Annotated in this window: 48 protein-coding genes and 2 pseudogenes (1 of these 50 running past the window's edge); 33 read left to right on the forward strand and 17 right to left on the reverse strand. The window is 62.0% G+C overall.

Annotation, left to right across the window (positions count from 1 at the left end; translation table 11 throughout):
- From WM40_RS13365 to WM40_RS13390, 5 genes are all read left to right on the forward strand, one after another.
- On the forward strand, positions 1–256 hold a 256-nt coding region (locus tag WM40_RS13365), incomplete at its 5' end, for an N-acetylmuramoyl-L-alanine amidase (RefSeq protein WP_046153089.1).
- A 617-nt stretch (positions 257–873) separates the two neighbouring features.
- The gene (locus tag WM40_RS13370) at positions 874–3,834 is read left to right on the forward strand and encodes a ribonucleoside-diphosphate reductase subunit alpha (protein ID WP_024901847.1); all 2,961 of its coding nucleotides are present in this window, start codon (positions 874–876) and stop codon (positions 3,832–3,834) included.
- Positions 3,835–4,412: 578 nt separating this feature from the next.
- Positions 4,413–4,541, forward strand: coding sequence for a hypothetical protein (locus WM40_RS32100; protein WP_260843705.1), 129 nt, complete (start codon positions 4,413–4,415; stop codon positions 4,539–4,541).
- Between the two features lie 185 nt (positions 4,542–4,726).
- A complete protein-coding gene (locus WM40_RS13380) occupies positions 4,727–5,944 on the forward strand; it encodes a ribonucleotide-diphosphate reductase subunit beta (protein ID WP_024901845.1) in 1,218 nt (405 codons plus the stop codon).
- An 859-nt stretch (positions 5,945–6,803) separates the two neighbouring features.
- Positions 6,804–7,313, forward strand: a complete 510-nt coding sequence (locus WM40_RS13390; RefSeq protein ID WP_046153091.1) for a histone H1-like DNA-binding protein — start codon at positions 6,804–6,806, stop codon at positions 7,311–7,313.
- A gap of 269 nt (positions 7,314–7,582) precedes the next feature.
- Here the strand turns inward: WM40_RS13390 and WM40_RS13395 are convergent, their stop codons facing one another.
- From WM40_RS13395 to WM40_RS13425, 6 genes are all read right to left on the reverse strand, one after another.
- On the reverse strand, positions 7,583–8,068 hold the full coding sequence (locus WM40_RS13395) for an outer membrane lipoprotein (RefSeq protein ID WP_036007292.1): 486 nt from the start codon (positions 8,066–8,068) through the stop codon (positions 7,583–7,585).
- A gap of 179 nt (positions 8,069–8,247) precedes the next feature.
- Entirely contained in the window at positions 8,248–9,198 is a 951-nt protein-coding gene (locus tag WM40_RS13400; RefSeq protein ID WP_024901841.1) for a carbohydrate kinase family protein, read from the reverse strand.
- A gap of 103 nt (positions 9,199–9,301) precedes the next feature.
- Positions 9,302–10,258 (reverse strand): 50S ribosomal protein L11 methyltransferase, encoded by a 957-nt coding sequence (gene prmA, locus WM40_RS13405; protein ID WP_024901840.1) that lies wholly within the window; start codon positions 10,256–10,258, stop codon positions 9,302–9,304.
- A gap of 233 nt (positions 10,259–10,491) precedes the next feature.
- Positions 10,492–11,862, reverse strand: coding sequence for an acetyl-CoA carboxylase biotin carboxylase subunit (accC, locus tag WM40_RS13410; protein ID WP_024901839.1), 1,371 nt, complete (start codon positions 11,860–11,862; stop codon positions 10,492–10,494).
- A gap of 291 nt (positions 11,863–12,153) precedes the next feature.
- Positions 12,154–12,621, reverse strand: a complete 468-nt coding sequence (gene accB, locus WM40_RS13415; protein WP_046153092.1) for an acetyl-CoA carboxylase biotin carboxyl carrier protein — start codon at positions 12,619–12,621, stop codon at positions 12,154–12,156.
- Positions 12,622–13,367: 746 nt separating this feature from the next.
- Complete coding sequence (locus tag WM40_RS13425; protein WP_046153093.1) at positions 13,368–14,075, reverse strand: hypothetical protein; 708 nt, start codon at positions 14,073–14,075, stop codon at positions 13,368–13,370.
- An 89-nt stretch (positions 14,076–14,164) separates the two neighbouring features.
- Between WM40_RS13425 and mpl the strand changes: the two genes are divergently transcribed.
- The 6 genes and pseudogenes from mpl (at position 14,165) to pyrF (ending at position 21,251) form a co-directional block, all read left to right on the forward strand.
- The gene (mpl, locus tag WM40_RS13430) at positions 14,165–15,646 is read left to right on the forward strand and encodes a UDP-N-acetylmuramate:L-alanyl-gamma-D-glutamyl-meso-diaminopimelate ligase (protein WP_046153094.1); all 1,482 of its coding nucleotides are present in this window, start codon (positions 14,165–14,167) and stop codon (positions 15,644–15,646) included.
- A pseudogene (locus WM40_RS13435) lies at positions 15,643–16,200 on the forward strand (YqiA/YcfP family alpha/beta fold hydrolase); the annotation flags it as partial. The gene mpl and the pseudogene WM40_RS13435, both read left to right, overlap by 4 nt.
- 237 nt (positions 16,201–16,437) lie before the next feature.
- Positions 16,438–18,585 carry a ribonuclease catalytic domain-containing protein gene (locus WM40_RS13440; RefSeq protein ID WP_082102695.1) on the forward strand — a complete coding sequence of 716 codons (2,148 nt, stop codon included), beginning with the start codon at positions 16,438–16,440 and terminating at the stop codon, positions 18,583–18,585.
- On the forward strand, positions 18,582–19,586 hold the full coding sequence (gene aroE, locus WM40_RS13445; RefSeq protein ID WP_236693508.1) for a shikimate dehydrogenase: 1,005 nt from the start codon (positions 18,582–18,584) through the stop codon (positions 19,584–19,586). Before WM40_RS13440 ends, aroE begins: the two co-directional genes overlap by 4 nt.
- The gene (mtgA, locus tag WM40_RS13450) at positions 19,583–20,314 is read left to right on the forward strand and encodes a monofunctional biosynthetic peptidoglycan transglycosylase (protein ID WP_407691577.1); all 732 of its coding nucleotides are present in this window, start codon (positions 19,583–19,585) and stop codon (positions 20,312–20,314) included. Before aroE ends, mtgA begins: the two co-directional genes overlap by 4 nt.
- 43 nt (positions 20,315–20,357) lie before the next feature.
- Positions 20,358–21,251, forward strand: a complete 894-nt coding sequence (pyrF, locus tag WM40_RS13455) for an orotidine-5'-phosphate decarboxylase (RefSeq protein WP_082102697.1) — start codon at positions 20,358–20,360, stop codon at positions 21,249–21,251.
- 46 nt (positions 21,252–21,297) lie between these two features.
- Here pyrF and WM40_RS13460 read toward each other — a convergent pair whose 3' ends face one another.
- From WM40_RS13460 to thiL, 3 genes are read right to left on the reverse strand one after another with little or no spacing between them, the layout of a single operon-like run.
- Complete coding sequence (locus tag WM40_RS13460; protein ID WP_082102699.1) at positions 21,298–21,873, reverse strand: CinA family protein; 576 nt, start codon at positions 21,871–21,873, stop codon at positions 21,298–21,300.
- Between the two features lie 60 nt (positions 21,874–21,933).
- Complete coding sequence (locus tag WM40_RS13465; protein ID WP_024901828.1) at positions 21,934–22,464, reverse strand: phosphatidylglycerophosphatase A family protein; 531 nt, start codon at positions 22,462–22,464, stop codon at positions 21,934–21,936.
- Positions 22,454–23,686, reverse strand: a complete 1,233-nt coding sequence (gene thiL, locus WM40_RS13470) for a thiamine-phosphate kinase (RefSeq protein WP_024901827.1) — start codon at positions 23,684–23,686, stop codon at positions 22,454–22,456. The genes WM40_RS13465 and thiL overlap by 11 nt, the downstream gene beginning before the upstream one ends.
- Positions 23,687–23,954: 268 nt before the next feature.
- On the opposite strand from thiL, the gene WM40_RS31425 reads away from it, so the two are divergent.
- From WM40_RS31425 to WM40_RS13490, 4 genes are all read left to right on the forward strand, one after another.
- Positions 23,955–24,185 (forward strand): hypothetical protein, encoded by a 231-nt coding sequence (locus WM40_RS31425; RefSeq protein WP_046153097.1) that lies wholly within the window; start codon positions 23,955–23,957, stop codon positions 24,183–24,185.
- Positions 24,186–24,322: 137 nt separating this feature from the next.
- A complete protein-coding gene (locus WM40_RS13480) occupies positions 24,323–26,626 on the forward strand; it encodes an NADP-dependent malic enzyme (protein WP_046153098.1) in 2,304 nt (767 codons plus the stop codon).
- 269 nt (positions 26,627–26,895) lie between these two features.
- Entirely contained in the window at positions 26,896–27,357 is a 462-nt protein-coding gene (locus tag WM40_RS13485) for a ribonuclease (RefSeq protein ID WP_024901824.1), read from the forward strand.
- A 7-nt stretch (positions 27,358–27,364) separates the two neighbouring features.
- The gene (locus WM40_RS13490; RefSeq protein WP_024901823.1) at positions 27,365–27,913 is read left to right on the forward strand and encodes a barstar family protein; all 549 of its coding nucleotides are present in this window, start codon (positions 27,365–27,367) and stop codon (positions 27,911–27,913) included.
- A 20-nt stretch (positions 27,914–27,933) separates the two neighbouring features.
- On the opposite strand, the gene WM40_RS13495 is transcribed toward WM40_RS13490, so the two are convergent.
- Positions 27,934–28,713 (reverse strand): 16S rRNA (uracil(1498)-N(3))-methyltransferase, encoded by a 780-nt coding sequence (locus WM40_RS13495; RefSeq protein ID WP_024901822.1) that lies wholly within the window; start codon positions 28,711–28,713, stop codon positions 27,934–27,936.
- A 176-nt stretch (positions 28,714–28,889) separates the two neighbouring features.
- On the opposite strand from WM40_RS13495, the gene tkt reads away from it, so the two are divergent.
- Positions 28,890–30,968: a transketolase gene (gene tkt / locus WM40_RS13500; protein WP_024901821.1), complete on the forward strand. Its 2,079-nt coding sequence runs from the start codon at positions 28,890–28,892 to the stop codon at positions 30,966–30,968.
- A 27-nt stretch (positions 30,969–30,995) separates the two neighbouring features.
- Positions 30,996–32,009: a type I glyceraldehyde-3-phosphate dehydrogenase gene (gene gap, locus WM40_RS13505; protein WP_024901820.1), complete on the forward strand. Its 1,014-nt coding sequence runs from the start codon at positions 30,996–30,998 to the stop codon at positions 32,007–32,009.
- A gap of 271 nt (positions 32,010–32,280) precedes the next feature.
- Here gap and fur read toward each other — a convergent pair whose 3' ends face one another.
- Positions 32,281–32,706, reverse strand: coding sequence for a ferric iron uptake transcriptional regulator (gene fur / locus WM40_RS13510; RefSeq protein ID WP_046153099.1), 426 nt, complete (start codon positions 32,704–32,706; stop codon positions 32,281–32,283).
- A gap of 199 nt (positions 32,707–32,905) precedes the next feature.
- Between fur and WM40_RS13515 the strand changes: the two genes are divergently transcribed.
- The 15 genes and pseudogenes from WM40_RS13515 (at position 32,906) to purB (ending at position 50,257) form a co-directional block, all read left to right on the forward strand.
- Complete coding sequence (locus tag WM40_RS13515; RefSeq protein ID WP_052738318.1) at positions 32,906–33,694, forward strand: outer membrane protein assembly factor BamE; 789 nt, start codon at positions 32,906–32,908, stop codon at positions 33,692–33,694.
- A 31-nt stretch (positions 33,695–33,725) separates the two neighbouring features.
- Positions 33,726–34,523: a 4-hydroxy-tetrahydrodipicolinate reductase gene (gene dapB / locus WM40_RS13520; RefSeq protein ID WP_024901817.1), complete on the forward strand. Its 798-nt coding sequence runs from the start codon at positions 33,726–33,728 to the stop codon at positions 34,521–34,523.
- Positions 34,524–34,573: 50 nt separating this feature from the next.
- On the forward strand, positions 34,574–35,374 hold the full coding sequence (locus tag WM40_RS31430) for a MotA/TolQ/ExbB proton channel family protein (RefSeq protein ID WP_046153100.1): 801 nt from the start codon (positions 34,574–34,576) through the stop codon (positions 35,372–35,374).
- Positions 35,374–35,940 carry an ExbD/TolR family protein gene (locus WM40_RS13530; RefSeq protein ID WP_024901815.1) on the forward strand — a complete coding sequence of 189 codons (567 nt, stop codon included), beginning with the start codon at positions 35,374–35,376 and terminating at the stop codon, positions 35,938–35,940. The genes WM40_RS31430 and WM40_RS13530 overlap by 1 nt, the downstream gene beginning before the upstream one ends.
- Before the next feature lie 233 nt (positions 35,941–36,173).
- Positions 36,174–38,792 carry a leucine--tRNA ligase gene (gene leuS, locus WM40_RS13535; RefSeq protein ID WP_046153101.1) on the forward strand — a complete coding sequence of 873 codons (2,619 nt, stop codon included), beginning with the start codon at positions 36,174–36,176 and terminating at the stop codon, positions 38,790–38,792.
- Positions 38,793–38,925: 133 nt separating this feature from the next.
- Positions 38,926–39,462 carry an LPS-assembly lipoprotein LptE gene (locus WM40_RS13540; protein ID WP_024901813.1) on the forward strand — a complete coding sequence of 179 codons (537 nt, stop codon included), beginning with the start codon at positions 38,926–38,928 and terminating at the stop codon, positions 39,460–39,462.
- Between the two features lie 10 nt (positions 39,463–39,472).
- Entirely contained in the window at positions 39,473–40,576 is a 1,104-nt protein-coding gene (gene holA / locus WM40_RS13545) for a DNA polymerase III subunit delta (protein ID WP_046153102.1), read from the forward strand.
- A 72-nt stretch (positions 40,577–40,648) separates the two neighbouring features.
- Complete coding sequence (locus tag WM40_RS13550; RefSeq protein ID WP_081764745.1) at positions 40,649–42,082, forward strand: glutamate-5-semialdehyde dehydrogenase; 1,434 nt, start codon at positions 40,649–40,651, stop codon at positions 42,080–42,082.
- Positions 42,083–42,143: 61 nt separating this feature from the next.
- Entirely contained in the window at positions 42,144–42,566 is a 423-nt protein-coding gene (locus WM40_RS13555) for a CopD family protein (protein ID WP_024901811.1), read from the forward strand.
- Positions 42,567–42,723: 157 nt separating this feature from the next.
- Complete coding sequence (locus WM40_RS13560) at positions 42,724–44,688, forward strand: dihydroxy-acid dehydratase domain-containing protein (RefSeq protein WP_046153103.1); 1,965 nt, start codon at positions 42,724–42,726, stop codon at positions 44,686–44,688.
- Positions 44,689–44,796: 108 nt separating this feature from the next.
- Positions 44,797–45,474 (forward strand): bifunctional 4-hydroxy-2-oxoglutarate aldolase/2-dehydro-3-deoxy-phosphogluconate aldolase, encoded by a 678-nt coding sequence (gene eda, locus WM40_RS13565; protein ID WP_024901809.1) that lies wholly within the window; start codon positions 44,797–44,799, stop codon positions 45,472–45,474.
- 76 nt (positions 45,475–45,550) lie between these two features.
- Positions 45,551–46,048 carry a gluconokinase gene (locus WM40_RS13570; protein ID WP_024901808.1) on the forward strand — a complete coding sequence of 166 codons (498 nt, stop codon included), beginning with the start codon at positions 45,551–45,553 and terminating at the stop codon, positions 46,046–46,048.
- 59 nt (positions 46,049–46,107) lie between these two features.
- Positions 46,108–47,423: pseudogene (locus WM40_RS13575) on the forward strand (THUMP domain-containing class I SAM-dependent RNA methyltransferase).
- A gap of 101 nt (positions 47,424–47,524) precedes the next feature.
- Entirely contained in the window at positions 47,525–48,847 is a 1,323-nt protein-coding gene (mnmA, locus tag WM40_RS13580; protein ID WP_082102723.1) for a tRNA 2-thiouridine(34) synthase MnmA, read from the forward strand.
- 21 nt (positions 48,848–48,868) lie between these two features.
- The gene (gene purB / locus WM40_RS13585; RefSeq protein ID WP_046153104.1) at positions 48,869–50,257 is read left to right on the forward strand and encodes an adenylosuccinate lyase; all 1,389 of its coding nucleotides are present in this window, start codon (positions 48,869–48,871) and stop codon (positions 50,255–50,257) included.
- Positions 50,258–50,272: 15 nt separating this feature from the next.
- Here the strand turns inward: purB and WM40_RS13590 are convergent, their stop codons facing one another.
- From WM40_RS13590 to WM40_RS13605, 4 genes are read right to left on the reverse strand one after another with little or no spacing between them, the layout of a single operon-like run.
- Positions 50,273–51,124 (reverse strand): PqiC family protein, encoded by an 852-nt coding sequence (locus tag WM40_RS13590; RefSeq protein WP_052738319.1) that lies wholly within the window; start codon positions 51,122–51,124, stop codon positions 50,273–50,275.
- Positions 51,121–52,812 (reverse strand): PqiB family protein, encoded by a 1,692-nt coding sequence (locus tag WM40_RS13595; protein WP_082102702.1) that lies wholly within the window; start codon positions 52,810–52,812, stop codon positions 51,121–51,123. Before WM40_RS13595 ends, WM40_RS13590 begins: the two co-directional genes overlap by 4 nt.
- Positions 52,809–53,609 carry a paraquat-inducible protein A gene (locus tag WM40_RS13600; protein WP_236693509.1) on the reverse strand — a complete coding sequence of 267 codons (801 nt, stop codon included), beginning with the start codon at positions 53,607–53,609 and terminating at the stop codon, positions 52,809–52,811. Before WM40_RS13600 ends, WM40_RS13595 begins: the two co-directional genes overlap by 4 nt.
- Entirely contained in the window at positions 53,606–54,331 is a 726-nt protein-coding gene (locus WM40_RS13605) for a paraquat-inducible protein A (RefSeq protein WP_236693510.1), read from the reverse strand. The genes WM40_RS13600 and WM40_RS13605 overlap by 4 nt, the downstream gene beginning before the upstream one ends.
- Before the next feature lie 313 nt (positions 54,332–54,644).
- Here WM40_RS13605 and WM40_RS13610 point away from each other — a divergent pair, with 313 nt between their 5' ends.
- Complete coding sequence (locus WM40_RS13610; RefSeq protein ID WP_024901800.1) at positions 54,645–55,241, forward strand: YceI family protein; 597 nt, start codon at positions 54,645–54,647, stop codon at positions 55,239–55,241.
- A 129-nt stretch (positions 55,242–55,370) separates the two neighbouring features.
- Here WM40_RS13610 and secF read toward each other — a convergent pair whose 3' ends face one another.
- Both secF and secD read right to left on the reverse strand, forming a co-directional pair.
- Entirely contained in the window at positions 55,371–56,336 is a 966-nt protein-coding gene (gene secF, locus WM40_RS13615; RefSeq protein ID WP_046153105.1) for a protein translocase subunit SecF, read from the reverse strand.
- 15 nt (positions 56,337–56,351) lie between these two features.
- Positions 56,352–57,671, reverse strand: partial view of a protein translocase subunit SecD gene (secD, locus tag WM40_RS13620; RefSeq protein ID WP_082102704.1) — the 3' portion only. It continues 810 nt past the right edge of the window; 1,320 of the gene's 2,130 nt are visible here — the last part of the coding sequence; its start codon lies off the right edge, out of view — the gene reads right to left on this strand; it ends in the stop codon at positions 56,352–56,354.

Below are 57,671 nucleotides of genomic sequence, written 5' to 3' on the forward strand. Positions count from 1 at the left end.
GTTTGCCGGACGCGCGCGTTGCAATGACTTCGCGATCGGCGTGGAGTTGGAAGGCAGCGATACGACCCCATTCGAGCCGGCGCAATACGCGGCACTGGCGACGCTGACCGATGCCATCCGCGCCCGCCATCCGATCGAGGCGATCGTCGGGCATGAGCATATCGCCCCCGGTCGCAAGACCGACCCCGGCCCTTATTTCGATTGGGCGGCGTATGCGCATGCGGCACGTCTGCCGACGTCGCTACTACCTATCTGACGCCGGGCATCGGGACCTTCCCGATCTGCCCGGTTAGCGCATTTCCAAGTTAATGGGCAAGGCCCTTGTTGCGCCTGGGCAACCCCCTCACCAGCGCTACTGTCAAGCTAATGCAGTAAAAAAATGGGGCGATAAATCATTTTGCGATGGCATCGTGTACCCACTATACTTAGTGCGGAGCGACGGGCCTGCACACTACATCTGGTGTTATTCTGGGGATAAGTGGTGTGTAACCCGGGGATAACCGGTGCCTAACCGTGCTGCTTCGGTACCTGAGTCTTGCGTGGAGGGCCGTGTGGGCAGGCGGTACAGGATACGGAGGGGATGCGGTCTGTTTGCGGGACAGTTTTCCACAAGGGGCGTGCTTGTACTGCAAGCCACGTAAGGACGATGGACGCCGGTATGAGCGTGGCCCTTCGACACATTTTTTTATAGATGCAGTAACCGGGTGCCGCGGCATCGCAGGACGCAGTTCGGAAGGGGCGATAGAGAACGGGGCGTCTCTACACCCGCTATGCCCGGCACACCGTCCGCCTTTCGCATTGCTGATACAGCGGGGCGGCAAGTCTTCCATCTTACATTCGATTATTCGTTGCCCAGACCAGGAGTGTTTGTTTATGCAATCGACCGAGAACGTCGCGACGTCCGTACGCGAGACGCCGTTGCCCGGCGACCAGGGCGGTGTGGCCAGCCATGCGGCAGGTGCCGCACGTGCCGGGGCGCCAACCTACCCGGACCACAAGGTGATCCGCCGTAACGGTTCGGTTGTGCCGTTCGAGCCGTCGAAGGTGGCCATCGCGATGACGAAGGCTTTCCTGGCGGTCAATGGCGGGCAAGGCGCTGCATCGGCGCGCGTGCGCGAGCAAGTCGAGCAGTTGACCGGGCACGTCGTGCGCGCACTGCTGCGCAGTCGGCCAAATGGCGGCACGTTCCATATCGAAGACATCCAGGACCAGGTCGAACTGGCCTTGATGCGTGCCGGCGAGCACAACACCGCGCGTGCCTACGTGCTGTATCGCGAGAAACGTTCGCAAGAGCGTCTGAGCGCGGTGCCGGTGCATCCGGAGGTCACGATCAATGTCGTCGACGGTGAGTATCGTGGTCCGCTGAACCTGGTAGCGTTGCACGAACTGATTGCATCGGCATGCGATAACTTGGGCAGTGCGGTATCGGCGAAGCCGATTCTGGCCGAGACGATCAAGAACCTGTACGACGGCGTGCCGATGAGCCAGGTCTATGAGTCGGCCGTGCTGGCGTCGCGGACGATGATCGAGCAGGACCCGGCCTACAGCCAGGTCACCGCGCGCATCCTATTGCATACCATTCGCCGCGAGATTCTCGGTGGTGAAGTCACGCAAGGCCAGATGCAGTCGCGTTACGCCGAGTACTTCCCGCAGTTCGTGCAACGCGGCGTGGATGCCGAGCTGCTCGACGAGAAGTTGCTGTCGTACGACTTGCCGCGCCTTGCCGCCGCGCTGAATGCCAGCCGTGACCTGCAGTTCGGTTATCTCGGTCTGCAGACGCTGTATGACCGTTATTTCCTGCACGTCGATGGTCGGCGCATTGAAATGCCACAAGCGTTTTACATGCGCGTGGCGATGGGATTGGCGCTGAACGAAACCGACCGTGAAGCGCGGGCGATCGAGTTCTACGACATTCTGTCGACGTTCGACTTCATGAGCTCGACGCCGACGTTGTTCAACTCCGGCACGCGTCGTTCGCAGTTGTCTTCATGCTATCTGACGACGGTTGATGATGATCTCGAAGGCATATACGAAGCGTTGAAGGAAAACGCGCTGCTGTCGAAGTTCGCTGGTGGCCTGGGTAACGACTGGACGCCGGTGCGCGCGCTGGGCTCGCACATCAAGGGCACCAATGGCAAGTCGCAAGGCGTGGTGCCGTTCCTGAAGGTCGTCAACGATACGGCCGTGGCGGTCAATCAGGGTGGCAAGCGCAAGGGCGCGGTATGTGCCTACCTGGAAACATGGCACTTGGACATCGAGGAATTCCTGGAGCTGCGCAAGAACACGGGCGACGATCGCCGTCGTACGCACGATATGAACACGGCGAACTGGGTGCCCGACCTGTTCATGAAGCGGGTCATGGAAAACGGTGAATGGACACTGTTCTCGCCGTCGCTTTGCCCGGACCTGCACGATAAGTTCGGTGCGGAATTCGAGAAAGCCTACGTGGCCTACGAGCAGCAGGCGGCCAATGGTCAGATGAAGCTGTTCAAGAAGGTGTCGGCCAACCAGATGTGGCGCAAGATGCTCGGCATGTTGTTTGAAACCGGCCATCCGTGGATCACGTTCAAGGATCCGTGCAACGTGCGCTCGCCGCAACAGCACGTTGGTGTCGTGCACTCGTCGAACCTGTGCACCGAGATCACGCTCAACACCGGTCCGGACGAGATTGCCGTGTGTAACCTCGGTTCGGTGAACCTGGTTGCGCATCTGCATGAAGTCGACGGCAAGATGCAGATCGATCATGCAAAGTTGAAGCGCACGGTCAGTGTGGCCATGCGGATGCTCGACAACGTCATCGACATCAATTATTACGCGGTGGAAAAGGCACGCAACTCCAACATGAAGCACCGCCCGGTGGGTATGGGGGTAATGGGGTTCCAGGATTGTTTGCACGCACTGCGTACGCCGTACGCATCGGATGCGGCGGTGGCATTTGCCGACGAGTCGATGGAAGCGGTGTGCTACTACGCTTACTACGCCTCCACCGAGTTGGCCGAAGAGCGCGGCCGCTACTCGTCTTACAAGGGATCGTTGTGGGATCGCGGCATCTTGCCGCAAGACTCGCTGAAACTGTTGGCCGAAGCGCGTGGCGGCTATCTGGAAGTCGACATGTCGAGCCGCATGGACTGGGCGCCGCTGCGTGAGCGCGTGGCCAAGTACGGCATGCGCAATTCGAACTGCATCGCGATCGCGCCGACGGCAACGATCTCGAACATCATTGGCGTGTCACCGTGTATCGAGCCGACCTTCCAGAACCTGTATGTGAAGTCGAACCTGTCGGGCGAATTCACAGTCGTCAACGAATACCTGGTGCGTGATTTGAAGTCGCGCGGCATGTGGGACGAGGTGATGGTTGCCGACCTGAAGTATTTCGATGGCATGCTGTCGCGCATCGATCGCATTCCGGCTGACCTGCGTGCGTTGTACGCAACGGCATTCGAAGTGGATCCGACGTGGCTGGTGGAAGCGGCGTCGCGCCGTCAAAAGTGGATCGACCAGGCGCAATCGTTGAATATCTTCATGGCCGGCGCATCGGGCAAGAAGCTTGACGAGACGTACAAGAAGGCATGGTTGCGTGGTTTGAAGACGACGTATTACCTGCGTACGATGGCGGCCACGCACGTCGAGAAGTCAACGGTGGCACATGGTGCGTTGAACGCGGTGCCAAGCGGCGACGGTGGCTTGTCCGCCAGCGCGGTGTCGGCCGCGCCAGCGGTTGCCGCCGCGGTTACGGCGACGATGCAAGCCGCTGCAGTGGATGAAGCCGATGGTCCGGTTTGCATGATGCGTCCGGGCGATGACGGCTTCGAAGAGTGCGAGGCGTGCCAGTAAAGGTAGTGGCCGGGTCGATCGATCCGGCCGCGATGTGCAACGGTCGTTGTCGACATTAGTGTCACTGAAGTAACAGTCGTAACGGGGTCGAACGTGTGGCGGGTAAATCGTGTCGAAGGTGAGACGATGCCCGCACCGTTCGACCTTTTTCTTCACCGTTGCCGTGACCTGTATGTATGACGAAGCGGCACGGCGCTGGTGGCGCACGTTGCATCATGTGGCGCGCGCGCACAGTGACCCTGTGTCGCTATATATGGCCCTTTTTGGCGATGGCGAGTACTATATTTAGTGGTTTTGGGTGGGCGAACACAGGGATGGGTGCTACACTTGGTTCCGCGACTTCGTGCAGGGCCTCGTGCGCCATCTACCCGTGACGTCGCAATGCGAATGCCGTGCGGGAACGTCCACAAGACAAGTGCAATGGCGGACGATCCAGCGGTGCGGCATGCATAACGCATCGATGGTCATGTGGGCAGCGATCGTGATCGCATTGCCATGCGTGTGACGCGGCGAATGTGGATGTCGTCCATCGGCACGCGTGTTGCCGCGTTGGTGCCATTACGATGCGGAGGCGTCGTGTGGATGATGTCGAGGCGAGGCCGTCCCATATCGCACGCGAAGTGCGCGACATATCAACGACGCTGCGGCGGCACTTGCTCGACGGTATCGCGCACCGCCGCATGGGGCGGCAAGCGACCGACGCATGATGGACGCCGAAAGATGTGAGCCATGAGGCAAATGACATCGCGTTCAGCACCCTGGATGGGTTTTGCGATCCAGATGTTGCTAATGTGCGATGCATGCAAAGACAAAACAGCTTTTTTGTGCAAGCGGTGCTTTTATCGTTTGACAAAAAATGGTACAACCCGACTTGAATAAATGGTGAAAGCGAATGCTGAACTGGGATGAAGAAACTTCCGTGATGCAACCTGCCGGTGCGACGCAACGAGCAGGGGTGTCGTCGGTGCAGAATGCAGGCGGCGCAGTGACGGGTGCGACGTTGCCGCAAGCGATGCCGGAAGCCCAGGCCGCGTTCGCGCAAGATGTCGCGAAGGCACCGGCAGCGCCGCAACAGGCAGCGCCGAATCCGACAGCCCGCGTGAATGTCAGCGACAAGCGGATCATCAACGGTCAGACCGACGTCAACCAGCTGGTGCCGTTCAAGTACAAATGGGCATGGGAAAAATACCTGGCCGGCTGCGCGAATCATTGGATGCCGCAGGAAGTGAACATGTCGCGCGACATCGCGCTGTGGAAGGATCCTAACGGTCTGACCGAAGACGAGCGTCGGGTCGTGAAGCGCAATCTGGGATTCTTCGTGACGGCGGACTCGCTGGCGGCCAACAACATCGTGTTGGGCACGTATCGGCATATCACTGCCCCCGAGTGCCGGCAGTTCCTGTTGCGCCAGGCGTTTGAGGAGGCCATCCATACGCACGCGTACCAGTACATCGTCGAATCGTTGGGTCTCGACGAAGGCGAGATCTTCAACGCGTATCACGAAGTGACATCGATCCGCGACAAGGACGAGTTCCTGTTGCCGTTCATCGATACGTTGACAGATCCCGCGTTCAAGACCGGTACCTTGGAAACCGACCAACAACTGCTGCGCTCGTTGATCGTGTTCGCCTGCATCATGGAAGGTTTGTTCTTCTATGTCGGATTTACACAGATTCTGGCGCTTGGTCGTCAGAACAAGATGACCGGCGCGGCAGAGCAATACCAATACATCCTGCGTGACGAGTCGATGCACTGTAACTTCGGTATCGACTTGATCAATCAGATCAAGCTCGAGAACCCGCATCTGTGGACTGCGGAATTCAAGGCGGAGATCACAGGGATCTTCCGTCAGGCAGTGGATCTGGAGTATAAGTACGCGGAAGATACGATGCCGCGTGGCGTGTTGGGCTTAAACGCAAGCATGTTCAAGGGGTATCTTCGCTTTATATGCAATCGCCGTTGTCAACAGATCGGCCTGGACGCCATGTTCCCGAACGAGGAAAATCCGTTCCCGTGGATGAGCGAGATGATCGACTTGAAGAAGGAGCGCAACTTCTTCGAGACGCGAGTCATCGAGTACCAGACAGGTGGCGCACTCTCTTGGGAGTGATCGTAGGCAGTCCGTCGGTGGCGAGATGCGCGAGAGTGACGTGAAAGTGCATCGCATTGACACGGAATGCGGCGATTACGTCACATGGTGGAATGATGTTTGCTCTACTTTTGTCGTGAAGGCGGTAGCATGGCGCATGTGGTCGAGCCATGTGACCGCCAGCAGTGATACCTGATTCGAACAACGACGCATCGCAGCGACGTTGTCGCCAGTGACGCACTGGCAGGAAGCAGTCGGAGAAGACAGCATGGCAACAGACGTTGGTAAGCGCGTGATATGACGCCCCAACGGACAAGGCGGTAAATCGGAGTGTACTGACGGCGGTCCCGCGCGCAAACATCGCGTGAACAGATAGGACATCCTAGAAAGCGTGTGACCTCGACAGTACCGGATGGATAGTGCCAATTAACGAAGTGGGGAAAGTCGTCCTGATGCAGAGCGCTTCGTGCGGCCAATCGGCCCACCTGGATGACCGAGAGCTCTTTGCGATCCCTTCAGTGGGAGGGACCAACGCCCCTCCAAAAAAAGGACCCGTTTTCAAGCGATCCGATTACAAGTCAGGTTCCGAACTCTGCGCCGACGCCTTCGGCAGCGCGGAACCGCCTCATCAACCGTCACGATGCGATCGACCTGCCGATGGTGGCCGATCGCGTTACACGCGCATGCGATCGATTCCGGTCGCGTGCGCGTTGCCGCATTCGTCTGTTGGGCACCGATTATCGGTTCCCAGCGAACGAATAGCTCGTTTCAACGGCATGCCACGTCCCTGGCATCAAAGCCTGGGCGTCAAGCCGTCAACGGGTTCCCGACGTAGGGTGTTGTTGCTTCACATTTCATCCGACAACTGAAGGAGAAAAACATGGCTACCGCCAAAAAGAAACCTGCTACAAAGAAGGTCGCTGCAAAGAAAGCACCGGCTAAGAAAGCTGCTGCCAAGAAGGTCGCGGTCAAGAAGGTTGCCGCAAAGAAAGTAGCGGTCAAGAAGGTTGCCGTTAAGAAGGTCGCCGCAAAGAAAGCACCGGCGAAGAAGGCCGCTGCAAAGAAGGTCGCCGCCAAGAAAGTAGCGGTGAAGAAGGTTGCCGCGAAGAAGGCGCCGGCAAAGAAAGCGGCAGCGAAGAAGGTCGCCGTGAAGAAGGTCACCGCGAAGAAGGCTGCTGCAAAGAAGGTCGCTGCCAAAAAAGTAGCAGCGAAGAAGACGGCCGCGAAGAAGGCGCCGGCGAAGAAAGCTGCCGCCAAGAAAGCCTCGGCAAAGAAGTCGGCGGCAAAGCCTGCCCCTGCGCTCGGTGCGACGACGCCTACGTCACCGGCGGTGAAGACCACGCTGAGCACCACGGGTGCCTGGCCGTTTCCCACCAGCCCGAAGCCGTAATGCGCTGCCGCGTTCGCGCGGCCTCACCGAAGGCAGGCACGACCGGTCATCCGGTGCGATGGTCAGGCTTGGCGGCAACCGCACTGCCAGCTTACCGAGCCCCGACCGGACCCTCGGCGTACGATCTTGCGATAAGCAACATCGTACGCGTCATCCGCTTGCCACAAAAAGAAACCCGCCCTCGCTTACGCGAATGCGGGTTTTTTTACCGATACGTCGGTCGATGGCTTCATGCCATCCCGAACCGTCTTGACGCGCGGGGAAACGGCTTAGTGCGTCACACGCGTTATGCCACCGCTTGTCAGCAGCCTGACGCGCTGGCCCGCGGCGAACGTCTCGGCGCTTGGCGCTTGCGTGATAGCACGCAGGTCGCCGTTGTCCAGGCGTACAGTGATCTCGACGCCTTGCTTGGTGCCAATGCCTTTCTCGATCGCGTTGCCTGCCACGAGGCCTCCGAGACCGCCGAGGATGCCGGTCACCAGCGATCCGCGTCCACCACCGATCGCACTCCCTGCAACCGCGCCGAGGGCGCCGCCGCCGATCGCGCCGACACCGGTCGTCTCGCCTTCGCGAATCTGTACGGCCCGCACGGATTCCACGGTGGCCATGCGGACCGTTTGTTCGCGCTGTGCTTGGGACACCGTGTACGAGTCCGCGGAGGCACCGCCGGTGGCACATCCCTGCATGACCAACAACGTTGCTGTCATCGGTACGATGACAGCAACTTGCCATAGCGTCGTCTTGCTCATCTGCATTTTCTCCTGTTACCGCTGCCCACTATTACGTGATAGTCGCTGCAACGCCAGCCTGGTTTCCGCGCCACTTCGGCGAGGGGAATGGCGTTGCGTATCTTAGTTATATACGCCTAGACATTGATCTCAGCGCCAATGCGAACGCTACCGACGGTGGGCACGTCACGAGGCAGTGAGCGAGGTCAAGCCAATGCGTATCCAAACGCACGTTGGAATGCGGCGTGCAGTTCGTCCACGGTCAATGCATAGTTCTGCGGACCCTGCGTCGCGATCTTCAATGAGCCCATCAGGCTCGCCAGCCGACCGGTCGTAGGCCAATCCAGACCGTTTTCGATGCCGAACAGCAGACCGCCGCGGAACGCATCGCCGCAGCCGGTCGGGTCGACGATACGTTCCGCCGGCACTACGGGGATGTCATCCTGTTGGCCGTCGCGGTAAATCGTCGCGCCCTTCTCGCCACGGGTCACGATGGTGGCCTGCGTGCGTGAGACGATTTCGTCCCACGACCAGCCTGTCTTGTTCTCAACCAATTTGGCTTCGTAGTCGTTGACCGCCAGATAGGTCGCGAGTTCGATCATACGACGTAGCGTGTCCTGTTGGAACAGTGGCAGGCCCTGACCGGGGTCAAACAGGAAGGGAATACCCGCTTTTGAGAATTGTTCGCAGTGCGCAATCATCCCATCGAGGCCATCGGGGGCGACGATGCCCACCTTGATCGCCCCATCATCGTTGCATGCCCGCTCGACGTCGTTTTGATGCGATTGCATCATCGCGCCAGGATGGAAGGCCGTGATCTGATTATTGTCGAGGTCGGTCGTGATCATCGCTTGAGCGGTGCTCGCGCCATCAATCACGCGGACATGATGGGCTTTGAGATCCAGTTCGCCCAAGCGGTCGAGGTAGCGTTGACCATCGACGCCGCCGATGGTGGCCATGATGCGAGCGTCCCCCCCCAGCATGCGCAGGCTATACGCGATATTGCCCGCGCATCCGCCGAATTCCTGACGCATCGTTGGCACGAGAAAACTGACGTTCAGAATGTGCACCTGATCCGGAAGGATATGTTCGCCAAAACGCCCTTCGAACGTCATGATGTTGTCGTAGGCGAGCGATCCGCAAATGAGCGAGGCCAAAGTGTTTTACCCAGAAAAAGTAAATGTGCCATGAACCATCATGGCGGCTATGAGGTATTTTACTCAGCCCCCGCCATCATTGCGAACTGGCGTGCGCGATGTACTAAGCGCGGCGCGTGCCGCTGAGGCAGACCCACCCTTCGTGTTCACGCCAGACATGCATGTCGATCCACGGCGCATACGCCGCGGCCACTTCTTCGGCCTGGCGTGCCAATACGCCGGAGAGCGCGATGCGACCACCGGGCCGCACACGCCCGCATAGCATCGATGCCAGTACTTTCAACGGATTCGACAGGATGTTCGCGACGACGATATCGAACGTCGCTCCCGGTTCGGCCACTGCCTGCGCGCCCGTGGCGCTGCCAGGCGCCGAGGCCGCTGCGGGCAGGGCGTCTGGCAGGCCAAAGCGCAGCGCCTGGCCGGCTACACGATTGCGGGCCGCGTTGTCGTGCGCGGTCGCTACCGCCTGAGCGTCGATATCGATTCCTACCACATCGCGCGCACCGCACTTGACGGCGAGAATGGCCAGGATACCGGAGCCGCAACCGTAGTCGAGCACGGTATCGCCATTCTGGACCTGGCTTTCCAGCCATTCCATGCACAGCCGCGTAGTCGGATGGCTGCCGGTGCCGAAGGCCAGGCCGGGATCCAGTTCGAGGATCAACGCGTCGGGGTCCGGGGCATCGTGCCACGATGGCACGACCCAGATGTGTCTGCCTATCGCGATGGGTGCGAACTGGGATTGCGTCAGGCGGACCCAGTCCTGGTCCGCGATCTCACGCGTCTCGAACGACGGTACGGGCAACAGCAGGTGGTTCGCCGCCGCGCGCAACAGGACGTCCGGGTCCTGATCCGCAGATAGCAGCGCGACGACGCGTGAGTGATGCCAGCTGTGCGACTGCACGACCATGCCGGGCTCGCCGAAAACGGGCTGCTCGTCCGGCGTATCGGCATCGGCGTCTTCGATCGACACGGACAGGGCGCCCAGGTCCATCAGCGTGTCGGAGAGCGCTTCGGCGGTGTCACGCGCCGCATCAATGACTAATTCGCGGTAACTCACGCGGATACTCCTGTTCAGCCGTCCAAACCCGGATGATACGCGATGTCACCGGGTGTTCGACACCGCGCCCGTCGTGGTATCGAAGGGACGTATCGAAAAAAAGCGCGGGGCACCGGGGCGGCGCATGCACTGCGTCAGTCCCACGGTACACCCGCGCGGTGGTCCTTCTGGCAACGTTCCCGGCAGTGGTTCGGCTTGTCCACGAGGCGCAACCCTGCACGCGCCGGTTACGTTTAGGCCTGGTTGCCTTGCTCGGCGGCTTTATTTGCGGCCAGGCGTTCTTCCAGATAATGGATGCTCGTGCCGCCGGCGATGAATGCACCGTCGGCCATCAGTTCCCGATGCAGCGGAATGTTCGTCTTGATGCCTTCGACCACCATTTCCGACAGCGCGATCTGCATCCGCTTGATCGCCTGATCGCGGGTGGCACCATAGGCAATGACCTTGCCGATCATCGAATCGTAGTTCGACGGCACGAAATAGCCATCATAGGCATGCGAATCGACACGGATGCCAGGGCCGCCCGGTGGATGCCATGACGTAATGCGACCCGGTGACGGCGTAAACTTGAGGGGGTCCTCGGCATTGATACGGCATTCGATCGCATGCCCGCGCAGTTCGACGTCGCGCTGACGGATCTCCAGTTTTTCGCCTGCGGCGATGCGGATCTGTTCCTGCACGATGTCGACGCCCGTGATCAGTTCGGTGACGGGATGTTCGACCTGCACGCGCGTGTTCATTTCGATGAAATAGAACTCGTCGTTTTCGAACAGGAACTCGAACGTGCCGGCGCCACGATACCCCATCTTCTTGCAGGCCTCGGCGCAGCGTTCCCCCACTTTTTCGACGATGCGGCGTGCAATACCCGGGGCCGGCGCTTCCTCGATCACCTTCTGGTGGCGGCGTTGCATCGAGCAGTCGCGCTCACCCAGCCAGATGGCGTTCTTGAACGTGTCGGCAAGAACCTGGATTTCCACGTGACGCGGATTCTGCAGGAACTTCTCCATATAGACTTCGGGATTGCCGAAGGCTCGGCCGGCTTCCTCGCGCGTCATGTTGACCGCGTTGATCAACGCCGCTTCGCTGTGGACCACGCGCATGCCACGACCGCCGCCGCCGCCCGCGGCCTTGATGATCACGGGATAGCCCACGGCGCGGCCGATCTTGATGATCTCCTTCGGATCTTCCGGCAATGCGCCTTCCGAACCGGGCACGCACGGCACGCCGGCACGGATCATTGCCTGCTTCGCAGACACCTTATCGCCCATCATACGGATGGTTTCCGGGCGGGGTCCGATGAACGCGAATCCGGACTGCTCGACGCGCTCGGCAAAGTCGGCATTTTCCGACAAGAAGCCATAGCCGGGATGAATTGCCTCGGCATCGGTGACTTCCGCGGCGCTGATCAGCGCCGGCATGTTGAGATAGCTGAGATTCGACGGAGCCGGACCGATACACACGGCTTCATCCGCCAGCCGGACGTACTTTGCTTCCTTGTCGGCTTCGGAGTAGACCACCACGGTCTTAACGCCGAGTTCACGGCACGCGCGCTGAATACGCAGCGCGATTTCCCCGCGATTGGCAATGAGAATTTTTTCGAACATAGCTGAAAAGCCTAGCGGAATGTCGGACGATCGTTACCGATCGCCGGGATCAATCGAAAAGGCACGAAAACTGTCGGAACAGGGCGGGACGGCGTGTTCGCTGCGAATGTCGCGGTCCCGGCGCCTTCTTCTCGGCATACGCCATCACGCACGCGCAGGAGAACCATGCGGTCTTCACTCTGTCTCATCCGCCGAAACGCGTCTTCGTGCCGACGACGACATCGGCGCGGGCTACGCGCACCGTCCTGGGGACCGGGGGCGCGTGGCACGCCGGGCTGTCCGCCCGCGGTATCAGCCGATAACGAACAGCGGCTGGCCGTATTCGACTGCCTGGCCGTTGTCGACCAGTACTTCCTTGATCACGCCGCTCTTGTCGGCTTCGATTTCGTTCAACAGCTTCATCGCTTCGATGATGCAGATCGTCTGGCCTTCCTTGACCGTGTCGCCCACCTGGACGAAGGATTCCGCACCCGGTGAGGGTGCGCGGTAGAACGTGCCGACCATCGGTGACGTGACGATATGGCCTTGTGGCGCCGCCGGCTCGGCGGGTGCTGCGCCAGGCGCCGCACCGGCAGCGGGCGCACCCGCCGCCGGTGCGCCCGCTGCCGGTGCGTAATGGACCGCCGGCGCCGCCGCCGCGTACACCGGCGCCGCATTCTTGACAATGCGCACGCGGCCTTCGCCTTCCGTGATTTCGAGTTCGGAAATGCTGGACTCGGCCACCAGGTCGATCAAAGTCTTCAGCTTACGTAGGTCCATCGAAAAAGCTCCGTTTAAATTGATCTATGATCGGAACTACGACAGGCAGGCTTACCCCTGGCGCCCCTCGAACGGCGCCACGCACACGGCGGCCGCGCTTATGGAGACGACAATGGTCCGAGCCATTCGGTCACCCCTCGCATGTCGGATCTGTCACGATCGCGGGATCAACCCCACGGACGTCGGGGTCAATTCCTGATTAGCGTCAATGTAACCTAACTTCGTCCAATCTGCACGCTTTTTGCGAAAAATTCTGCTAATTTCAGCGTATTTCCAGGATCGCATGCTGTGACGCAAACATGTATTCTGTCGAGAAACAATTGACTGTCGCCTGGTTGCAACAAAGTGATGGTTCGCAGCAAAATTCGCGAAGTTGCGCGACTTTACCGCTATTTGAAAAAAACTGTCCAGTGAAAAATAGGACTCAGCTTATTTCAGCGGGGGCAAAGGCGCGTGGCGCCCTGATCCGATGGGCGTTACGCGCGACGTCGTTGTCTGTCGGCGCGGACGCCATAGGGCACGCCGGTCCTTTCGCATAAGACAGGCACAAAACGACAGCAACGGTAATGCGGACGATACAAAGCCCATGCTGCATTCCGCGACATCGCAAGCAGATCCTGGAAGAGGGCGCACGAAAGCAAGGACGCCTGGCCGGTCGATCGGACATCGTGTCTGTCGACACGATGTCGTGCCCGTCAGGTCACGTCTTTGGCAATGGGTCCTGGTGGCGCGGTCGTGGTAATGCCCTATGCGCCTTCCTGGGCATCGGCCTGTGCTTCGAGCATATCCGTCAGCATTCGCATGCTGCCGCGAATCGGTCGGCCGCGGGGGTCGTTGCGCGTAGCGCCGCGGAGGTCGTTCTGCGGGTAAAGGGACAACTGGATGCCTACGGTGCCGTCGGCGAGCGCGCCCATGCCGCCTAAGCCATGCCGGCCGTCGGTATCGCCTGCCCGCGCGTCGCGCAACGCGGCATCGCGCACGACAAAGCTCAGCGTCTCTACCATGCCTTTGCCGCCCGCGTGACGGGTCTCGCCAGCGTCGTAGTCGATGCCGGCATTGAGCATGAAGATGGCAATGTCCTTGCTTGCATCGGAAAACAATTGCAGGTGGATGTCCGAGTGCGCTCCGGCCGTGCCATTCCAGACGGCGCCGGTCACGTACGGGTCGAACGCGGACAGGCGCGCCATCCATTCGAGAGCGATCCGTCGCATTGCGTGCAAGATTGCGGGCTGGCTGTCGGACAGGAAAAGCGACTGGTATTCGCGGACTTCATCCTCGATCATGTCGTTGTCCGGCAGCCATTCACCGGAAATCCGGGAGTCTCCGAGCAGTTGTCGCGCGGCCTTGCGCTTGGCGCTAGCGAAGTCGAAGCCGTCCTCGGCGATCAACTTCGCTGCCACCGCCGCGATTTCTTCGCGTACGCGCCTGGGATCGAGTGCGGGTTTACGTGCCATCGGGCCATGATACCTGAGATTCGAGGGGGGCTAGGCGGCCCCTCGGGTACAATGCACCGGTTTTGATATCAGTCGTTCGGCACGTTCCCATGCATATTCATATTCTCGGTATCTGCGGTACGTTCATGGGTGGTTTGGCCGTGCTGGCCCGAGAAGCCGGGCACCAGGTCACGGGGTGCGATGCGGCGGTCTACCCACCGATGAGCACGCAGCTCGCCGCTCAGGGAATCAACCTGACCGATGGTTACGACGCCGATCCGGCCGTGATTGGCGCGGACCTGTATGTGATCGGGAATGTCATCACGCGCGGTAATCCGTTGATGGAGCGCATCCTCGATCGTGGCCTGCCTTACACGTCCGGGCCCCAATGGCTGTCCGAGCATGTCCTGGCGGACAAGTGGGTGCTGGCCGTCGCGGGGACGCACGGCAAGACCACCACGACATCGATGCTGGCGCATATCCTGGATCAGGCAGGCTTCGCGCCTGGTTTCCTGATTGGCGGGGTTCCGCAGGATTTCGGGATTTCGGCCCGCTTGACCGATTCGTCGTTTTTCGTCATCGAAGCCGACGAATACGACACCGCGTTTTTCGACAAGCGGTCGAAGTTCGTGCATTACCGGCCGCGGACGCTGATTCTCAATAACCTCGAATACGATCACGCTGATATTTTCCCCGATCTCGCGGCCATCGAGACACAGTGCCATCATCTGGTGCGGACGGTGCCGGGCATCGGACGTATCGTGTCGAATGGGACCGAAGCGGCGCTGGATCGCGTGCTGCAACGCGGTTGCTGGAGCGAGGTCGAGCGCTTTGGCGTGGAGAACGGCTGGGAAGCCCGGGCGTTGTTGCAACCCGTCGCGGCCGCAATGCCGCCCACCGCGACACCGGGCGATCAGGTCGCCGACCGAGCGAGCGACGACATCGACGCCGCGCATTTCGGCGTGGCGTGGCAGGGTCGCCAGGTGGCCGAGGTCGAGTGGGGATTGCAGGGCAGGCATAATGTCATGAACGCGTTGGCGGCGGTGGCGGCGGCGCATCATGTCGGCGTGCTGCCTAGCGTCGCCGCGAAAGCATTGGGCACTTTCCGGGGTATCCGGCGTCGAATGGAAAGGCGCGGCGATGTGATGGGTATCACCGTCTATGATGACTTCGCCCACCATCCCACCGCGATACGTACGACGATTGCCGGTCTGCGCGCGGCGATGACGCGGGGGGATGCTGCCGGGCGTGACGGTCGCATCCTGGCGGTGCTGGAGCCGCGTTCGAATACGATGAAGCTAGGGGTGATGAAGGCTGCATTGCCGCAGAGCCTCATGGGCGCGGACTTGACGTTCGCTTATCACGCGCCTACCGGTAAAACGGCGCTGGACTGGAATCTGGCAGACGCTTTGGCGCCGCTGGGCGGCCGTGCGCAGGCATTTGACGATCTGCGCGGGCTGGTTGCCGCCGTCGTGCGTGAGGCGCGTCCCGGCGATCAGGTGCTGGTCATGAGCAATGGCGGGTTCGGCGGCGTGCATCAGCTGTTGCTCGATGCGCTGTCGCAGCGCCCCAAGAACCGGGAAGCGCATTGATTCTCTATCTGCACGGATTCCGTTCCTCTCCGCGCTCCTTCAAGGCGCGGCGGCTTGCCGGACGCTTGGCTGTTCTTGGACAGATCAATGCATGGCGTTGCCCGCAATTGCCGGTAAGTCCCTATGAAGCAATCCGTCTGGCCGAGTCGATTATCGGTCAGACGCCCGCATCGGATTTGACGCTGGTCGGAAGTTCGCTGGGTGGTTATTACGCGACATGGCTTGCGGAGCGGATCGGATGCCGTGCCGTGGTGATCAATCCGGCGACGATGCCGGACGCGAGCCTGGAGCGCTTTCTGGGTGAGCAACCCTTGTGGCACGGCGGTGGCACGATCGTCGTCGAGCCACGGCATCTCGATGAATTGAAGGCATTGCGGGTCGAGCGGCTAAGTGACCCGGGTCGGTATTTTCTGCTGGCTGCCACGGGTGACGAGGTTCTGGACTATCGGGATATGCTGGTGCATTACGCGGGCGCAAAAACGACGCTTATCGAAGGCAGCAACCACGCTATCAGCGAATTCGACGATTATCTGGACGCGGTGCTGGCATTCTGTGGCATCGATGTCGCACCGCTGCCGGGCGCGGTGGCAACCTGTCCGAATGCCGATATCGTTGCGCAGGATGATGTCCCGGCATTGGCGATTGGTGGTGTACCGCCCGTGGTGACGGGAACGCGCCGCATGGCAAATTGAACATGTGTCGGTGGCGGCCCGATGGCAACCACCGACACCATCGCGTCATCGCGCACACGATGGGAACGACCGCAGTCGAATGCGGAGAAAGGGTAGAGCGTGAACGTTTTTTTTGAAGAATCCGGCAGTTTCAAGGCGGGCACCGTGCTCTCGCAGAACGGTGACGCGCTGCAGGTGGAGTTGCCGGGTGGTCGTCGGGCGAAAGTAAAGGGCCGGGACGTGATGGTGGAGTTTACGTCGCCCGCGCCCGCCGACCTGATCAAACAGGCCGACACTGAAGCGGGCGACATCGATCTGGATTTCCTTTGGGAGGTAGCCGGCGTCGACGAATTCAATTTCGCCGCGCTGGCGACCGAGTACTTTGGCGAGAAGCCGACGGCGGTGCAGCGCGCGGCACTGGCATTGCGTATTCACGGCTCGCCGGTCTATTTCCGGCGCAAGGGCCGGGGAAATTACCAGCGGGCGCCGGAAGAGCAATTGAAGGCGGCGCTGTCGGCATTGGCACGCAAGGCCGAGCAGGCACGCGTCCAGGATGGCTATGTACAGGAACTGATCGAAGGTCGACTGCCGGACGCCTTCAAGGGGCGGGTCGTGAACTTGCTGGTGCGGCCCGACAAGAATACGATCGAATACAAGGCGATGGAAGCCGCCGCCGCCGCGCGTGGCATGACGGCGGCGCAGTTGATGATCGCGTGCGGCGGCATCGAGTCGCCCCGTATGTGGCATGAGACCAAGTTTATCGCGGAATATTTTCCCGACGGTATCGGTTTCCCGGCGGTCAGTGTCGCTGCGCCGCTAGACGAACTGCCGGACGCCGGTGTGCGCGCTTTCTCGATCGACGACATCACGACGACTGAAATCGATGATGCCATCTCGGTGACACATCTGGCGGACGATCGGTTGAGGGTGGGCGTGCATATCGCGGCGCCATCGCTCGGCATCATGAAGGATGATGCGATCGACGCCATCGCACGGGCGCGTCTGTCCACCGTCTATATGCCGGGTGACAAGATCACGATGTTGCCCCCGGAGGTGGTGGAGGTCTTCACGCTGAACGAAGGCGACTTCCGGCCAGCGGTGTCGCTGTACCTGATCGTCGACAAGCAGACCTACGATGTGGTTGCCACCGAGACGCGCGTCGAGAAGGTCTTCATCTCGCACAATCTGCGTACAAATATTCTCGACCCGATCGTGACCGAGGAATCGCTGGCCGCCAATGAAGGCGACTACCCGCATCGCGACGACATCGTGGCATTGTGGCCGTTGGCGCAGGCGCTCCATGAGACGCGGCAGCAGACGCGGATCGCCAACGGCTTGCGCCGCGAGGTGCAACGCTCGTCCGATTTCAACTTCTACATCGAAGGCGAGCACGTCACCATCTCGCCGCGTCGCCGTGGCGCGCCGCTGGATCTGATCGTCGCCGAGCTGGCCATTGCGGCAAACAGCAACTGGGGCGCGTATCTGGCCGAACATGGCGTGCCGGGCATCTATCGGGCACAACGCGCCTTCGGTCCGAATCGCACGCGGATGCAGACATCGGCGGCACCGCATGAAGGTCTAGGCGTTGCGCAATATGCGTGGAGCACCTCTCCGCTGCGTCGGTATGTCGATCTGGTGAATCAATGGCAATTGGTGGCCATCACGCGTCATGGCGTGGCTGCAAAGATGGTCGCGCCGTTCAAGCCGAAGGATGCGGACCTTTATGCGGTGGTTCAGGGCTTCGACGAGACGTATTCGGCCTACGCCGAGCATCAGCACAAGATGGAAAAGTTCTGGTGCCTGCGCTGGTTGCGGCAGGAGGAGCGCAAGCAGATGGTGGCACAGGTCATCAAGGGCGATCTGGTACGTTTCGAGGAGATCCCGCTCACGATGATCGTTCCCGCGATCGGCGTGCACGCGCGCGGCACGCGCCTGCTGCTCGATATCGTCGAGATGGATGAACTCAACGTCGACTTGTCATGTCGACTGGTACAGGTGCTGGACGTGCCGCCCGTCGATGGCGCGGACACGGTCGATGGCGCCGACGCCGAGGAGACGGGCGAGGACGCGGCGGAGGTGGAATTGGCGGCCGAAGCGGGCAAGGCGGGCGACGGCGCCACGACGGAAGACGCTGCCGCGCCGCCGGACGGCGACACCGATACGGGGGCGCGGGACGACGACAACGCATTCGACCAGGAGGCGGCAGTCACGGAAAACCGCGATCAGGCCGCATTGCAGGGCACCGGGGACTTGGAGAAGCGAGCATGATCGCGAATACGTCGCATGACCAAGCGGGCGGGCAACCAATCATGGATGTCGATCGCTACCTGGTGGTGGGACATCCGATCGCACACAGTAAATCGCCGGAGATCCATGCGGCTTTTGCGAAAGCCACAGGTCATGCACTGCACTATGACCGTCTGCTGGCACCGCTCGATGGTTTTGCCGACGCGGTGCGGTCGTTTGCCGCCGCGGGCGGGCGAGGGATTAATGTCACCGTGCCGTTCAAGCTGGAAGCGCACGCCCTGGCCGATACGTTGACGCCGCGCGCCGCCGCTGCGGGCGCAGTCAATACGTTGCGCTTTTTGCGCGAAGGTGACACGGTGCGGATCGAAGGCGACAACACCGACGGCGCCGGTCTGGTGCAGGACATCGAGATCAATCTGGGTTGTCCGTTCGCGGGTAAGCGCGTCTTGCTGTTGGGCGCAGGTGGCGCGGCGCGTGGCGTGATCCTTCCGATTCTGGAGCGTGGACCCAGGCAGTTGCACATCGCCAATCGTACCGTGCAGCGCGCACACGCGTTGCGCGACCATTTTGCCGCTGATGCCGTGGCGCGGCATGTGGTGCTGGAAGCCCTCGAAGCGTCACAGTTGCTGCCGTTCGACGCGGCCGTCGTCCCGTCTGCTTCCGATCGTTCTCCGGCATCGATGACGGGCGCGACGGAAGCCGGAACCGCGGCGGCACTCGACGTAGCATCGGCATCGGCTGCGCGCTATGACATCGTCATCAACGGGACATCGAGCAGTCTCGGCGGCGCGTTGCCGGATCTGCCGGCCGGGGCGATTGGCGCTGGTACATTGGTTTATGACATGATGTACGGCGCTGCGCTTACGCCGTTCCTGCTTGCATCGCGGGCGGCCGGTGCCGATATCGCCGATGGTCTGGGGATGCTGGTCGAGCAGGCTGCCGAGTCGTTTCTGTCGTGGCGGGGGGTACGCCCTGATGGCCGCCCGGTGCTGACCGCGCTGCGCGCACGGTTGAAGGGATAAGTGCGATAGTGGCGACCCGCTCCCCACGCCGGCGATGGCTGACCTCCCGCGTCATGCGGGTGTTGACGCTTTTGCTGGTGGCGTGGTGCGCGACGCAGGTCTTTTACCTGGCGAGCATCGTCTGGTGGCGTTTCGTCGACCCGGGTTCCACCGCCTACATGCGGGCCGGTAGCTGGCGGATGGCGCATGACGGCGATCACCGTTCCCTGGAACATGAATGGGTGCCGTACGATGCCATCTCGATCAACTTGAAGCGCGCGGTGGTGGCATCCGAGGATGCCACCTTCGTCGACAATCCGGGCTTCGATACCGAGGCGATGATGCAAGCCTGGGATCGCAATCAGCGTGCGGGACGCGTGGCGCGCGGGGGGTCGACGATCACACAGCAATTGGCGCGCAATCTCTTTCTGTCGTCGGAAAAGAGCTATATTCGCAAGGGCCAGGAGCTGATCATTACCGGCATGCTCGACATGGTGCTCGACAAGCGTCGTATCCTTGAAATCTACCTGAACTCGGTGGAATGGGGCAATGGCGTGTACGGTGCGGAGGCGGCCGCGCGACATTACTTCCATGTTTCCGCGGCGCGGCTATCGGCGGCCCAGGCAGCGCGCCTCGCGGTGATGCTGCCCGATCCGCGCTACTACGACGCCCATCCTGGCTCGCCGTATCTGCGGCAACGCACCGGCGTCATTCAGGCGCGGATGAACGCGGTAACGGTCCCGCGGTAGGGTAGAATCGCGCTTGCGTTCCGATTCGCGTCCCGTTCATCTCATGTCTGCTCATTCTTCCGTGCCCCCCTCTTCCGCCACGTTTTCTTTCAACGGCATGCTGCGTGCCGCCTGGCAACGCACCGGTTCATTGCTGTGCGTCGGACTGGACCCGGAGCCCACGCGTTTTCCCGCCGCACTGGGTGGGAACAGGGGCAACGCCGATCCTGAGCACCTCTTCACGTTCTGTCGCGATATCGTCGATGCCACCGCGCCGTATGCGAGCGCCTTCAAGCCGCAAATAGCCTATTTCGCGGCGCATCGCGCCGAGTGGCAGCTCGAACGGCTGATTGCGCATATTCACGCGCATCATCCGGGGGTGCCGGTGATCCTGGATGCGAAGCGCGGCGATATCGGCTCCACCGCGCAGCAGTACGCGCGTGAAGCGTTCGAGCGTTTTCAGGCGGATGCGGTGACGGTGAATCCGTATATGGGCTTTGATACGATCGAGCCTTATCTCGCTTATCCGGGCAAGGGCGTCATCGTGCTGTGCCGGACATCGAATCCCGGTGGTTCGGATCTGCAGTTCCTCGATGTATCGCCCACCGACGGCGCGGCAACGGCGCGACCCTTGTATCAGGTCGTGGCGGAAAAGGCCGCCGGTGAATGGAACGCCAGCGGGGAGCTGTCGCTGGTCGTGGGCGCGACCTTTCCAGCGGAAATTGCGAGGGTCCGGGGCATCGTCGGTGACATGCCGTTGTTGATTCCAGGCATTGGCGCGCAAGGCGGCGATGTGGAAGCAACGGTGTCGGCCGGCAAGACCGCCGACAACACCGGCATGATGATCAATTCGTCGCGTGCGATCCTCTATGCGGGTAACGGCGCGGACTTCGCCCAGCGCGCGGCCGACGCGGCTCGCGCGACCCGTGACGCGATCAATGTCGCGCGCGGCGTTTGATTCGCACGGCGACCTGCTTCCGTGATGCGCCGTGGTTTGCCGTGCTTCATGTGCCCGTCGTAGTGTGCGAGACGAGCAGCGCCAGACCATGCAGTGCATGCCGCGCGCTTTGCCGCCGAACGGACGCACGATCACCATCGAAGTGACAGGTGACCGTGTGGACCACTGGCGCCGTATTTTCCGCCGATCGATAGGCCCACCCGAAGCAAACCGTTCCCACTGGTTTCTCGGCGCTGCCACCGCTGGGTCCCGCGACGCCGGTGACCGATGCCGTTATCCGAGCCTGGCTCGCCAATAACCCGCCACGCGCCATCGCCGCCGCCACCGGTTCGCTGACCGCGCCATGCGTATCGATCAGCGCGGTGGCGACATCCACCGCGCCGGTTTTCGCGGCATTCGAATAGGTCACGAAGCCCCGCTCGAACCACGCGCTGCTTCCCGCCACTTCCGTGAGCGCAGCGGCGATCAAGCCGCCGGTGCATGATTCGACCGTCGCCACCGTCCAGCCGCGCTGAATCAGCTGCTGTCCTAATTGGGCCGCTTGCTGAGCCAGTGCGTCATACGATGGTGGTGGTGCAGCCTCTGCGATCGTCAAGTCAACAGTAAGCGTGTCTGAGGACATCGGCGTTTCCTCCTGGTAAGCGAGAAACAAGGGCGCACGGGACGGATCGTATCGGCCACGCTAGCCGAACAGACGATGTCCGATCGCCAGGACCAGCAACGCGAAAAACGCGGCCACGATATCGTCGAACATGATGCCGAAGCCGCCTTTCAAACGCTGGTCGAACCAACGGATCGGCGGTGGCTTGACCATATCGAAAAAGCGGAACACGGCGAAGGCAAGCAATTGCGCAGCGAAACCCGTTGGTGCGGCGAGCCACAGGACCAGCCATATCGCGATGACCTCGTCCCATACGACGGGTCCCGGGTCCGGCACATTCATGCGGCGCGCGGTAAAGCCGCAGAAGCCGATGCCGGCCAGGAAGCCGATCAGGATCAACAGCGCCCAGGCCGTGTTGGACAACCACGGCTGGAGCACGGCAAACGCGGCCCAGCCGAACAACGTGCCGCAGGTGCCGGGCATGATCGGCGAAAGCCCGCTGCCGAAACCCAGCGAGGCGATATGTACCGGATGAGACAGCATGAAACGCAGCGTCGCGGGCTGGCGCTCGACGCGTGCCTGTGTATCGGAGAGAGTAGGGTCAGGCTGCATCGAAGTGATCGAAACCGGTCAGCGAAAGAGAAAGAGGGGTACCGTCGGAGGCGACCCAGTGTACCTGACCTGCCTGATTCAGGGTGCCCGTCGCGAGTCGTAGCGGCGCGGTGGTGTCGCGTATATCCTCGATCACGGCACGGGATGCCAAGGCGTCCTCGGATGCGCCTGAGCGCATTGATTCATGATGCGTCGCGGGCATATCGCTTGGCGTGCCGGTTGGCGACGCCGCGGCGGTTTCCGGTGCCCGCATCGTACCGACCCGGGTGAGGGCGACACCATCGATCGAACCGTGAGCGTTCAGGGCTTCCAACGCCGCGCGCGATGCGATCGGTGCCGTGAAGCACAGTTCGTAATCGTCGCCGCCACTCAACGTGCAGACCTTCTGGATTTCGGGTGCGCACGCGGCCAACCATCCCGAGCGGGGCACGGCATCAACGTCGACGACGGCCACCAGGCCGGAGCGCCGCGCGATGTGTGCCAGGTCCCCGGCGAGGCCATCCGAGAGATCGATCGCCGCATGCGCCAGTTCGCGCAATTGCTCCCCTAGCGCAATGCGTGGTTGCGGCGCCTCCATCGCGGTGCGTACCGCTGCCAGCGTCCCGGCAGCGTCGGACGTGCCAAGCGTGGTCAGTGGCCAGTCCTGACGCATCAGCCCCAATGCCAGCCGTGCGTCGCCCAATGTCCCTGATAACCAGATGTCGTCGCCTGCGCGTGCCGCGTCACGCCGCAGTGCGGCACCATGCGGCAAGGCGCCGAAGATCGTGATGCTGATCGTCAACGGACCGGCTGTCGTGTCACCCCCGATCAATTCGCAGCCGTGCGGTTCCGCTAACGCAAACAGCCCTTCCGCAAAGCGATCGAGCCAATTCACATCGGCCGCGATCTCCGGTGGCAGAGCCAGCGACAAGGTGAATGCCATCGGAGTGGCACCCATCGCCGCCAAATCCGACAGATTGACCGCCAGCGCCTTGTGACCGAGCTTGCGCGGATCGACGTCAGGCAGGAAATGGCGGCCGCAGACCAGCATATCCGTCGACACCGCCAACGACTGTCCCGCAGGCAGGTCCAGCAGCGCACAATCGTCGCCGATGCCGAGGCGGGTGGAACGCAAGCGAGACGGCGCGGACCCGTCGCGGGCGGCATGCACTTCGGCGCGCACGCGCGCCGCACGCGCGCGGCGCAAGAAAATCTGATCGATCAGTTCGAATTCTGTTGGCATGCGGACTGGGGGACTCGCCCTGCGTGGGCGGTCTGTCGAAAGTGGAAAACGCGGATCGGCGACATGGACTGCCTCGCCCGGTATTGTGCCCGCATTCATGTCGCGGCGGACAGGGTGGTTGCGCCGGCGGTCTCCAGATGTCTTTGTAAGATCGCGTCCCAGGCGGTTTGCCGCACCGATGCGCGGCCCATGGCAATACATCGGGGAGGGTGGTGGGACGTAACGCGCAACGCGGACGATGCCACGGCGATCGCCCCTTACGCCTTATGTGAATCACGACGCTGCTGCGACGCAGCAATACCGCTTGCACGATGGTGCAATAGCGTATTTCACGCAGCGATGCTCATATTTGTTGGAACAATTGGCGCTACAATGCGCCGACGCGTTGATCTTTTGGCGTCTGCGCGCGGCCCGCTTTGGGTGGGGTGCCCGCGACGTCGGCGCGCTGTTTCTCCTGATGGCGCAAGGTTTCGATTACAGGATGCCGGATGCACGATGACGGGCAAGGAGCGGCAGTGTCAGTGACCGCCGTTGCAACGATCGTGGCAATATCGTCGGTGGCGATGCTGTCGCCAGGCTGCTGTTGGATCGTCTTTGCTTTTTGGTCGTTACGCGACCGCTTTCTGCCAGGTTCTCATGTCCACACCCGTCAATGCCAAACTGCGCGAAGCCGCGCTCGATTACCACGAATTTCCGACGCCGGGCAAGATCGCCATCGCCGCGACGAAACAACTGATAAACCAGCGTGACCTTGCGCTGGCGTACTCGCCCGGCGTTGCCGCCGCGTGTGAGGAAATCGTCAAGGACCCGTTGAATGCGGCGCGGTTCACGGCCCGCAGCAATCTCGTGGGGGTGGTATCGAACGGTACGGCGGTGCTGGGGCTGGGCAATATCGGTCCGCTGGCGTCCAAGCCGGTGATGGAAGGCAAGGCTGTTCTATTCAAGAAATTTGCCGGTATCGATGTATTCGACATCGAGCTGAACGAAATGGACCCGCATAAGCTTGTGGACGTGATCGCGGCGCTGGAGCCGACGTTCGGCGGTATCAACCTCGAAGACATCAAAGCACCGGACTGCTTCGTCGTCGAAAGCGAATGCCGCAAGCGGATGAAGATCCCGGTCTTTCACGATGACCAGCACGGCACGGCGATTGTCGTGGGCGCGGCAGTGACGAACGGCTTGAAAGTGGTCGGCAAGCCGATTTCGGAAGTCAAGCTCGTCTCGTCCGGCGCCGGCGCGGCGGCGCTCGCCTGTCTGGAGTTGCTGCTCGATCTCGGGTTGAAGCTCGAGAACATCATCGTGACCGACCTGGCCGGGGTGGTGTACAAAGGTCGCACCGAACTGATGGACCCCAAGAAGGAGCAGTTCGCGAGCGATACCTCGCATCGGACCTTGGCCGAAGCGATTGAAGGCGCCGATATTTTTCTGGGCCTGTCGGCCGGTGGCGTGTTGCAGCCGGAGATGGTCGCGAAGATGGCGAAGGATCCGCTGATCCTGGCGCTGGCGAATCCCAATCCAGAAATCATGCCGGAGGCGGCGCTGGAAGTGCGGCCGGACGCCATCATCGCCACCGGCCGCACCGACTACCCGAATCAGGTTAACAACGTCCTGTGTTTCCCGTTCATCTTCCGCGGTGCACTGGATGTCGGCGCGACCACGGTTACAAAGAACATGGAAATCGCCGTCGTCAATGCGATCGCCGAATTGGCCCGCCAGGAACAAAGTGACGTGGTGGCCACGGCCTACGGCATCGAAGACCTGTCGTTTGGTCCGCAGTATCTTATTCCCAAGCCATTCGACCCGCGCCTGATCGTGAAGATCGCACCGGCGGTTGCAAAGGCGGCCATGCTCGACGGCGTGGCCACGCGGCCGATCGAGGACATGGACGCCTACGAACAGCATCTGCAGCAGTTCGTCTATCAAAGCGGCACGATCATGAAGCCGGTGTTCCAGGTGGCGCGCGCCGCCACGCCGGAGCAGAAGACCATCGTGTTCAGCGAAGGGGAAGAAGAGCGGGTCCTGCGCGCGGTGCAGATCCTGGTGGACGAGAAGATCTGCTTCCCGATCCTCGTGGGTCGTCCCGCGGTTATCCAGCAACGCATTACGCGTTATGGACTGCGTCTGGTTCAGGATCAGGACTTCCGTATCGTCAATCCGGAGTTCGACGAACGCTATCGCGACTATTGGCAGACGTATCACAAGATGCAGGCCCGTAAAGGCACGACCGCCCAATCGGCCAAGCTGGAAATGCGTCGTCGTCCCACGCTGATCGGCTCGATGCTGGTGAAGAAAGGCGAGGCGCGAGGCCTGATTTGCGGCACGATCAGTACCACGCATCGCCATCTGCACTTTATCGACCAGGTAATCGGCAAACGGGAAGGCGCGACCGTCTACGCGGCGATGAATGCGCTGCTGCTGCCAGGGCGCCAGATTTTCCTAGTGGATACCCACGTCAACTATGATCCGACACCGGCGGAACTGGCCGAAATCACGATCATGGCGGCCGAGGAAGTGCGCCGTTTCGGCATCGAGCCGAAGATCGCACTGTTGTCGCATTCGAATTTTGGATCAAGCAAGGGTCCAAGCGCGCAGAAGATGCGCGATACGCTGGAGATCCTGCAGCAAACAGCACCGGATCTGGACGTGGACGGCGAAATGCACGGCGATGTCGCATTGGACGCGCAATTGCGTGCGGACCAATTGCCGGATTCCACGTTGCAAGGTAACGCGAATCTACTGGTCATGCCGAATATAGACTCGGCAAATATTGCCTATAACCTGTTGAAAGTCGCCGCCGGCAACAATGTAGCGATCGGTCCGATCTTGCTGGGTGCAAAGCAGCCGGTGCATATTCTGACGGCATCTGCGACGGTGCGACGAATCGTCAACATGGCAGCGTTGCTGGTGGCGGATATCGTTGCCGAGGAACTGCGGCATTGATCGCGCGCATGTGTCGGTTATTTTCGTGATCGACACGTTTCGCTTTACTCCCTTCCGTCCCCCGTCGTGCGGGGACAACCGTCACCTCATGGTGCGCGTCGCAATCGTCGTAAATTCCGATATCTGATTGATTTGCTTGTGCCTTCGGGGTAGGCTAACGCCTTGGCGCGTATTATTTCGCGGTTTTTCTAATGCGGCGATGAACTCGGCCGCCTGGCTGGTGTCTTAGCATGGGGAAGTGGGCGGCCCGTACCGCGGCAGCGGCGTTGATGGCGTTTGCCTGGTTAGGTGTTGGAACGGGGAGCGCCGTCGACGGTTTGCCGGCTGCCGGGTTTGGCGTGCATGGGCAGGGGTTGCGGATCGTTGCGGCCGCCGATGCGCGGCAGTCGCGCTACTCCGAAAATGGCGACGCGGGGGACCCGAACGGTGCGGCGACGTTCGCGGGGCCAACGCTCGAGAAGCACGCCTTACCCCTTGAGGCGCAGCGGGTATTGATCCAGATTCGTGATGGCGGGCCGTTCCGGTATGACAAGGACGGCATCGTTTTCGGCAACCGCGAAAAGTTGCTGCCGCGCGAACCCCGCGGCTATTATCGGGAGTATACGGTGCCAACGCCGCGCGCGAGGGATCGCGGAGCGCGGCGCATTGTGTGTGGCGGGCCACCGAGACAGCCAGATGCCTGTTTCTACTCGGACGACCATTACAGTAGTTTCAAACGAATCCAGGGATGACAACGGTATGAGCGGCAACCATTCTGCGCAAGAGACCGTGGTCGCAGTTGATCTTTTCGGGCGTAGCGACTTGAACCTGTTTCGGCGGGTCATGTCACTGCGCGATAGTGCGGTGGAGCGCCAGCCGGCGGCTCCGAGCGCACCCGACGACACGACGGTCGACATGTTTCGCACGGTGCGGTCAAACATCGTGCAGTCGATCCGCGCGTTCCGCATCGTCGATCTCGCCGAACAGGCGAAGCGCCTGGACCAGCATTTCTTCTATGCCGATTGCTCCGCGGCGAACACGAAAGCCGAAGTACTGGAAGCCATTTCACGCGCGTTTTATTTCCCGAAGCACTTTGGGAAGAATTTCGATGCGTTATACGACTCGCTGACGGATCTGGTTGCCAAGTCAGGACGTCAGACGGGTTTTGTGATCGTCCTGGATAGCTTGCCGGCTGTGCAAAAGTTCGACAAGGAAGCCCGTGAGAACCTGTTGGACGTTTTTCGCGAAGCGTCCGAGTTCTGGGCGGAACGGAGCGTGTCCTTCCGGGTGTTCTACTCGTTTATCTGATCTCTTGTTGCAACGCGGTGTCACCATCCGCCCCAGCGTCCGGCCAACGCGGCGAGGACGGCCATGCCGGCGGTTTCAGTGCGTAACACCCGCGGCCCGAGTGATAGCGCGGTGACACCGGCCGCGCGCGCGGCAGCCTCTTCTTCCATGGACCACCCCCCCTCGGGACCGATCCATAACTGGATCGGCGCGGCGGGGGGCGTGATTGGCAGTTCGGCGAACGTGGTTGCAGCGCGCGGTGATAGCAACCAGCGCAATGGCGTGAGCGCACCCTCTTGCGAGCCGCTTGTCTCCGCCGTGTTCCGCGTCGTTGCCTCCAACCAGCGATCGAACGGCTGCGGGACCCGCACCGTCGGGATCACATTGCGCCCACATTGCTCACACGCCGCCCGCACCAGTGCTTCCCAGTGGGCGTGCCGCCGTTCGAGCCGCTCGCCTTGTAGCTTGACGACGCTGCGGTGCGCGAGTATCGGCGTGATCGTGTCGACCCCCAGTTCCACGGCCTTTTCGATCAGCCAGTCCATCTTTTCGTTGCTCGCCACGCCTTGCACCAGATCGATCCGGTAGGGTGGCTCCGCGGCAGCGGCATTCACCGTTGCAGTCAGCACGGTGGCGTGCGCGCTGCGTTTTTCCAGGGCATCGAGCCGCGCGTCATAGGCGTTGCCGTCGCCGTTGAATACGGTCAGCAAATCGCCTTCGCGTAGTCGCAGGACTTGCAGATGCCGGACGGTTTCGGCGGGAAGCGTTAGCGATGTGCCGGTGCTGAGCGGCAGATCGACAAAGAATCGGGGGCTGGACATGCGGCCATTCTACACCGGGGGTTCTGATAGAATGGAGAGCCCGACTGGTGTGTGCTTTCGTCACGGCATGTGCCGCGAATCGTGAATGCAGGCAACCGGTGGGGACGTATCGTGGACGTATTCTCCATGCATCCCGCGCCGACGTCGGCCGGGGCGCGACGCGCACGGCGCGGCTTTTGCCGCCGACGGGCGATCCGCCCTGGCTCGCAGCGGCGCCAGCTCTCGACACCATGACTCTTCAGACCAGTAGCCCGACGACGCCCCTCGCCAACGCCATTCGCTTTCTTGCGATCGACGCCGTCGAAAAGGCCAAATCGGGTCACCCGGGCATGCCGATGGGCATGGCGGAAATCGCCGTGGCGCTCTGGCAGAAGCACCTGAAGCACAATCCCTCGAATCCGCTCTGGTTCGACCGTGATCGTTTCGTCCTCTCGAACGGTCATGGGTCGATGCTGCTGTATGCATTGCTTCATCTGACCGGCTATGACTTGCCGATCGGTGAACTGAAGCAATTCCGTCAACTGCATAGCAAGACGCCTGGACACCCGGAGTGGGGCATCACCGCGGGTGTCGAGACGACCACGGGTCCATTGGGCCAAGGCATCGCGAACGCTGTCGGGATGGCATTGGCCGAGGTGCTGCTGGCACGGGAATTCAATCGCCCAGGCCACGATATCGTCGATCACCATACCTACGCCTTCGTCGGTGACGGTTGCCTGATGGAAGGGATCTCGCACGAGGTCTGCTCGCTGGCGGGCACGCTGGGCTTGTCGAAGCTGGTCGTGCTGTACGACGACAACGGGATTTCGATCGACGGTCACGTCGAATACTGGTTCGGCGACGATACCCCGAGGCGCTTCGAAGCGTATGGCTGGCATGTCGTACGCGGTGTGGACGGTCACGACATCGATGCGGTCGACGCGGCGATCACCGCGGCCAAGGCCTCGGGCAAGCCGTCGCTTATCTGCTGCAAGACCGTCATCGGCAAGGGTTCGCCGAACAAGGCCGGTACACACGATGTTCACGGCGCTGCCCTGGGTGCGGACGAGATCGCGGCCACGCGCCAGGCGCTGGGCTGGCCATACCCGGCATTTGACGTGCCGGAGGAAATTTATGCGGCATGGGATGCGCGTGAAACCGGTAAGCAAGCGGAGTCCGAGTGGGATACGCGTTTTGCCGCCTACCGGGCCGCCTTCCCGACCGAGGCAGCGGAGTTCGAGCGTCGGATGCGTGGTGCGCTGCCGGCCGATTGGGCCGAGAAAGCCGCCGCGATCGTCGAAGGTGCCAATGGCCGGGCCGAGACGGTGGCCACGCGTAAAGCCTCGCAACAGGCGATCGAGGGCTTGGCTGCGGTGCTGCCGGAACTGCTTGGCGGTTCCGCTGATCTGACGGGTTCGAACCTGACGAACTGGAAAGCTGCCAAGCCGGTCCGCGGCAGCGCCGAGGGTACGCAGGGTGGCAACTACATCAACTACGGTGTACGCGAATTCGGTATGAGCGCCGCGATCAACGGCATCGCGGTGCATGGCGGCTTCGTCCCGTTCGGCGGCACGTTCCTGACGTTCTCGGACTATAGCCGCAATGCATTGCGTGTCGCGGCCCTCATGAAGGCACGGTCCCTGTTCGTGTTCACGCACGATTCGATCGGCTTGGGTGAGGACGGTCCGACACACCAGTCGATCGAACACGTTGCCAGCCTGCGTCTGATTCCGAATCTGGATGTATGGCGTCCATGCGATACGGTCGAGTCCGCGGTGGCGTGGACGCAGTCCGTTGAGCGCAAGGACGGACCTGCCGCGCTGATTTTCAGCCGGCAGAACCTGCCGTTCCAAGCGCGCAGCGATGCGCAGATTGCCAATATTGCTCGTGGCGGCTATGTGCTGCGGGATTGGAATGAAGAAATCCCGGCACGTAAAGTGATCCTGCTGGCCACCGGTTCCGAAATCGGTCTGGCGATGGAGGCTGTGGAGGCCTTGCAGCAGGTAGGCATCGGCGCCCGGGTCGTGTCCATGCCGTCGACCGATGTGTTTGACCGGCAGGATGCCGCATACCGTGAACGCGTGCTGCCGAAGGGCGTGGCACGGGTCGCGATCGAAATGGGAGTCAGCGACTTCTGGCGCAAATACGTGGGCCTCGAGGGCGGCGTGGTCGGTATCGACACGTTCGGCGAATCGGCCCCGGCGCCAGTGCTGTTCCAGCACTTCGGCTTCACCGTCGACAATGTGGTGAATGCCGTGAAGACGGTGCTCGACTGATTTTTTTCAATCGATAGGAGACGTACCATGACGGTTCGTGTTGCAATTAACGGGTATGGCCGGATCGGCCGTAACACCCTGCGCGCATTCTACGAAGGTGGCAAGAAACACGACATCGAGATCGTGGCCATCAATGACCTCGGCGATGCCAATACCAATGCGCATCTGACGCAGTACGACACGGCCCATGGCCGTTTCCCTGGAACCGTGTCGGTCGAGGGCGAGTATCTTGTCGTCAACGGCGACAAGATCAAGGTATTGGCAAACCGTAATCCCGCGGAATTGCCGTGGGGCGAGCTGGGCGTCGATGTGGTCTTGGAATGCACCGGCTTCTTCACGACGAAGGAAAAGGCCAGTGCCCACCTGAAAGGGGGGGCGAAGAAGGTCATCATTTCCGCGCCGGGCGGCAAGGACGTGGACGCCACGATCGTCTATGGCGTGAACCATGGCGTGCTGAAGGCCAGCGACACCGTCATCTCGAATGCATCGTGCACGACTAACTGCCTGGCCCCTCTGGTCAAGCCGCTACATGACAAGCTGGGCGTGGTCAGCGGTTTGATGACGACGATCCATAGCTACACGAACGATCAGGTCCTGACTGACGTCTACCATGAGGATCTGCGCCGTGCGCGTTCCGCGACGCACAGCATGATTCCGACGAAGACCGGTGCGGCAGCCGCGGTGGGTCTGGTGCTGCCGGAACTGAACGGCAAGCTGGACGGTTACGCGATTCGCGTACCCACGATCAATGTGTCGATCGTCGACTTGTCGTTCGTTGCGGCGCGCGACACGACTGTCGACGAAGTGAACGCGATCCTGAAGGAAGCGTCGGAATCGGGTCCGTTGAAGGGTATCCTTGCCTACAACACGGCACCATTGGTGTCGGTCGATTTCAACCACAACCCGGCGTCGTCGACGTTCGATGCCACGCTGACGAAGGTGACGGGCAACCTGGTCAAGGTTTCGAGCTGGTACGACAACGAATGGGGCTTCTCGAACCGGATGCTCGACACGACGGTAGCCTTCGCCACGGCAAAGTAAGTATCGGGCACGCCTGTTTGATCAGTGTGGTTGGGCGGGCGTGCCTCGGCCGGAATGGCCAGCGAGCGCAGCAGTCGATTCCGGCGCAAGTGCTGCCGGTTCATGGCACTGCCGCGGTTGCCGAGAGCGATAGGACCGTACAGAAAAGTCCATTGCCGTTAAAAAAGGGAAGGAATACCGGTCACGCCGGCGTTCCTTCCCTTTTTTAATTTTTCACCGTATTACGCCGCGAAGCCATGCGGTTGCCCGCGGTTGCAGGGCATTTCCGTGCTTAAGCCTTCCGATTCGGGCAGTGTTCGCGGGTGCAGGTTCCGTAAAGCGCCAATGCATGATCCTGCAACTTGAAACCTTTCTGCTCGGCAATGTTATGCTGCCGTTTCTCGATCTCTGCATCGAAGAATTCTTCGACGTGTCCGCAGTCGACGCAGACCAGGTGGTCGTGATGGTCCTTTTTCAGTTCGAACACGGCCTTGCCTGATTCGAACGTGGAGCGCGACAGCATGCCGGCCTGTTCAAACTGGGTCAGGACGCGGTAGACGGTCGCCAGTCCGATATCCAGCTCGTCATGGATCAGCTCGCGGTAGACATCTTCCGCCGTCAAGTGTCGGTCGCCGTTGCTCTGGAAGATGTCGAGGATCTTCATGCGCGGCAGCGTCGCTTTCAGTCCCTTGCTTTTGAGGTCGGATGGATTGGTCATCGCTGATTCTGCCTAGAGTACAATACGAGGCCCCAATAATAATGGGTTTTCGTGTCGCCGGATGCTACCGGATGAAAAGACCGCAATGCGGGCTGCTGTCGGGGGATGATCGCAGGCGGAAGCGACCGATCGGCCGGGTGGTCGGGCGGACGGCCGCAGGCGACCGGATGGAACAAAACGGCTTCAATGATGAGGTTCAATGACTTCGTACAAGCATAAGATGCGCCTGGCGGCGCTGGCCGCTGCGCTGGGCGCTTCCGTTCTGGCAGGCTGTTCGGCGTACAACAGCGTGACGGCTCGGATCGTGCAGCATGTGACGCCGTATCGCGTGACGATCGTGCAGGGCAATTTCGTCTCCAGCGACGCGGCAGCCAAGCTGCGCGTGGGCATGACGCGGGACGAAGTGCGCGCCGCGCTCGGCACGCCGCTGCTGACGGATATGTTCCACCCAGAACGTTGGGATTACATTTTCTACTTCAAGCGGGGCTCGACGGCCGTTGTCGAACAACGTGACGTCGTGGTCAATTTCGATGGTGATAAGGTCGTCGGTTGGAGCGGTACCAGCGACCTGCCGTCGAATCAGGACCTGATCGAGATGATCGACAGCTCTCGAAGTGAACGTAACTGGCTGCGCGAGCGGCAGAGTCAGCGCGCCAGCGAGGCCAAGGCGCAGGCGGCCGCGGGGGCTTCCACCCCGGCGGCGGTCGTGCCGGCAAGCGCCGGTGCGGTGCCGGCCAACCAGCGTGCCGCCGATGCCGCGAACAACGCGTTGGCGGCATCGACGCCCGCCGTGACGGTACGGGCGCCGAACGTCCCGCAGTCCAACGTCGTCCGTGCGGGTCCGGCGTCGCCGGTGCAGGCGACGCCGGAACCGCAATTTCATCTGACCACGCCGAACCATCTGCGGCCGGCGGGTGGGTCGTCGTTGCTGGCGCGTCCGCCCGGCGCCGATGACGCCACGCCAGCGTCCGGCACGTCCGCCAATTGACGCGATCACGGACTGACAGCGACCTTTCCAGATGAATATTGCCATTGCAGGTGCGAGCGGCCGCATGGGCCGCATGTTGATCGAAGCCGTCCTAGATGCAACGGATCTGACGTTGTCCGGTGCGCTGGCCTCGGGCGGCAGCGCCGCGCTGGGCCGCGATGCCGGCGCATTCCTGGGCCGCGATACCGGGGTGCCGATTTCGGCGGATGTCGATGCCGTTCTGGCGGTATCGGATGTGGTGATCGATTTTGCGCGCCCCGACGGCACGCTTGCGTTGCTGCAAGCGGCCACGCGGCTGCGGAAGGCCGTGGTGATAGGCACTACCGGATTCGATGCCGCGGGCAAGGCGGCGATCCAGCAGGCGGCGCGAACGATTCCGATCGTGTTTTCCGCGAATATGAGCGTGGGTGTCAATATCACGTTCAAACTGCTCGATGTCGCGGCACGGTTGTTGGCGACCGGCTATGACATCGAAGTCATCGAGGCGCATCACAAGCACAAGGTGGATGCGCCTTCCGGTACGGCGTTGGCGATGGGCGAGGTAATCGCGCAGGCGCTCGGTCGCGACCTCGACGCATGTGGTGTATTCGGTCGCAGCGGCGTGACCGGCGAACGCGACCCGTCGACGATTGGTTTCTCGGCCATTCGCGGCGGGGACATCATCGGTGAGCATACGGTGATGTTCGCCGGTATTGGCGAGCGGATCGAGATCACGCACAAATCGGCGAATCGGGTGGCTTATACGCAAGGGTCGGTGCGCGCCGCGCGTTTCCTGCAAGGCAAGCCGGCTGGTCTGTTCGATATGCAGGACGTGCTGGGCCTCAAGTAAGTCAAGCGTCGGCCGACCGTGCAAGCGGGCCGGCCGCTTCGGAGAGCGCAATGACCGCCATGTCCGGTCTGATGCAGTATTGGGAAGAGGGCGACGTGGTGACCCACGTCGTGGCGCTATTGCTGTTGGCCATGTCGCTGCTGAGCTGGATCATCGCGCTGTATCAAGCCTGGAATCTCCGTGGCGCGCGCCGCGGCGTGGACCCTGCGATCGCGCGGTTCTGGCGTGAAACGAGTCCCGAGGCAGCGTTGCAAACGTTGCAGAAAACCAGCGCCGATGCGTGGCTTTCCCCGCTGGCGCTGGCCGCGCTGTTTCCCGATCACGCGCCCGTCCCCGCGCCCGCGCCATCGGCGACCGTTGCAAATCATGCGACGTCGGCCGATGCGTCAACCGGGCCTGCGTCAGAGGCCGGCTCTCCCGCGATGCCGGTGCCCGCGGCCTCTGGCTCGCCGTCTCGCCCGCCTTCGTCGCTGGCCTCCCGTGCCTCGCATGCCGATCGCGTCACGCGCGCATTGCGAGAGGTCCTTCTGGTGCTGCAACGTCGCATCGACGCCGGTCAGACCTGGCTCGCGACGATTGCCGGCGCCGCGCCATTCGTGGGCCTGCTGGGTACGGTATGGGGCATCTATCATGCGTTGATCGGTATCGCTGGCACGGACCAGCCGTCGATCACCACTGTCGCCGGTCCGGTGGGGGAAGCGTTGATCATGACCGCGTTGGGACTGGTCGTCGCCATCCCGGCTTTGGTTGCCTACAATTTGCTTGGCCGTTCGGGACGGTTGCTGCATGAGGTCCTGGACGGTTTTGCCGGCGATTTGCAGCGGCTGTCCGGTGTGAGCAGGAGCAGCTGATGGGGTTCGGTGGCTTCGATCCGCACGGCAATGGGCAAGACGGAGGCACCGAACAATCCAGTGCCTCGGGCCGCTACGGTCCGGGGCCGCTGGCGATCATCAATATGACGCCGCTGATCGATGTGATGTTGGTGCTGCTGGTAATCTTTATCCTGGCCTCGTCGCTGGCGCCACGTCAGATCGGACTGCAATTGCCGAAGACGGCGCTGGCACCACGGTCACCGGGCCCAGCGGAGCCGACGCCGCCGACGATCACCATTTCGATCGACGTGAACGGGGCGCGGCAATGGAACGGGGCGGCGGTTGATGCAGCGGGCTTGGATGCGCGATTGCGGGCGGCTGCCGCCCGAGATCCGCAGCCGCAGATCGCGCTGCAGGCCGATCAGCGCACCCCCTATGCACGCATCGCGGAGGTGATGGCGGCCGCACAACGCGTGGGCCTGACCCGATTCGGCTTCGTCGTCGACACGCCGACTGGTGGGGCGGCGGCTGGCCCCGGATCGACGCTCGACATCCACTCCGGCCCCGGATCAGCATCCGAGCTGCCATTGCAGCCGAACCACTGAGCGTCACGTGGCGCCGGTGCGCGCCTGACCCTACCCGGCTGGACCGGCCTGCAGACGGTGCTTGCGGGTACGGCAGGCACGGTATAATCCGGGTTTTACGCCGACAATAGTCATCAAGACGCCGCTCATGATGGAGCGGCGCTGATCCGATCGCCCTTGCGGCGCGCTGCCCGGACGCTGCCTGCAATGGCGTGTCTGGCCGGCGCGTTCGCCGCTTCGCCCGACCACACGCCATGCAAGAGAAATACGTTCCCGCCGAAGTCGAGTCCGCCGCCCAGCAGCATTGGCGCGACACCGACGCCTATCTGACCCGTGAAGACAACGCGCGCAAGAAATTCTATTGCGTGTCGATGCTGCCCTATCCGTCGGGGAAATTGCACATGGGCCATGTGCGGAACTACACGATCAATGACGTGATGTACCGCTATCTGCGGATGAACGGCTATAACACGCTGATGCCGATGGGGTGGGACGCGTTCGGCATGCCGGCGGAAAACGCCGCGATCGCGAACAACGTTCCGCCGGCGAAGTGGACGTACGACAACATTGCCTACATGAAGAAGCAGATGCAGGCGATGGGGCTGGCAATCGACTGGTCGCGTGAGGTGACCACCTGCAGCCCGGACTATTACAAGTGGAACCAGTGGTTGTTCCTGAAAATGCTGGAAAAGGGCATCGCGTACAAGAAAACCGGCACCGTCAACTGGGATCCAATTGATCAGACCGTGCTCGCGAACGAGCAGGTGATCGACGGTCGTGGCTGGCGTTCCGGTGCCGTGGTGGAAAAGCGCGAGATCCCGATGTACTACCTGCGGATCACTGACTACGCGGACGCCTTGCTGGACGATCTTGAAGGCCTCGAATGGCCCGAGCGCGTCAAGGTGATGCAGCAGAACTGGATTGGCAAGAGCTTTGGCGTCAATTTCGGTTTCCCTTACGAGATCGATGGCCAGAAGGCGCTATTGCGCGTCTTCACCACGCGTGCGGACACGATCATGGGTGTGACGTTTTGCGCCATTGCCGCGGAACATCCACTGGCAACACGTCTGGTGCGGGACAAGCCCGAATTGCAGGCATTCATCGACGAATGCAAGAGCGGCAGCGTCGCGGAAGCCGACATGGCCACCGCTGAAAAGAAAGGGATGGCCACCGGGTTCTTCGTCGCGCATCCGCTGACGGGTGCGCCGGTCGAAGTGTGGATTGGTAACTATGTGCTGATGAGTTATGGCGAGGGTGCCGTGATGGGGGTGCCCGCGCACGACGAACGCGATTTCGCGTTCGCGCGCCGCTATGACCTGCCGATCCGCCAGGTTGTACAGGTGGAGGGGCAGATCTATTCGGATACCGCGTGGCAGGAGTGGTATGGCGACAAGGGACAGGGCACGCTGATCAACAGCGGCAAATATGACGGCCTGACGCCTGGGCAAGCGGTGGAAGCGATTGCGGCGGACCTGCAAGCGGGTGGTTTTGGCGATAAGCAGACAACGTGGCGCCTCCGGGACTGGGGTATCTCCCGCCAGCGTTACTGGGGCACGCCGATCCCGATTATCCATTGTGATCACTGCGGCGACGTGCCGGTGCCGGAAGAACAACTGCCGGTGGTATTACCCGAAGACTTGGTGCCGGACGGCAGCGGCAATCCGTTGGCGAAGTCCGCGGCATTCGTGAACACGACCTGCCCGAAGTGTGGCGCCGCGGCGAAACGCGAAACCGATACGATGGACACCTTCGTCGATTCGGCCTGGTACTTCTCGCGCTACACCTGCCCGGACGCGCCGACGATGGTCGACGCACGCACCGAGCAGTGGATGCCGATGGACCAATACATCGGCGGCATCGAGCATGCGATCCTGCATTTGCTGTATTCGCGTTTCTGGACGAAGGTGATGCGCGACCTGGGACTGGTCAGCTTCAATGAACCGGCAAAGCGATTGCTGACGCAGGGCATGGTGCTGAACGACACGTTCTTCCGCGACGATGCCACCGGCAAGAAGGTGTGGTTCAATCCGCTGGACGTCGACGTGATGACCGACGACAAGGGGCGCCCGACGGGCGCCGTGTCGAAGGTGGACGGCCAGCCGGTGCAGCTTGGTGGTGTCGAGAAGATGTCGAAGTCGAAGAACAACGGCGTAGACCCGCAATCACTGATCGATTCGCATGGCGCCGATACATCGCGGTTATTCACGATGTTCGCCGCGCCGCCCGAGCAGCAACTCGAATGGTCGGGCAGCGGCGTGGAAGGGGCGAGCCGCTTCCTCCGTCGCCTGTGGGCATTCGGTCATGCCACGCGCGACATCATTGCGTCGGCGGGTGCATTGGACGAGGCCGGCACGCTGGGCAATGCACAGAAGACGCTGCGTCGCGAGATTTATACGGTGCTTCGCCAGGCGGATTTTGATTATCAGCGGATTCAGTACAACACCGTGGTATCGGCCGCTATGAAGATGTTGAACGCGATTGATCAGGCGCGTGTCGACGTGCTGGCCGAAGGGGCGAACGGCGCGGCGGTCCTGCGCGAGACGTATGGTGTCCTGTTGCGCGTGCTGTATCCAGTGGTGCCGCATGTGACGCATGCGCTCTGGCAGGAAATGGGCTATGCACGGGAGGCTGGCGATTTGCTGGATGCGCCTTGGCCGCAGGTGGATGACAAGGCGCTGGAGGTCTCGGAGATCGAGCTGGTGCTGCAGATCAATGGCAAGGTCCGCGGCGCCTTGACGGTGGCGAAGGACGCTAGCCGTGAGTCGATCGAAGCGGCGGCGTTGGCACATGAGATGTTCGCGCGATTTGGTAACGGTCAGCCGCCGAAGAAAGTGGTGGTGGTGCCGGGTCGGCTGGTCAATATCGTCGCCTGATCCGCGTGCGGTGCCGTGTCCAATGACAGGCACCGCATCGGACGGGATCGGAAAGCGTCAACGTGAAGGGATCATTGTGAAGACAGCAGCAACGCAGCACGCAGCGGGCGGCATCTGGGGACGGTGGGTCGGCATGGTGGCTGGCCTGGCCATGTTATTGGCGGTGGGGGCCTGCGGTTTCCAATTGCGCGGGAGCCACAACTACCCGTTCAAGCATTTGTTGATTACCGGCAATCTGTCGGCGGAAATGCAGACGCGGATGAAGCGCCTGATCGAATCCGGTAGCGACACCCGGATTGTCAATACGGCAAAGGATGCGGACGCGATCCTGTCGGTGTCGCTGGGCCGCGGGCAGAACTCGCTCAGCTTTGATGTCAACGGCGTCACGCAGGAATATCAGTTGACGACGTCCGCCACGTATTCGTTGACAAGCACGAGCGGGGTCACGTTGATTCCGCAGAGTACGCTGAGCGTCAATCGGGCGATGGGCTACAACACCACTTACGCACTTGCGAAGTCGACCGAGTCTACGTTGCTGTACAAGGACATGGAAAGCGATATCGTCGACCAGCTGTTACGCCGTCTGGATGTGGTGCAGTCGATGTCGCCAGCGCGCGCGCCGGCGCCGGGCGTGAATCAACGCGCACCGCTGCCGACACCGCCGTTGTGAGCGTGGTCCGATGCTGATTCGCGCCGATGCGCTGGACGCGCAACTCGCCCGCGGCATCAAGCCGCTGTACACGGTCTGGGGTGACGAACCCCTGCTGGTGCAGGAGTGCGTCGATCGCATCCGCCGCGCCGCGCGCGCGGCGGGTTGTTCGGAGCGACTGGTCTATTCCGTCGAGCGCGGTTTCGATTGGAGCACGTTGCTGGGCGAGGCGCAGGCGATGTCGCTGTTCGGTGACCGGCGCCTCGTCGAGTTGCGCATTCCTTCCGGCAAGCCCGGCAAGGAGGGGGCCGATGCGCTGAAGCGGCTGGCGTCATCGGCAGCCGACGCCCACGGCGCGGCGGAGCCGGATACGGTGACCCTCGTCACGTTGCCGCGCCTGGATGGCGCGACGCAAAAGAGTGCATGGTTCACCGCCCTGAGCGATGCAGGGGTGGCGCTGAAGATCGACCCGATCGATCGCAGTCGTCTGCCGCAATGGATTGGTGAACGTCTGGCGATGCAACGCCAGCGTGTGCCAGGCGGCGAGGCCGGGCGGCAAGCGCTGCAGTTCATGGTAGAGCGGGTGGAGGGTAACCTGCTGGCCGCACACCAGGAAATTCAGAAACTCGGCCTGCTTTATCCGGAGGGCGAGATGTCGCTGGAACAGATCCAGGCAGCGGTGATGAACGTGGCGCGCTACGACGTGTTCAAGCTGAACGAAGCGATGCTGACCGGCGATGTCGCCCGTCTGATGCGGATGATCGACGGGCTACGCGGTGAGGGCGAGGCTGCCGTGCTCGTGCTGTGGGCGGTCACGGAAGAAATCCGTACCTTGCTCCGGGTGCGTCGCGGGATGGATGGGGGCAAGCCGTTGGCGACATTGTTGCGCGAATACCGTGTCTGGGGGCCGCGCGAACGCCTTATCGGGCCAGCGCTGCAGCGGCTGGATGCAACCACGCTGGAACAGGCGTTGACCATTGCCGCGCGCCTGGATCGGCAGGTCAAAGGCCTGCATCCGGACCGGGGAATGGCGCCGCATGCGGCGCTGCCAGGGGATGCCTGGGACGGTCTGTTCGAACTGGCGATGCGGATTGCCTCGCCGCGCCCCGCGCACCATGCGGCGCTCGCCGGTTGAAAAGCGGTGCCAAGGCGCAATTGGCTTACAATGACAGACTTGTTTTAAGTACGATCAACCGATATCACGCCGATGTCCACGCTCCTCTCCACACTCGTCCGTCCTCCCGAGATCGACCCGGCCGCGCCGACGTCCGCATCGGTGGCGTCGCCCCTGCCGGCGATTCCGGCAGCGGATTGTCCGGATACGGACGTCGTGGCCTATATGGCGGCCATCGGTAAGCGGGCGCGGACGGCCTCGCGGGCGATGGCGCGGGCGTCCACCGCATTGAAAAACGACGCGCTGCTGCGCATTGCCGCCAGCATCGACGCCCATCGTGACGCGCTCGCGGAGGCGAATCGGCGTGATGTGGCGCGTGCCGCATCGAATGGGATGGATGCGGCTTTCATCGATCGGCTGACGCTGTCCGAGAAAGCGTTGCGTACGATGGTAGAAGGTCTGCGCCAGGTGGCGGCGCTGTCCGATCCGATTGGTGAAATGTCGGACCTGAAGATTCGGCCCAGCGGTATCCAGGTCGGCCGGATGAGGGTGCCGCTGGGCGTCATTGGCATCATCTACGAGTCGCGCCCCAACGTCACGATCGACGCGGCGGCGCTGTGCCTGAAATCCGGGAACGCGACAATCCTGCGCGGCGGTTCGGAGGCCATCGACAGCAACACCTTGCTTGCAACGCTGATTGCCGATGCGCTGGCCGCCACCGGCTTGCCACGCGATGCGGTGCAGGTCGTGGGCACGACCGATCGTCGCGCAGTGGGCGCGCTGATCACGATGACCGAATACGTGGATGTCATCGTGCCACGTGGCGGCAAGAACTTGATCGCCCGATTGATGGCTGAGGCGCGCGTGCCGATGATCAAGCATCTCGACGGCATCTGCCACATCTTCGTCGATCGTCATGCGGACTCGGCCAAGGCCGTTAACGTCTGCGTCAATGCCAAGACGCAACGCTACGGCACATGCAACACGATGGAAACGTTGCTGGTGGATGCACAGGCGCCGGTCGCGTTGCTGCCATCGATTGCCCGCGCGATGCTGGAAAAAGGCGTCGCGCTGCGTGGTTGCACGCGTACGCTGGATGCATTGGCGGAAGCCGGATTGCCGGTGTCGCGCGGTGTCGATACGCGGGAAGTGGGCCCGGACGGTGCGGCGCGCATCGTCGCGGCCACCGAGGAAGACTGGCGCACCGAATACCTGGCGCCTATTTTGTCGGTGCGGATCGTCGACGACCTGGACGCGGCAATCGATCACATTCACACCTATAGCTCCGCGCACACGGAAGCGATCATCACCGAGCACCACGATCACGCCATGCGCTTCCTGCGCGAGGTGGATTCGGCCAGCGTGATGATCAATGCTTCTACGCGCTTCGCCGACGGTTTCGAATTCGGTCTGGGGGCGGAGATCGGCATTTCGAACGATAAGCTGCATGCGCGCGGTCCGGTTGGTCTGGAAGGGCTGACGTCGCTGAAATATATCGTTTTCGGACACGGTGAACAGCGCGCCTGAGGGCGCATTCGTGGTTCCCCTCTTTCGGATTGGAACGACCGGCTGCTGAAAAAAGGACAGCATGGCTTATCTCTGGGCGAAATCGCTGCATATCGTTTTTGTCGCATCCTGGTTCGCGGGGCTGTTTTACTTGCCGCGTTTGTTCGTGAACCTCGCGATGGAAACCGAGCCGGCGGCGGTGAACCGCTTGCTGCTGATGGCACGCAAGCTGTACCGTTTCATGACGATCATCGCCGTACCGGCCTTGGTCCTGGGTTTTTACCTGATGTTCGGCATCGGCATCGGCAAAGGCGCCGGATGGATGCATGCGAAACTGGCGGTGGTCGTGTTGATCCTGGTGTATCACCACCTGTGCGGTCGATTGCTACGCCAGTTCGAAGCCGGGCAGAACCGGCATGGCCACCGGTGGTATCGTATCTTCAACGAGATTCCAGTCCTGGGCTTGCTGAGCGCGGTCTGTCTCGTCGTTTTCAAACCTTTTTAAGACCCGCCCAACGCCCCCGGTATGCGACCGGTTCGCCGTCCGGCCGTGTGTTTTATAAAATTGGAACCGGTGCCGAAGGTGTAATCACGCGCTGGAAGCATGCAAACGGGCCACATGACGATGGCCTGTTGCCGGTATCCGACCAGGAGACAGAACCATGCCCACGATTCACTCGACGCTGCGCCAAGTCACGGAACGCGTGGTGGCGCGCAGTGCGCCCACGCGCCAGGTTTATTTGCAACGGATCGACAACGCGCAGGGCCATTTTCCGATACGCGGCGCGCTGTCGTGCGCGAATCTCGCTCACGGCTTTGCGGCCATCGAAGGCGACGACAAATTTGCGATCAAGGCGTTGAAAACCCCGAATATCGGCATCGTGTCGTCGTATAACGAAATGTTGTCGGCGCACGCCCCGTATCTGCGTTTTCCCGACATCATCAAGCGTGCGGCGCGCGAAGCAGGTGGCACCGCCCAGTTCGCCGGTGGCGTGCCGGCGATGTGCGATGGCGTGACGCAGGGCAACATCGGGATGGAGCTCTCGCTGTTTTCGCGCGAGACCATTGCGATGTCGACCGCCGTGGCGCTGACACATAATATGTTCGATGCGGCCCTCTGCCTGGGCGTCTGCGACAAGATCGTGCCAGGTCTGTTGATCGGTGCCTTGCAGTTCGGGCACCTGCCGACGATCTTCGTACCCGCCGGCCCCATGTCCAGTGGCCTGTCGAACGACGAGAAGGCGAAGGTACGACAACGGTTCGCCACCGGCGAGGTGGGGCGTGACGCGCTGCTGGAAGCCGAATCGGCGGCCTATCACGGCCAGGGCACGTGTACGTTCTACGGCACCGCCAACAGCAATCAACTGTTGATGGAGGTGATGGGGCTGCACTTGCCGGGCGCCGCATTTGTCCACCCGCACGATCCGCTGCGCGATGCGCTGACGGCGGAGGCCGCGCGTCGGGTGCTGGCGATCACCGCCGATGGCGGCGAGTACACGCCAATCGGCCGGGTAGTCGACGAGAAGGCGGTCATCAACGGCATCGTTGGCTTGCTGTCCACCGGCGGTTCCACGAATCACACCTTGCATCTGGTCGCCATCGCACGGGCAGCCGGTATCGTCATCGATTGGGACGATTTCGATGCGCTGTCGCAGATCGTGCCGTTGCTGGCCCGCATCTATCCGAATGGCAAGGCGGACGTGAATCACTATCATGCGGCGGGCGGCATGGCCTTCCTGATCCGCGAATTGCTGGATGCGGGTCTGCTGCACGAGGACGTCACCACTGTCGTCGGCGCGGGCTTGCGTCGGTACGCGCGTGAGCCGCGTTTGTCGGAGACGCCGGCTCGCGCGGCGGCAGCGGGGGCACCGATCGAGGCTTCGGCGGTAGTGGCGGCACCGATCGCATCGGATGGCACGGCGCGCCAGCCCGGTGCTGACGTCGCGATCGCCTCGCGCGTGCCGCCCGTGCCAATCTGGGTGGATGCCGTGGCGCAGAGCTTGGACCCGGCGGTGTTGCGTCCGGCGACGGACCCATTCTCACCAGATGGCGGCTTGCGTTTGATGCGGGGGCGCCTTGGCCGTGGGGTGATCAAAATCTCGGCGGTGGCGCCGGCGCATCGCAAGGTGCAGGCACCCGCCATCGTCTTCGACTCACAGGAAGCCGTGCAGGCGGCGTTCAAGGCTGGCGAACTGGACGGCGATTTCGTTGCCGTCGTCAGGTTTCAGGGCGCCCGGGCAAACGGCATGCCGGAACTGCACCAACTGACGCCGTTGCTCGGCTCCTTGCAGGACAAGGGGCGCCATGTGGCACTGCTGACGGATGGCCGGATGTCCGGTGCATCGGGCAAGGTCCCGGCGGTCATTCATTTATCGCCGGAGGCGTTGCTCGACGGTCCGATCGGCAAGCTTCGCACCGGGGATATGATTGAACTGGACGCCGAGGCAGGCACACTGGAGGTGGTCATGGACGATGCGCAATGGCAGGCGCGCGCCTGCGAACGGCCACCCGTGACCGATTCGGGCAAGCCAACCCTGGGTACCGACCTGTTCGCCGTGTTCCGGCAGGCGGCGTCAAGCGCCGAGACGGGCGCCGGTGTCTTTGGCGCGATGCCGGGAAGTGCCTGACGACGCAGCGGTACGGAAAAACCGATACCCACGCTCACCGGGCGCGGTTGGACGACACCCTCTACGACGCGCATGATTAAAGCCCGCAACGGGCCAAGGAGAGAGACAATGAGTGGCACTACGGCAGGCAAGGCATCGGCAACGCGTTTCACCGTGGACCAGATCGTGAAGATGGGTCCGGTGATTCCCGTCCTGAAATTCGACAGCGTCGAGGAAGGGCTGGCGGTCTCGAAGGCGCTGTACGACGGTGGCGTCAAAGTACTCGAGATCACGTTGCGGACCAAGGTTGGACTGGATGTCATCCGTGAGGCATCGAAGATTGCCGACGATATCGCGGTGGGCGTGGGGACGTTGACGCGCCCGGCGGAATGCGAATTGGCCGTGCGCGCCGGGGCGACATTCGGCGTGTCGCCAGGTTTGACCGTTGATCTGGACCGCGCCGCGAAGGATGCCGGGCTGCCGTTGTTGCCGGGCGTGATGACGCCGTCCGATATTCTTGCGACAATCGCCGCCGGTTACGAAATCGTCAAGTTTTTCCCAGCGGAACAGGCCGGCGGCGTGAAGATGTTGAGCGCCCTTCATGGGCCGTTCCCATCGTTGCGTTTCTGCCCGACGGGAGGGGTAACCCAGGCGTCGGCGTCGACATTTTTGTCCTTGCCGAACGTGGTTTGCGTGGGCGGCTCGTGGTTGACGCCCAAAGAAGCGGTCGCCGCGAAGGATTGGGCGCGGATCACCGAATTGGCGAAGGAAGCAACAACGCTCGGGCCGCTGCGCGAGAACGCGTGAGGCACCGCGCGTGGCGACGCCACGCGCCGGGTACGCCGGTCTACGACATCGGAAAACAACAGAAGAGGGTGTGGCAATGATCATTATCGTGATGGGCGTGTCTGGCTCGGGCAAGACCAGCGTGGGGCAGATGGTTGCGCGTCGCCTCGGCTGCGGTTTTGCCGACGCGGATGCGTTCCATAGCGCGGCCAACAAGGCAAAGATGGCGGCTGGCACGCCTCTGACCGACGATGATCGCTGGCCTTGGCTGGATGCGATGCGTGCGGCCATTGCCGAGAACATCGCGAACGGCGAGACGCATGTCTACGCCTGTTCGGCGCTAAAACAGATCTACCGCGACCGTTTGCGCAATGGTGACAAGGACGTGTATTTCGTTTACTTGTCCGGCAGCTTCGCGCTGCTCGAACAACGGCTGGCGAAGCGGGCCAACCATTTCTTCGATCCGGCGTTGCTGAAGAGCCAGGTCGACACGCTGGAAGTGCCCGATGGCGCGGAGGCCATCACGATCGACATCACGCCGCCGCTCGATGAAATCGTCGACAAGGTCATGGCGGCGTTGCCAAAGCAGGCCTGATGCGCTGCCCGCCAGACGGGTCATAGTCGTTTTAATTTTTATCCGAACCAAGCGATACGATGCCTCAATTTGATTTTTTCGCACCGTGCCCGCGCGGCCTGGAAGGGCCGTTAGCGGCGGAATTGCGCGAGCTGGCCGGTGGCGTCGGCGCTGCCGCTGGCATCGTGCCGGGTGCGGAAACGCCTGGTGGGGTGCATTTCCGTGGGGGGTGGGCGGCCGCGTTTGCCGTCAACCTGCATTCACGCATTGCCAGCCGTGTACTGCTGAAAATCGCCACTGGTTCGTACAAGGACGAGCGCGACGTGTTCGCGCTGGCTCTCGCCCAGGCGTGGGAGGACTGGTTTTCGGCGCGCCAGACGTTGCGCGTGGACGTCACGGCGGTCAAGTCACCGCTGAAGAGCCTTGAATTCACGACGCTCCGGATCAAGGATGCGATATGCGACCGTCTGCGCGAGAAAACCGGCAGCCGTCCGGATATCGATACCGCGCACCCCGAGGTGCGCGTGTTCGCCTTCGTGACTGCCACGCATTGCACACTGTATCTGGATACCTCGGGTGAGCCGTTGTTCAAGCGGGGCTGGCGTCTGGACAAAGGCGCGGCGCCGCTGCGCGAAAACTTGGCGGCGGGCATTCTGCGCCTGTCGGGATGGGCGCCGGGGCAAACGCTCTACGATCCGATGTGCGGCAGCGGCACGTTCATCGCCGAGGCGGCACAAATGGCGCTCGGCGTGCCTCCGGGCAGCGACCGGCGTTTCGCATTCGAGAAACTGCGCGGCTATGACGTGGGCACCTGGCAGCAGATGAAAGTGGATGCGATGGATCTGCGCCGCAAGGCGAAGTCCTCGCGTGCGCACCTGGGCATCTACGGCAGCGATATTTCTGGCGACATGCTGCAGAAGGTGCGCCAGAATTTCGAGCGTGCCGGCTTGCCGATGCCGACGCTGAAGCAGCAGGACGCGCGATCGATGACACCACCGGTGAACGTGCCGGGCATTCTGATCGCGAATCCGCCGTATGGCGAACGGATCGAGGTGCGTGGACGCAATGCGCGCGGCGAGCGGATCGAGCGCAACCGCGACGGCAACGGGGATGACCGTGGTTTTTCCAGGGCCCAACCGAGCGCCGAGGAATCGGTCGATCCGGAATTCTTCCATGCGCTTGGCGATGCATTGAAGCAGCGCTTCACGGACTGGCGGGCTTTCGTGCTCACGTCGGACCGGGGGTTACCGGGTCTGATGCGCCTGCGCGAATCGCAAAAACGCCGTTATACAACGGCGCACTGGAATGCCGGCTATTCCGTTTCGACATGCAGGCCGGCTCGTTGAAACCGTCCAGGGGACAACCGCCCGTGGATGCTTCCGGAGCAGAAGGATGAGTGACACCCCCATTTCGACGGGTGCGGATCCTGCCGGCGCGCCGGCCATCGTGACGCGTGCGTTCGAGAATGTGGGCCGTGGCCGGCGCGTGGTCGTCGGCATGTCGGGCGGCGTCGATTCGTCGGTGACCGCGTGGCTGTTGAAGCAGCAGGGCTACGACGTCGTCGGCCTGTTCATGAAGAACTGGGAGGACGACGATGACGGCGAATACTGCTCGACGCGGCAGGATTGGATCGACGTGGTATCGGTGGCGGACCTGATCGGCATCGACGTCGAGGCAGTCAATTTTGCCGCCGAATACAAGGACCGTGTATTCGCCGAGTTCCTGCGTGAATACTCGGCCGGCCGCACGCCGAATCCGGATGTACTGTGCAATGCCGAGATTAAGTTCAAGGCGTTTCTCGATCACGCGGTTGCGTTGGGTGCGGAAACCATCGCAACCGGCCATTACGCACGTGTGCGCGAAGTGGGCAACGGCGCCGCCGCCGGTCGTTTTGCCTTGCTCAAGGCGCTGGATGCGACCAAGGATCAGAGTTACTTCCTGCATCGACTGAACCAGCATCAGTTGTCGCGTACCTTATTCCCGTTGGGCGAGATGCCAAAGACCGAGGTGCGGCGTCTCGCGGCGGAAATTGGCTTGCCGAATGCCGCGAAGAAGGACTCCACCGGAATCTGCTTTATCGGCGAGCGACCGTTCCGCGATTTCCTGAATCGCTACCTGCCGACCGATCCGGGGCCGATGCGTACGACCGATGGCGAGGTGGTCGGCGAGCATATCGGTCTGGCCTTCTATACGCTCGGCCAGCGCAAGGGCATCGGTCTGGGCGGGAGCAAGGACGGCAGCGGCGATCCGTGGTTTGTCGCCGCCAAGGACATGGCGGCCAACACGCTGTACGTGGTCCAGGGGCACGATCATCCCTGGCTGTTGTCGCATACGCTGGCTGCAGGGCAGGTGAGTTGGACCAGCGCGGCCGCCCCGGACGCGGCGCGTTATCCGGCGTTGGCGGCGAAGACCCGTTACCGGCAGGCCGACGCGGCATGCCGCCTCGATCCCGCCGCCGCGGCCCGGGCGGGACGGTCGGCACACCGCGACAACCCGGTCGCGGCTGGACTCGGTGCGTTCGCCGTGGCGGGCAATCCAGGCTACGCGCCTGCGGCGGTGCCATTTGGGTTGCATTTCGATACGGCGCAATGGGCCGTGACCCCCGGCCAGTCCGCGGTGTTGTATGACGGTGACGAATGCCTGGGGGGCGGGATCATCGAGGCGGTGGGCGACATGGATGGTAAAATCGCGGCCGCCAGTGATGCCGCCGCTGCCTGGGACGCCTTGCAGGCGTCCCATCGCGCCGCGAAGGCCGACGAGGCCCGTCGCCGTGCGGCCGGCCGGGCCCGGCATGCACAGCAAGCCGCCCGTCGTCTCTAACCGTTTCTATCCGATTTCCTCATGTCCACGCCCCAGATCGAATCCTTGAATGCGCTGACCGCGCTGTCGCCGCTCGACGGCCGCTACGCCACGAAGACCGAGGCGCTGCGTGATTGGTTGTCCGAGGCGGCATTCATGCGCCACCGCGTGACGGTGGAAATCCACTGGCTGATCGCGCTGTCGCAGGCCGGTCTGGCCGAAGTGCCGCCGTTCTCGGCTGCATCGGAATCCTTTCTATTGGCGCTTGCGGAACGCTTCAGCGTTCATGATGCCGCGCGTATCAAGGACATCGAGCGTGTCACCAATCACGATGTGAAAGCAGTCGAATATTGGCTGAAGGAGTCTGTCAAGGGGCAGCCGGAACTGGAAGCGGCGAGCGAATTCATTCACTTTGCCTGCACATCGGAAGACATCAACAACACGTCGCATGGCCTGATGCTGAAGGGCGCGCGCAAGCATGTGATGTTGCCGGCATTGCGCAAGCTGCACGGCAAGCTTGTCGCGATCGCGCAGGCACAAGCGGAACAGCCGATGCTTTCACGGACGCACGGCCAGCCTGCCAGCCCCACCACGCTCGGCAAGGAAATGGCCAACGTCGCGGCTCGCCTGGCGCACGCCATCGAGCGCGTGGAGGCGGTGAAGCTGCTGGGCAAGATGAATGGTGCGGTAGGAAACTACAACGCACACCTGTCGGCCTATCCGTCGATGGACTGGGAAGCGTTCTCGAAGCAGGTGGTCGAGCAACGGCTGGGTCTGACGTTCAATCCGTACACGATCCAGATCGAGCCGCACGACTATATGGCCGAACTGTTCGACGCGGTTGCCCGGGCCAACACGATTCTGCTGGACTTGAACCGCGATGTCTGGGGTTATATCTCGCAAGGCTATTTCAAGCAGAAGCTGAAGGCCGGCGAAATTGGCTCGTCGACGATGCCGCACAAGGTCAACCCGATCGATTTCGAAAATTCGGAAGGCAATCTGGGTCTGGCGAACGCGCTGCTGCGCCATCTGTCGGAGAAGCTGCCCATCTCGCGCTGGCAGCGTGACCTGACGGATTCGACAGTGCTGCGTAATATCGGCGTTGCGTTCGGCTACAGCTTGTTGGCGTACGATGCGTGCATGCGCGGCCTGGACAAGCTGGAGGTGAATCCACAGCGCCTGAACGACGACCTGGACAACTGCTGGGAAGTGCTGGCGGAGCCGGTGCAGACGGTGATGCGTCGCTACGGTGTGGAGAATCCGTACGAGCAATTGAAGGAGTTGACCCGCGGCAAAGGTATCACCCGGGACGCGCTGCATACTTTCATCGGCACGCTGGCCATCCCCGACGAAGCGAGACACGTGCTGTTGGCGATGACGCCCGGAAACTATATCGGCAAGGCGATCGAACTGGCCAAGCGGATCGGATAATCCGCCGCGGCGCGGTCAATCCGACGTTGCCGCGTTGCTCGGACAAAGGAGTACCGGTAGCGGCATGCTGCGGGCCGCGACGCCGGATGCCGTACTTCCCAAGCCCGCATTCGCGGGCATTTTGCCGCTCGTACCCTTGCCGGCTGTGCCGCCTTTATCGGCACCGCCGATGGTATCGAGCGAATCCATCGGCATCCGTACCGGCTCGGCGCGTTCTTGCTGTATCGCGGCGCCAATGTCGTTCGCGACGCGGGCAAGCGCCTTGCGATGACCTGCGACCAGTGCGTCATAGCCTGATGCAACCGGCTGCGACACAATGGATTGGCAGGTCATCGTCAGGTGATCCGTCGAGCGCACCACGCTCCAGACCGCATCGATTGTCGCGCGTTCACCGGGGACCGATTCGAAACGTCGGATATTGACGGTGAGTTGATACACGGTGGCGCCTTTTGGCCGCGGTGCGCGGTAGACATCGATGGCGGGCAGCGCTTGCGTCAGCGATGTCGACAGCGCACCGCCGATCTCATCGGCGAGCGGGCCGGACCATCGGTGGTAGTCCTGGATGTCGACCTGCCCCTGCTTGGTGGACGTGACCAATTGCGGACGGGCCACCGCATCCGGGATATTGACCGGCGTCATTTCGATCATCAATGGATGCGCCGGATCCGCGGTACCGCAGGACTGCCCGTTTTGCGCGGGACGTTGCGCACCGCAAGTGGTGGAGATCGCGCCCGTTCCGCCCCCGGAAAGCGTGTAGTACTGGCTGTCCGGCGAATTGGCACATCCGGCCAGCGCCAGCCCCAGGAAGAGGGACGACCCCAGGGCCAGGCGGCCCCGGCGATAGTTCTGCGTACGGCGCATCGTCATTTATCTTTCCCTGTTTTTCCGCGTATCAGCGCTTCCGGATGTCGTTCGAGGTAATCGGCCAGCACCGACAATTGCTGCGCGGTACGGGTCAATTCGCGCATTGCCTGGCGGACGTCCCCTTGCAGCGGCGAATCCGACGACAACGTTTGCTGTGCGCTGGCGAACGTCTTCTTTGCTTCTTGCAACGTTTGCGCGGCTTGCGGCGCCACCTGGGTGTTCAACTGGTCGAATAGCTTGTTCGCGTTGATCAAGGCGGTATTGACGTTCGCACCAATCTGGTCGAAGGGGATCTTGTCGATCTTCTTCGCGATATTCGCCACCTGCAACTGCAGCTCGTCCAACGTGTTCGGCAGCGTTGGCAATTCCGTCGGCTCGCTGTCGTAGTTGACCGAAACCGGCGGGGCGTTCGGGAAGAAGTCCAGCGCGACATACAACTGGCCGGTCAGCAAGTTGCCAGTGCGCAATTGCGCGCGCAGGCCGCGCCGGATCATCGTTATGAACATCTGGTGGCTACGGTCGGCATTGTCCTTGCGGATGGCGTTGGCGAAGGCCTTGCCCAACCGTTCCGGATAGATGTTCACCGTCACGGGCATCAAAATCTCCTGCTTCCTTGGGTCGAAGTCGACGCCGATATGCGTGACCTCGCCGACCGTGATGCCACGGAAATCGACGTTCGCGCCCACGGTCAGGCCGCGCAGCGATTGATTAAAGTTCAGGACGACCGGTACGGGGTCCGTGTCTGGCGGTTTCATCGCCGTGCCCAGGTCGGCGTTCAAGCGGAATTCACGGTTGTCCGCGGCAACCTGGCCCGGTGCTTCGTTCGGGGGTGCCTGGAACGCCACGCCCCCTAACAGCACGGCCGCCAGAGACTGGGTATTCAGCTTGAAACCGCCCGAATCGAGGCGAACATCCACGCCACTCGCGTTCCAGAAGCGGGTATTCGTGGTGACGAATTGATCGTATGGCGCATTGACGAAAACACGCAGCGTGACCCCGCTGCCGTCGGGGTTCAAATTATAGGCAACCACCTGGCCGACCTGGATGCGCCGGTAATACACCGGTGCACCGATGTCGAGCGAGCCCAGGTCGCTTGCCTTCAATACATACTGATGTCCTTTTTGGTCACGGGTGACCGCCGGCGGGTTCTCCAGTCCGGTGAATTCCTTTTCGGAGTCGGGCGAGCGTCCCGCATCCACGCCGATATACGACCCGGACAGCAACGTATTCAAGCCGGAGATGCCATTGGCCGCCACGCGCGGCTTGACGATCCAGAAGCGGGTGTCCTTGACCGCGAATCCCTGCGCTTCCTTGGTGAGATCGACGGTGACGATCGCCCGGGAACGGTCATCCGCCAGTCGAACCGATTTTACTTCGCCGATGTCGACGTCCTTGTATTTGACCTTGGTCTTGCCACTTTCGATGCCTTCCGCGGATTTGAAGCTGATCGTGATGGTGGGCCCTTGCTGGACCACCTGCCGGACCACCAGCGAAATGCCGATCAGCGCCGCGATCAACGGGACCAACCAGACCAGCGACGGCAGCCAGCGGCCGCGTGGCGCGACCACCGGTTCTTGCCAGTCGGGCAGGCCGCCGGGGCCGGTCGCGGCGGTATTCTCCGTTCGAGGGGGGCCGGACACGCCGGTGGTACGGTCGTCGGTCCGAGGGGGCGTGTGCTGCTGATCGCTCATTTACGCGCGGTTCCAGATTCGTCGATAGGGTCCCAGATACGCCGGGAATCGAATTGCAGCGAGGCGAACATCGTCAACACGACGACGGCGCCGAACGCCACCGCGCCGGGCCCGGCCGTGATTACCGCCAGCGACTGGAAGCGCACCAACGCCACAGTCAGCGTGATCACGAAGATGTCGAGCATCGACCAACGGCCGATGGCCTCCACGACGTGGTAAAGCCGCGTACGTTGTTCCGGGCGCCAGTCCGAGCGGGTCTGGACCGAGTAGTTCAGGATCGACAGGGCGGCAAGCTTCAGCATTGGCACCAGGATGCTGGCAACGAACACGATGATGGCCAGTGCGTACGAGCCGGATGTCCAGAAGTACACCACGCCGCTCATGATCGTGTCGTCCGATGCCCCCAGCAGCGATGCGGTATGCATGACCGGCATCAGGTTCGCCGGGATATACAGCAGCACCGCCGAGACCAGCAGCGCCCAGACGCGGGCGGTCGCGTCGGGTTTGCGTGACAGCAACGGCGACCCGCAACGCAGGCAGTACTGCACGTCGATCGTCCGCACTCGTGGTGTGACCAGGCCACAATCGGTGCAACCGACGAGATCGCGCGTCCGGGCGCTGACCCGGTGATTTCGGTGACGTCGCTCACCCGCCGGCGCATCGATCTCCGGCAACGGTACGTCGTCGTACTCCATCAACGGCATGACGGCGCGTGGGTCCTGCAACGGGGAGCGCGTATCGGGGGTATCCGACGCATTCGATGTTTCCGGGGAGGGCGGCGTACCGTGCAAGGTCATGGCGAGGGGGGCGGGAGCATCGATTGTGCCATCGCGGTATCCGCGGCGCGCAACGCGTTCAGACGGCGGCGCGACCGGCGCCACCGCCCACACCGGGCATCCGCGACATCCCAAAGCGTGTGCGGGTCGAACGACAGCGTCAGCGCCGTCAGGGCCGTCAGCGCGCCAAAAGCGAACAATGCGGGCTCGGGCATCAATCGGGCAAGGCTGGACAATTTCATCAGCGTGACCAGCACGCCGAGCATGAAGACTTCGATCATGCCCCAGGGACGCACGGCGAGCAGCGCGCGGAGTACGGGGTCGAAATACCGGGGACGCCGGCGAAATTGTAATGGAATCAACAAATAAAGTAGCGCCAGCGTCTCAAATATCGGAAACAAGAGCGTGCAGCAGAGCACCATCAGCGCAATGATCCAGCGCCCGTCGTCCCAAAGCTGATAGACCGCCCCGACCAATGTCGTCTGCGTGCTGATGCCTTGTGCCTCCAATTCGACGATGGGGAAGCCGTTGGCGATCAGGAAGGCAATAAACGCGGTCAGTGCCACTGCCAGCAATTTGTCGACGCGACCGTCGGTATGCTGATACAGGATTGCGTGGCAGCGCGTGCACCGGGCAACCGAACGCCGAGGCAGCCGAACCTTGCGGTGCAGTTTGTCACAGTACTTGCAGGCGACGAGTTCGGTATAAGCCATGAGTATTGCAGGGGCAATGGTGCGATCCATCTTACCAAATCGGTTACCGGCGTGTGTCACCGCCACGGGGGCGGTGAGGATGTGCATGTCCCGGCAGGCCGGTGCTGCCGTGACTACGTAACATACGGTGTTTTTTCGGCGCAAACAAATCGCTTAAGGTACGATGACTCCCAAGGGGGAAGGACGGCCGCGGCACGCAATCGGCACCACGTTTCGGCTCACGCGCGCTCTTTTCGGGTCGCCGGGGCGCGAGATCTGTGCGGACGGCGGGCCAAGGCTGCAAGGCAACAGCATCCGTCGGTCTCATGCGAGGCCGGTCGGGCACACTTGAAGGAATGTGATGATGTTTTCGATCGTAAACGCGCGGTCCGCGATGGCCCATAAGATCGTTCTGAAATCGGCATTGCTCGCGGCCGCGGCATGCGCGCTGTTTGGCGCCGCATCGGCATCGGCGGCGCCGATCGACGTGGCGAAGAGCTCCGTGATCACGACGTCGAAGCAGATGAGCGTGGCTGTCGACGGCAAGTTCAAGAAGTTCAGCGGCGATGTGACGTTCGATCCGGCCAATCCGAGCGCGGGTTCGGCGAAGGTAACCATCGATATCGGCAGCTACGACATTGGCTCGGACGAGTACAACAATACGTTGAAGAGCGCTGAATGGTTCGACTCGGCCAAGTTCCCGCAGGCGACGTTCGTATCGACATCGATCGCCTCGGCCGGCCCGGGCAAGCTGACCGTCAAAGGCAAGCTGACGATCAAGGGTAAGACTCAGGACGTCTCAGTGCCGCTGTCGTACCAAGTGGCCGGCGCGACCCAGACCTTCGATGGTGTGACGTCGATCAAGCGCCTGGCCTACGGCATTGGTGCGAACGAGTGGAAGGACACCTCGGTTGTCGCCGATGAAGTGGACATCAAGTTCCACCTCGTCGTGACGAAGTAAGTATTTACGCCGGTCGGCGATCGGGTAACAGGATAATAAAAAGGAGGCGCACACCAGTGCGCCTCCTTTTTTATTATCCGTGTCGTCCTGCGGCACCCCGCCGGGGCGCCGAGGATCCGTGGCGGCGGGTCAGACCTGCGCGCCGGCGTTCGGGTCGTTCGGATCGTGCGCGGTCTTCGATGACTTGATCAGATCCTCGCGTTTGACGCCCAGCCACATCGCCAGCGCCGCGGCGACGAACACCGACGAGTAGATACCGAACAGAATGCCGATCGTCAGCGCGATGGCGAAGTAGTGCAGCGTCGCGCCGCCAAACAGCAACATCGACAACACCATCATTTCCGTGCTGCCGTGCGTGATGATCGTCCGCGAGATCGTGCTGGTAATCGCGTGGTTGATCGTGCCGACGGTGCCGAGGTTCTTTTCCCTGCGGAAGGTTTCGCGAATCCGGTCGAAGATCACGACCGATTCATTGACCGAATAGCCCAGGACCGCAAGCACTGCCGCGAGCACCGACAACGAGAACTCCCACTGGAAGAACGCGAAAAAGCCCAGGATGATGATCACGTCGTGCAGGTTCGCGATCACCCCTGCCACCGCATACTTCCATTCGAAGCGGATCGACAGATAAATCATGATGCCGACCACCACGCACGCCAGCGCCAACAGCCCGTTGGTCGCCAACTCCTTGCCCACGGACGGACCGACATACTCTACGCGCTGCAACGACACATCGCTGTTCTGCGCCTTCAGCGAATTCATCACCTGATCGCTTTGCATGGCCGAGGACAGCGGCTGGCCGTCCGGACCCTTCTTCAGCGGCAGGCGGATCAGTACGTCACGCGACGTCCCGAACGATTGGACCTGCGCATCGGCATAACCGATGGTGTCAAGGTTGCCGCGCACGGCTTCCAGATTCGCCGATTGGGTGTACTGCACCTCGATCACGGTCCCGCCGGTGAATTCGATGGACAGGTGCAACCCGCGATGCAACAGGAAAAACACCGCTAAAACGAACGTGATCAACGAGATCGTGTTCAGTATCAGCGCATGCCGCATGAACGGGATGTCTTTGCGGATACGAAAGAATTCCATGATGTCCTCTAGGTATCAGCGCGACTTGCCGCCGCGCTTGCCTTGGGCGGCCTTGTTGCCCGTGCCGCCGGCATTGCCACCGGCGCTGCTTGTATTGTTGTTCGCGTTGCTGCCGGCGTCCCCGACCGACGCGCTGCCCTGAGAACTGTCCCGTGCTGCTTGCGCGCGGCTCAGCTTGCTTTTCTTGGACGTCGTCGTGTTCGAACCGATCAACTGACTGGACTTTGGTATCGGTTTGCCGGCCGTGGCGCCATGACCCAGCGCGCCCGCCGCTTCCGGGCCGGAGGCGGGGCGCCCCCAGACCTGGCCGATCGCCAGCGATTGCAGCCGGCGCCGACCGCCATACCAGAGGTTGACCAGGCCGCGTGAGAAGAAGACCGCCGAGAACATCGACGTCACGATACCGATGCAGTGCACGACCGCGAAGCCGCGCACCGGGCCTGAGCCGAAGGCGAGCAACGCCAGGCCCGCGATCAACGTCGTGACGTTGGAGTCGAAGATCGTCGCCCAGGCGTGCTGGAAACCGGCGGAGATCGCGGTTTGCGGTGGCTGGCCGTTACGCAGTTCCTCGCGGATGCGCTCATTGATCAGCACGTTCGCATCAATTGCCATCCCCAGTGTCAACGCGATGGCCGCGATGCCGGGCAGTGTCAGCGTGGCTTGCAGCATCGACAGGATTGCCACCAGCAGCAGCAGATTCACCGACAACGAAATCGTCGAGAACACGCCGAACAGCATGTAGTAGGCAATCATGAACACGGCGATGGCCACGAAGCCGTACGCCACCGAGTCAAAGCCGCGTTTGATGTTGTCCGCGCCCAGGCTCGGACCCACTGACCGTTCCTCAATGATGTTCATCGGTGCCGCCAACGCTCCGGCACGTAACAACAGCGCCAGGTCGTTCGCGGCCTGCGTGTCGGCGGAACCGGTTATCTGGAAACTTTCGCCCAGTTCCGACTGAATCGTCGCCACCGTCAGCACTTCACCCTTGTCGCGTTCGAACAGGACGATCGCCATCGGTTTCTGGAGATTCTCGCGCGAGACGGTGCGCAGGATGCGGCCGCCGGCGGCGTTCAGCTTGATCATCACGGCCGGCCGCTGTTGCTCGTCAAAGCCGGCGGACGCGCTGGTGATCTGGTCACCGGAGAAGATCACCTGTTTCTTCAGGAACACCGGTGCGCCGCGACCTTGTGTGAACAGATCGTCACCCGGCGGCACCGGGTCGTTGGGCTGCGGATTCGATGGGGCGTTCGTATCGACCAGGCGTGCTTCCAATGTCGCCGTCCGACCGATGATGTCCTTCGCCTTCGCCGTGTCCTGGATGCCGGGTAGTTC

Source organism: Robbsia andropogonis, assembly GCF_000970345.1.
GTDB classification, from domain to species: domain Bacteria; phylum Pseudomonadota; class Gammaproteobacteria; order Burkholderiales; family Burkholderiaceae; genus Robbsia; species Robbsia andropogonis.

What these genes read in the sequence shown, in the direction of transcription:
- WM40_RS13515 (WP_052738318.1), top strand. Translation starts at nt 32,906, where the DNA reads ATGACTTCGTACAAGCATAAGATGCGCCTGGCGGCGCTGGCCGCTGCG.
- mnmA (WP_082102723.1), top strand. Translation starts at nt 47,525, where the DNA reads ATGTCGGGCGGCGTCGATTCGTCGGTGACCGCGTGGCTGTTGAAGCAG.
- mpl (WP_046153094.1), top strand. Translation starts at nt 14,165, where the DNA reads ATGCATATTCATATTCTCGGTATCTGCGGTACGTTCATGGGTGGTTTG.
- accB (WP_046153092.1), bottom strand. Translation starts at nt 12,621, where the DNA reads ATGGACCTACGTAAGCTGAAGACTTTGATCGACCTGGTGGCCGAGTCC.
- thiL (WP_024901827.1), bottom strand. Translation starts at nt 23,686, where the DNA reads ATGCCAACAGAATTCGAACTGATCGATCAGATTTTCTTGCGCCGCGCG.
- secF (WP_046153105.1), bottom strand. Translation starts at nt 56,336, where the DNA reads ATGGAATTCTTTCGTATCCGCAAAGACATCCCGTTCATGCGGCATGCG.
- WM40_RS13555 (WP_024901811.1), top strand. Translation starts at nt 42,144, where the DNA reads ATGGCTTATCTCTGGGCGAAATCGCTGCATATCGTTTTTGTCGCATCC.
- WM40_RS13590 (WP_052738319.1), bottom strand. Translation starts at nt 51,124, where the DNA reads ATGACGATGCGCCGTACGCAGAACTATCGCCGGGGCCGCCTGGCCCTG.
- WM40_RS13460 (WP_082102699.1), bottom strand. Translation starts at nt 21,873, where the DNA reads ATGTCCTCAGACACGCTTACTGTTGACTTGACGATCGCAGAGGCTGCA.
- WM40_RS13390 (WP_046153091.1), top strand. Translation starts at nt 6,804, where the DNA reads ATGGCTACCGCCAAAAAGAAACCTGCTACAAAGAAGGTCGCTGCAAAG.
- WM40_RS13530 (WP_024901815.1), top strand. Translation starts at nt 35,374, where the DNA reads ATGGGGTTCGGTGGCTTCGATCCGCACGGCAATGGGCAAGACGGAGGC.
- WM40_RS13380 (WP_024901845.1), top strand. Translation starts at nt 4,727, where the DNA reads ATGCTGAACTGGGATGAAGAAACTTCCGTGATGCAACCTGCCGGTGCG.
- WM40_RS13595 (WP_082102702.1), bottom strand. Translation starts at nt 52,812, where the DNA reads ATGAGCGATCAGCAGCACACGCCCCCTCGGACCGACGACCGTACCACC.
- fur (WP_046153099.1), bottom strand. Translation starts at nt 32,706, where the DNA reads ATGACCAATCCATCCGACCTCAAAAGCAAGGGACTGAAAGCGACGCTG.
- gap (WP_024901820.1), top strand. Translation starts at nt 30,996, where the DNA reads ATGACGGTTCGTGTTGCAATTAACGGGTATGGCCGGATCGGCCGTAAC.
- WM40_RS13425 (WP_046153093.1), bottom strand. Translation starts at nt 14,075, where the DNA reads ATGGCACGTAAACCCGCACTCGATCCCAGGCGCGTACGCGAAGAAATC.
- leuS (WP_046153101.1), top strand. Translation starts at nt 36,174, where the DNA reads ATGCAAGAGAAATACGTTCCCGCCGAAGTCGAGTCCGCCGCCCAGCAG.
- eda (WP_024901809.1), top strand. Translation starts at nt 44,797, where the DNA reads ATGAGTGGCACTACGGCAGGCAAGGCATCGGCAACGCGTTTCACCGTG.
- purB (WP_046153104.1), top strand. Translation starts at nt 48,869, where the DNA reads ATGTCCACGCCCCAGATCGAATCCTTGAATGCGCTGACCGCGCTGTCG.
- WM40_RS13370 (WP_024901847.1), top strand. Translation starts at nt 874, where the DNA reads ATGCAATCGACCGAGAACGTCGCGACGTCCGTACGCGAGACGCCGTTG.
- WM40_RS13485 (WP_024901824.1), top strand. Translation starts at nt 26,896, where the DNA reads ATGGCGTTTGCCTGGTTAGGTGTTGGAACGGGGAGCGCCGTCGACGGT.
- WM40_RS13560 (WP_046153103.1), top strand. Translation starts at nt 42,724, where the DNA reads ATGCCCACGATTCACTCGACGCTGCGCCAAGTCACGGAACGCGTGGTG.
- WM40_RS13605 (WP_236693510.1), bottom strand. Translation starts at nt 54,331, where the DNA reads ATGGATCGCACCATTGCCCCTGCAATACTCATGGCTTATACCGAACTC.
- WM40_RS13550 (WP_081764745.1), top strand. Translation starts at nt 40,649, where the DNA reads ATGTCCACGCTCCTCTCCACACTCGTCCGTCCTCCCGAGATCGACCCG.
- WM40_RS13540 (WP_024901813.1), top strand. Translation starts at nt 38,926, where the DNA reads ATGGTGGCTGGCCTGGCCATGTTATTGGCGGTGGGGGCCTGCGGTTTC.
- aroE (WP_236693508.1), top strand. Translation starts at nt 18,582, where the DNA reads ATGATCGCGAATACGTCGCATGACCAAGCGGGCGGGCAACCAATCATG.
- WM40_RS13395 (WP_036007292.1), bottom strand. Translation starts at nt 8,068, where the DNA reads ATGCAGATGAGCAAGACGACGCTATGGCAAGTTGCTGTCATCGTACCG.
- accC (WP_024901839.1), bottom strand. Translation starts at nt 11,862, where the DNA reads ATGTTCGAAAAAATTCTCATTGCCAATCGCGGGGAAATCGCGCTGCGT.
- WM40_RS13465 (WP_024901828.1), bottom strand. Translation starts at nt 22,464, where the DNA reads ATGCAGCCTGACCCTACTCTCTCCGATACACAGGCACGCGTCGAGCGC.
- dapB (WP_024901817.1), top strand. Translation starts at nt 33,726, where the DNA reads ATGAATATTGCCATTGCAGGTGCGAGCGGCCGCATGGGCCGCATGTTG.
- WM40_RS13495 (WP_024901822.1), bottom strand. Translation starts at nt 28,713, where the DNA reads ATGTCCAGCCCCCGATTCTTTGTCGATCTGCCGCTCAGCACCGGCACA.
- WM40_RS13570 (WP_024901808.1), top strand. Translation starts at nt 45,551, where the DNA reads ATGATCATTATCGTGATGGGCGTGTCTGGCTCGGGCAAGACCAGCGTG.
- WM40_RS31430 (WP_046153100.1), top strand. Translation starts at nt 34,574, where the DNA reads ATGACCGCCATGTCCGGTCTGATGCAGTATTGGGAAGAGGGCGACGTG.
- WM40_RS13480 (WP_046153098.1), top strand. Translation starts at nt 24,323, where the DNA reads ATGTCCACACCCGTCAATGCCAAACTGCGCGAAGCCGCGCTCGATTAC.
- WM40_RS13600 (WP_236693509.1), bottom strand. Translation starts at nt 53,609, where the DNA reads ATGACCTTGCACGGTACGCCGCCCTCCCCGGAAACATCGAATGCGTCG.
- WM40_RS13610 (WP_024901800.1), top strand. Translation starts at nt 54,645, where the DNA reads ATGTTTTCGATCGTAAACGCGCGGTCCGCGATGGCCCATAAGATCGTT.
- pyrF (WP_082102697.1), top strand. Translation starts at nt 20,358, where the DNA reads ATGTCTGCTCATTCTTCCGTGCCCCCCTCTTCCGCCACGTTTTCTTTC.
- WM40_RS13490 (WP_024901823.1), top strand. Translation starts at nt 27,365, where the DNA reads ATGAGCGGCAACCATTCTGCGCAAGAGACCGTGGTCGCAGTTGATCTT.
- holA (WP_046153102.1), top strand. Translation starts at nt 39,473, where the DNA reads ATGCTGATTCGCGCCGATGCGCTGGACGCGCAACTCGCCCGCGGCATC.